We start from the raw sequence: 57,671 nt of genomic DNA, 5'->3' as shown, positions 1-57,671 counted from the left end.
AGCGGATCAATTGAAGAAACACTTCCTATTCCGAATCATAAAGTTGGATTGCAAAAAGTAGCCAACATGCTTTTGGATGCTGAAAAAGGAGTTATTAAATCAACTTCTGAAATTGCAGCTGTTGGACATCGTGTAGTACATGGCGGTAGTGATTTTAGCGATACTGTGAAAATTGATGAAAAAGTAAAAGCAAAAATCAAACAGCTTTTTGAGTTAGCGCCTTTGCATAATCCAGCGAATTTAGAGGGAATTAATGTTGCAGAAGAAATTTTCAGCTCAGCAGAACAAATTGCAGTTTTTGATACTGCTTTCCATCAAACAATGCCTGAAGTTGCCTTTAAATATGCGATTCCAAACTATCTTTTGACAGAAAATAAAGTTCGTGTTTACGGTTTTCACGGAACTAGCCATAAATATGTTTCAGAAAAAGCAATCGCTTATTTGAAAAATAATTCTAAAATAATTACCATTCATTTAGGAAATGGCTGCAGTATGGCAGCGATTAAAGACGGGAAATGTATTGATACTTCGATGGGATTTTCACCTTCAAATGGTTTGATTATGGGAACTCGTGCCGGAGATATTGACCAATCTGTTGTTTTCTATATGATTAAGAATTTAGGATATACTCCAGATGAAGTTAATGCTGTTTTATTGAAACAAAGTGGAATGTTAGGCCTTACTGGTTATAGCGATTTGCGTGATATTGAAGCAGAAGCAGAAAAAGGAAATAAAGATTGTCAGCTTGCACTACAGATGAATGCTTATAGAATTAGAAAAACTATAGGAGCTTATGCATCAGCCCTTAACGGATTGGATGCCATTGTTTTTACAGCGGGAATTGGCGAAAACTCATCTTATATGCGCAATTTAATCTGTACAGATATGGATTATTTCGGAATTGAAATTGATAAAGAAAAGAATCAAATTCGTTCTAAGGAATTAAGAGAAATTAACTCTTCAAATGCTATTGTTAAAGTTCTGGTTGTACCAACAGACGAAGAGTACGAAATTGCCAATCAAGTTTTTCAATTATTAGAAAATTAATTTCTTAACCAATAGATTTAATAATGGCAAAAATCATTGCGGTACTATTATTTTCGATATTTCTTTTTCTTTCATCCGTTCATTTTTATTGGGCTTTTGGAGGAAAATGGGGAACTCAAGGTGTTTATCCGACTCCAGATGAGAATACTCCGCCAAGAAATCCAGGAATATTTGCAACTTTAGTAGTCGCAATTGCACTCTTTGCATTTGGTGTTTTTTATTTAATAGAAACCAAAATGATTAATGTTGAGTTGTCTCCAGATTTTAGTGAAAAAGGTTTTTGGTTACTTTCAATTACATTTGCGTTAAGAGCTTTAGGCGATTTTAAATATTTTGGATTTTTCAAAAAAATAAAAAACACCAAATTCGGACAAAATGATACTAAATATTTTACGCCATTATGTTTAATAATCAGTATTCTGAGTGTTGTATTGATGTTGTTGAATTAAATTTATCCTTGAGTTTTTAGATGGCAGTATCAAAAATTGCGCTTACAAAAGAAGATATTGTATTGGTCAAAAATAGAATTAAAGCTAATTCTACGATTAGGCTTTTAGGATCAGGCTTTTCGCTTATTGTGCTTTTAATTGTTTATTTATGTGTTGGATGCGATACTTCAAACCACACTTTTTATTTTTTCAGAGGAGCAATCATTGTAATTAATGCCTTTCTTCTTTTGAGTTGGTTGAGAGATATTAATTTATATAATGATTTAAATGAAAAGCAAAAATATGTTGGAACAGTCAAAGTAAAGAAAAAGGAATATCATTATGATAATGAGAATAATTCCGAAATCCATCAGGTTAACTTTGATGAATGGAGAGTGGGAAATGTATGTTTTAAAGAAAAATTTTGGAATGATATAGAAGAAGGTGATGAATTCTATGTCGAACAAGCGGCTAATTCTAGTTTAATTCTAAAATTAGAGAAAGATAATGTCGATTTTAAAATCGGATTGATAAGGTAAATTGTTTTAACTATTTTATTTCTAGATAATAATATAAAAAGCTTCCGCATTGGAAGCTTTTTTACTTTTCGGAAATTAAATATTTTGTGAGTATCTTTGAATTTAAAACGAATATCTTGAAATCGATACTTTTAAAATCAGTTTTCTTCTTTTTCATCGCTTTACAGCTTCAAGCACAAGAATTACTTCCATTTGTCGAAAATTACAGCAAATCAGATTATCAAGGTGATAATCAAATATGGAATGTCGTTCAAGGAAAAGACGATGCCATGTACTTTGCCAATAACCATTATTTGCTTCGTTACGACGGAGTAAAATGGGAAAAATATACACTTCCTAACAAAACCATTATTCGCTCTATTTTAATTGAAGGCGACAAAATCTATTCTGGTTCTTATAAAGAATTTGGTTATTGGTATAGAAAAGACGGAACAATGCATTATGTTTCGATCACAAAAAATCTTAGATTATTTGATGAAAAAGACAATGAAGAAATCTGGAAAATTTTCAGATTTAATGGTTCGCTGTATTTTCAATCATTCAACGATGTTTTTATTTATAACGGAAAATCAATTAAGAAAATTAAATTTCCTTTTCTTATTTCATACTGTTTTGCTGTAGATCAAAATCTATATGTTGCTTCTGTTCAGGATGGAATTTTTAAAATGAAGGATAAATACATTGCTAATCCGAAAGGTTGGGATGTATTAAAGAAAACCGTTGTTCATGCCATCGAAAAATATCAAAATAATACCTACATTTTTACACAAAAAAAAGGTGTTTTTGTTCTAGATCAAAATGGTTTGAAAAGTTGGGACAATCCTATAAACGAGATGTTAAAATCGGCAACAATTAATGTCGCAAAATTTATAAAGGGAGAAAAATTGATTATTGGAACTGGAAATCGCGGTATTATTATTTTAGATTTGAAAACCAATTCTTATAAAAATATTGAGCGAGACAATGTTTTAATGAACAACTCGGTTCTGAGTTTAGGATTTGATAAAGAAGATGACCTTTGGGTTGGTTTAGATAATGGTATTGCTCATGTTGAGGTTAATTCTCCAATTTCATTTTTTTATGACAATTCTGGGCTTTTAGGATCTGTATACTCCGTTGCAACAATTAATAAAGGTTATTTAATTGCTTCAAATCATGGTATTTTTGAATATAGTGGAGGAAAATTCAATATGATGCCTAACACACAAGGGCAAGGATGGAATATCTCGCTTATAGATGGAAAATATATCATAGGTCATAACGATGGCACTTTTTCTTATGAAAATAGTACTTTAACCAAAATTAATGGAGTTAGTGGCGGTTGGAATATGTCTAAAAGCAGTATCAATAATACTTATTTTCAATCAACTTACAGCGGTATTTTAGTTTATGATAATCCTTCAAATTTATCTGAATATAAAATAATAAAAGATCTTGCGAAACCTATTAAATATGTTGCTCAAAATAAAAAGAATGAAATTTGGGCCGCTGATAATTATCGCGGATTATATCGTGTTTTATTAGATGACAACTACAATACTTTAAAAGTTGAAAATGTTACGCAGCAAAGCAAAATAAAAAATGACTTTGGAATAAAGATTTTTGAGTTTAGAAAAGAAATTCTCTTTTTAATTAATAATGTTTGGTACACATATAATTCGATTTCCAATAAATTGGAAGAAAATGATTTGTTTAATGCAAGTTTTAAAAATGTAACAGATATCGTTTCTATAGATGACAGCCATTTCATGGTTTTGCAAAACGGAATTTTGTATCACATTTATGCTGAAGGGAATAAGTTTATTTGGAATATCATTCAGGAAAAATATTATAAAGGAAAATTGATTAATGAAAATCTGAGAATTTTTAAAACAGATAACGATTATTTGTTTAATCTCGATGATGGATTTATTTCATTAAAACTGCAATATGAAAACAAACAAAATTCAAAAGTAGAATTAGAGGCATTTAGTAATGACGTTTTAATTCCTAATGAATCAAAAATAAAATTCAATACCGAATTAAAAATCAACGTTATTTCTGGAATTTATGGAGCAAGCAAGCCAAACTTGTTTTATAAATTAGATAAAAGCAGAGAATTTGTACCAATTTCAGACGGATTAATAATTCTAAACAATTTAAGTAGTGGATATCATTCGGTAGAGATATTCAAGCATGATGGTGCTACTTATGATAAAGTTTTGTCTTATAAGTTTAGAGTTGCAGAACCTTGGTATTTTTCTTTTTGGATGATTCTTCTTTATTTGCTGGTTATAGGAGCTGTTTTATTCTTTTATTATAAATGGAATAAACTTCGTTATATGCAAAAACTAAAATTGCAGGCAGAGGAATTAAAACACCAAAGAGAAATTCTTGAAATGGAATTGAAGAAAGAAAACGAACTTAATATTCAAGAATATGAAAAACATATTTTAGAATTAGAACTGCAATCAAAATCTTCTGAAGTTGCCGGTAAATCGTTATCAATTGCCAAGCAAACAGAAATGATTGATAAGATTCAAGGCATTTTAGAAACGGAGAAAGATTTCAGTAAACTTAAAAATGAAATCAAGAAGGCAATTAAGATTAATGAAGTAAATAAACACGAGTGGGAAATATTTGAAACCAACTTAAATCAAATCCATAATGAGTTTATTATAAATCTTTCTAAGAAATATCCAAACTTAACTCCGAAGGATATAAAATTATGCGTTTATCTAAAAATGAACCTTTCTTCAAAAGAAATTGCACCCATGATGAACATCTCTTTTAGAGGTGTAGAACTGCATAGATATCGTCTTAGAAAGAAATTAAACCTCACACAAGACGAAAATCTGTCGAAATTTTTATTAACTCTGTAAGATTTGATTTTGTTTTTTACAGATTTTATATTTTTTGATATCATTTTTTATATAATTACGATACATCATTACTACATCATAATGATATGTTAAAGGAATTTTATTAACATTTAAAATGTTGATTTTCATTGATTTAATATCAATTTTTAACACAATGATGTAGCTATGTTGTAGTGGTATTTGATGTACTACAACGTTGTAATTGTTTAATTTGGCTCTACTAACTTAAACGATTACGTACTGTATGAAAAATTTTATTTTTAGCTTTTTAGCACTCTTGTTGCTGCCTACATATATGATGGGGCAGGCACAAGCAATTAAAGGGAAAGTATTAGACAGTAGTGGAATGGGAGTTCCAGGTGCTATTATTAGTGCCTCGGAGTCTAGAACTTCTGCTGATGCTGACTTCGATGGTAATTTTACCATTAATGCTAAAGTTGGAGAAACCTTAAAAATCTCCATGCTTGGTTTCGATTCTGTTTCTGTACAAGCGACGGCAGGAGCAATGACAATTACTTTAAAAGAATCGGGTGATACCGCTTTAAAAGAAGTAGTTGTTATCGGTTACGGTACTAGAAAAAAAGTAGATAATACTACTGCAATTTCTTCTATTAAAGCTGAAGATATCACAAAAACTAAAGTAATTAATGCTTCTCAAGCTATTCAAGGTAAAGCAGCTGGGGTGCAAGTAACTGCTTCAGATTTACCAGGAAGCACACCTTCTGTAGTAATTAGAGGTTTGGGTACTGCTTTAGGAGGTAGATCACCATTATATATTGTTGATGGTATGGCAACAGAAAACATCAATAATATAAATGCAAACGATATTACTTCTTACGATATCTTAAAAGATGCCTCTGCATTGGCTATTTATGGTACAAGAGCAGCAAACGGGGTTATCATTATTACTACTAAAAAAGGTAAAGGTGATAAAGTTTCTGTTGAAGTAGAAAGCTTTGGTGGTGTAAGAACACCTCTTAAAAGAGTAAAAATGGCTGGAAGTAATAAATATGCTCATTACACTAATTCAGCTTTACAATCTACAACTTACTCTCAAGATCAGCCTGTTAATACAGATTGGTTTGACGAAATTACAAGAACAGGAAGTTATACTCAAAACAACGTATCTGTTTCTGGTGCAACGGAAAGTGTAAAATACTTTTTCAGTTTAGGAAATTATTCTGAGCAAGCTGTTTTAAATGGTTTAGATTTCGGACGTACTACTTTTAGAAATAATAACGAATACAAAATTTCAAAAAAACTGACTTTAACTCAAAACTTCAGTTTAACGTCTACAAAATCAACTCCAAAACCTTTGTCAGCTTTTACAAATGCTTACAAACAATCTCCAGTAGTTCCAGTATTCTTTCCTGATGGGAAATATGGAGTTGCACGTGTTGGAGACAATGGTTTTGCAAGCGAAACAGGATCTGCAATCAACAACGTTGGAAACCCTGTTGCTCAGTTGGATTTCTTTGATGAACAACAACGTAGCATTACTTTACAAGGAGGTTTAAAATTAGATTATGAAATTTTACCTTCTTTAAAATTCACATCTCAATATAATGGTGAGTATTATACTTGGAAAAATTATAACTACAACGACACTAAAAATATTTGGGTAGCAGCGAATCCAGATAGACAAGCAAGTGAATACGAGCAATTATTTCCTAATGCAAATATCAATTCATTAACAAAAGGAAGAGAAGAATATTACAATTGGAGTTTATCAAACTACTTGACTTACAACAAAGTGTTTAACGAAATTCACGATGTAGAGGTTACTGCTGGTATTGAAACATACGTTAAGGGAGCAAGAGAAAAATTGACAATAGTAAGAAAGAATGTGAATTCTGATTCTAATTATTGGTCTTTAAAAGATAACGAGTATGCAACAAATATTACTAGTTATAAAGATGAGGTTTTTAACGAAACTAAATTAGCTTCTTACTTAGGTCGTTTCCAATATAAATTGTTAGACAGATACTTATTTACTGGAACTGTTAGACGTGACGGATCTTCAAACTTTGCAAAAGACTACCGTTGGGGAACTTTCCCTGCGTTTGGTGCAGGATGGGTAATTTCTAAAGAGAAATTCTTAGCAGATGCTAAAGGAATCAATTTATTGAAACTTAGAGGAAGCTGGGGTAAATTAGGAAATCAAAATGTACCACTTAACAGTCAAGGTTATACTTCTGGTCTTAATGCATATTTAGGAGGTTCTATCTTACTTGAAGGAACAACGATATCTTCACAAATTGATCCAAGTTTATCTTGGGAGGTTACAGAAGAATCTTCTGTAGGTTTAGATTTTGAATTCTTAAACAGCAGATTAAAAGGATCTTTCGATGTGTATGATAAAAATACTAACAACGTAATTTTAAACACAAAACCTTATTTTACATCTGGAATTACGGCTGCATCACCAGCTCACGTTGGAGAAGTATCTAACAAAGGTTATGAAATTTCATTACGTTGGGATGACAAAATCGGAGAAAACTTTAGCTACTATATCGGTGGTAACTTTTCTAACAATAAAAACGAACTTACAGGTCTGAAAAATGTAGTATTATCTCCAGTTATTGGTGGAGGTTTAGGAAACGGTCAAGACACAAAATTATTGGATAATACAACTGTTGGACAGCCATTAGGAAGTTTCTATATCTATGAATATGCTGGTTTTGATCCTGCAAATGGACAAATGTTATACTATAATGCAGCAGGAGATAAAGTAACTCAAGATGCATTGAGCGCTACAGCTGATAAAAAATATGTTGGTTCAAGTTTACCAAAATCAAACTACGGAGTTTCTTTAGGTTTTGTTTACAAAAACTTTGATTTCTCTGTTGACGGATATGGAACTTCTGGAGCAAAAGTTTACAACGGTAAAAAAGCACAACGTTTCTCAGGTGAAAACATCGAAAATTCATTGGCTACAGATTTCTGGACGTTAAACAATACAACGGCTTCAAATCCTGCACCATTTAATCAAGTACCAGTAGCTTCTACATACTATTTAGAGTCTGGTGATTTCTTTAGAATTAACAACATTACTTTAGGATATAAATTGCCATTACAATCTGACAGTTTTATTTCTGCATGTAGAATTTATGTTAATGCAATTAACCCATTTATTACACAAAAATTCTCAGGATTTTCTCCAGAGTTAAACGGAGATGGAAATCCTTACGGAACTCAGGGAGTAGAGCTGGATGCTTATCCAACTTTAAGATCATTTGTAATTGGTGCTAATTTAAAATTTTAATAATATGAAAAAGATATATATAGCAACGTTTGTATTATCATCATTGTTCTTTACAGGATGTGCAGACGACTATCTAGATGTAGATCAAACAGAATCTATTTCGACAGACGATACAGAGCTGTTTAATAATGAGGCAGGAGCTGCTCAATTTGTAACAGCAATCTATAACAAGTTTTTAAACTGGGATATGACGTCTTTTGGATGGATTGGTCTTTCAAGTATCACTTCTGATGATGCTGATAAAGGTTCTTCTCCTGGAGATACTGGAACTGATAAAGATGTATTAGATGCTTTGACTTACAACGCTTCTAATCCTTCTGCTGAAAGTACTTTTATTGCTAATTACGACGGAATCAATAAATGTAATCAAGCTTTAAATATGCTTCCAAAATTGGATAAAGTAGATGCTGCTTTAAGAAACAGATTAGCTGGTGAAGCTAAGTTTTTGAGAGCTTTTATGTATTTCACTTTAGTAAAATGTTACGGAGGTGTTCCAATTGTAGATCATTTGCCTGTTCCTGGTTCAGAGGCTGATAGAATTATGCAGTTAACACGTAAAACTGCTCCAGAAGTTTATGCTTTCATTGAAACAGATTTAAATGATGCGATTGCTGCATTGCCTGAAAAAGGAGCTTATTCTGCTAATGAGAAATCAAGAGTTACAAAAGGTGCTGCTTATGCTTTATTAGCAAAAGTAAGTTTATACCAGAAAAAATGGCAGCAAGTTGTTGATAATGCTAATAAAGTAACAGGTTATTCTCTTGTTGCTGATTATGCTTCAATGTTTAGAGCAAGTGGAAAATTTGATTCTGAATCTATTTTCGAAATCTACGCTCAAGGTGCTGTACCTGCTAAAGGAATCGAAGGATACTCAAATACTCAAGGTGCTCGTGGTACTGGAGGTTGGGGTTGGGGCTTCAATACACCATCTCAAAGTTTAGTAAACGCTTACGAAGCTGGAGATGTTAGAAAAGCGGCAACAATTATTTTTAGAGGTTCAACTTTATACGATGGAAGAGTAGTGCCAAATACAGTTGAAAACGAAAGATACAATTATAAAGCGTATTCATCTGCATATACAGATGCATGGGAAACAGATGTTGATATTAAGTATTTGAGATTTGCTGAAGTTATTTTAATGAAAGCTGAAGCATTAAATGAATTAGGTCAAACTGGTGAAGCTATTCCATTATTGAATCAGATTAGAAACAGAGCAGGTTTAGGAAATACTACAGCAGCTTCTCAAGCAGATGTTAGAACTGCAATTTGGAAAGAAAGAAGGGTAGAAATGGCTTTTGAGCACGATAGATTTTTCGATTTAGTGCGTACAGGTCAAGCAAAAGCTGCTTTCGCAGTAGATGGAAAAACATTTACTGAAGGTAAAAATGAATTATTCCCTATTCCGGCAACATTCATTAAACAGGCTGATGGTTTATCAGCTCAAAACCCTGGTTACTAATCCTTAAAAATAATTAAAATGAAAAAAAATAAATCTATTTTATTACTTTCTTTTGCTTTGGCTTCGCAAATTTTTGTAAGCTGTGAGGATAGTATAGATAAAACAAACAGTCCAATTCCATACGAGTCAATTGGCGGATATGAGAATTCTGACGAAGTTGCAGCTACACATTTAGTTTCTAAATTTAGTTTTGATGGAACAATAGAAGATTCAAAAGGTGCGATCACTGGCGGAACTGGAACAAATGTTTCTTATGAAACGGGAGTAAAAGGTACTGCTTACAAAGGTTCTACAACTTCATTTATTGCTTACAATAATGTTGCAAACTCTATAGTAAACTTAAAGAATATTACTGTTTCTATGTGGATTAAAACTGATCCACATACAGGAGGAGCTCAATCTTTATACATGCTTCCAAAGAAAACAGATTTCTGGGGTAATATTTTTACTCTTATTGAAGGAACAGGACCAGCAACAACTATGTTGATGAAAAACCATATTCAAAGAGATGTTACGCCAAGTATTCCTTGGTCAGGACAATTTATTGAACATGGTGGTACAAATGTTTTATCTAATATGTTTGGAGCATGGAAACATGTAGTTTGGTCATACAATGGTACAAGTTCTACTTACAGCTTATACATTGATGGTCAAAAAGTGACTTTGCCAACTTCTATTTCAAAAAGATATGCAAGCGATCCTGCAACTGGTGGAGGTCCTTTTGGCGAATTGGCTAGTTCTGAAGTTTCAAAATTTATTATCGGAGGTTACCAACAGCATTTAGGTGCTCCATGGGGTAATCCTGATGGATGGATGTTACACTACACTGGGTTAATGGATGAATTTAGAATTTATGATTCTGCTCTTACAGATCCAGAAGTTACAGCTTTATACAAATTAGAAAAAGATAAAAGGTAAAGTTTTCAGAAACATACACCTGACGTAAAATCAGGTGTATGTTTTAATTAATATAATTATAGAAATTGATAAAATGAAGTTAGGTTTATATATAATAATGTTTTTAAGTGCTGTGAGTTCATGTTCGTCTTCTTCGCCAGAAGGAGGAAATACAGGAGGAACACCATTACCAACAAATCCAACAACACCAACTACGCCATTGACGGATACTGAAGCATTAGATCTGGTTCAAAAAGATGCTATTAAATATTTCTGGGATTATGCAGATCCGAAATCAAAATTGGCGAGAGAAAGATACCTTACGGAAGATCCTAATTTTGAGTCAAATATTATTACTACAGGAGGTTCTGGTTTTGGTTTAATGAGTATTGTTGTAGGTGTAGAAAGAGGTTTTTTACCAAGAGTAGAAGCTGTTTCTAGACTTTCAACAGCATTAAATTTTCTTGAAAAAGCAGAACGTTTTCATGGAGCTTGGCCACATTGGATGGACAACACTTCGGGTAAAGTTATACCATTTGGAACAAAAGATAATGGAGGAGATTTAGTAGAAACTTCTTTCGTTTGTCAAGCTTTAATTACGATTAGAGAATATTTTAAAAATGGAAGTACCGCTGAAAAAGAATTGGCAGCAAAAGCTGATGAACTTTGGAAAGGTGTTGAATGGGATTGGTATACAAAAGGCGAAAATGCACTTTATTGGCACTGGTCACCAAATTACGGTTGGGAAATGAATTTTAAATTGGAAGGGTATAACGAATGTTTAATCACTTACGTGATGGCTGCTTCTTCACCTACACATCCAATTTCTGCTGAGGCTTATCACCAAGCTTGGGCTAGAAGTGGCGCTATTGTAAACGGAGGAATTCAATATGGAATTCCGGTTGTTTTAAGTTACAATGGAGCTGTCGGAAATGTAGGCCCAATGTTCTGGTCACATTATTCATACTTAGGTTTAGACCCAAATACTTTAAAAGACAAATATGCTGATTATTGGCAGTTGACACAAAATCATGCTAAAATCATGGTACAATATAGTGTTGCAAATCCAAAAGGGTTTAAAGATTATTCAGATAAATGTTGGGGTTTAACAGCAAGTTACACTCGTAATCCTGATGGAACTACAGGTTATACTGCTCACCAGCCAAATAATGATAATGGTGTTATTTCTCCAACTGCTGCGCTATCATCTTTTCCGTATACGCCAGTAGAATCGATGAAATTCTTACATTATTTATATGATGAAAACAGATCAAAATATGTTGGTATAGCAGGTCCTTACGATGCTTTTTCACCACAGTATAATTGGGTAACAGCTCGTTATTTGGCAATCGATCAAGGAACTATTGCTCCAATGGTTGAAAACTATAGAACAGGTTTGTTGTGGAAACTGTTTATGAATGCATCAGATACAAAACAAGGTTTGAAAAAACTTGGATTTACTTCTGGTAAGTACGGAATTTAAATCCTTTTTAAATGAAATTTAGAATAACGCTTTTTGTCTTATTGTTTTCTGTATTTGGATTTGCCCAAAGCGAAACAACTGGTAAAATCAATACGGTTATAATGTCTAAATATGAGTTGGGTTATGCTCTGCATCGTCCAGCAAATACGAAGGAAAAAAAGCCATTAATAGTTTTTATTTCAGGAGATGGAGAAAAAGGAACTGATATTGAAAAGGTAAAAATTCATGGACCTTTTAAATATTTAAAAACACATCCATTAGATGCTTATGTTCTGGCTCCTCAATGCAAAGAAGATGAAAATTGGGATATAGAATCGATTTATCAGCTGATTTTAAAAATTCAGAAAGAGAATAAAATTGATTCAGAAAGAATATATGTTACTGGTTTGAGCTCAGGAGGTTGGGCTTCATGGAATTTGGCTTTTGCACATCCGGATCTATTTGCAGCAAACGTACCTGTCGCTGGTTTTGTAGATTTAATTCATTTAGAACACGCTTGTGAAATAGCCAATATTCCGACCAGAATTTTCCACGGATTGCTAGATGATGTGGTCAATGTGAATTATGCGATTACGATTTACAAAGAATTGAAAAAGTGTAATGCAAAAGATGTAAAGCTGACCATTTTTGATGATGCAAATCATGATAGTTGGACAAAAGTCTATGATAATCAAGAGATTTACGACTGGATGTTTCAGCAGAAAAAAGAAAGAATACAAACAAATAAATAGAATAGAATGAAAAACAAATTAGTCTTACTTTTTTTAGGATGCGCGGTTTTGGGTTATGCTCAAAAAAAGCCAGCTAAAAATACAGTGAAAATTAAACCAAAGTCTGAATTTGTGGCGGAATTGATGTCAAAAATGACTTTAGACGAGAAATTGGGTCAGTTAAACTTGCCAACATCTGGTGATATTACCACAGGGCAGGCTAACAGCTCAAATGTGGCAAAAAATATTGCTGAAGGTAAAGTGGGTGGTTTGTTCAACATTAAATCAGTTCAAAAAATTAAAGAAGTACAGAAGATTGCGGTTGAAAAAAGCCGTTTAAAAATTCCGTTGCTTTTTGGTATGGACGTAATTCATGGTTACGAAACAACATTTCCAATTCCGTTAGGATTGTCTTGTACTTGGGATATGGCTTTAATTGAAAGAAGTGCACAAATTGCTGCAAAAGAAGCAAGTGCAGACGGAATCAACTGGACATTTTCGCCAATGGTTGACATTTCTCGCGATCCAAGATGGGGTAGAGTTTCTGAAGGTTCTGGAGAAGATCCTTACTTAGGAGGACAAATTGCTAAAGCAATGGTAAATGGTTACCAACAACACGATCTTTCTAAAAACAACTCCATTTTAGCTTGTGTTAAACACTTCGCATTATATGGCGCACCAGAAGCTGGACGCGACTATAACACAGTTGATATGAGCCACATCAGAATGTTTAATGACTATTTTCCTCCTTACAAAGCAGCTGTTGATGCGGGTGTAGGTTCGGTTATGGCTTCTTTCAATGAAGTTGATGGAATTCCAGCAACAGGAAATAAATGGTTAATGACAGATGTTTTAAGAAAACAATGGGGTTTCAAAGGTTTTGTGGTGACAGATTTTACAGGTATTCCTGAAATGATTGAGCACGGAATGGGAAATCTTCAAGATGTTTCTGCTTTGGCATTAAATGCTGGAGTTGAAATGGATATGGTTGGAGAAGGTTTTTTAGGAACTTTGAAGAAATCATTAGATGAGAAAAGAGTTTCTATCGAAACAATTGACAATGCTGTTAGACTTATTTTAGAAGCAAAATACGATTTAGGATTATTCCAAGATCCATATAAATATTGTGATGAAAAGAGAGCTAAAACTGAAATCTTTACAATGGATAGCAGAAAAGAAGCTCGTCAAATTGCTGCACAATCATTGGTTTTATTAAAAAATCAAAATCAATTGTTGCCTCTTAAAAAATCTGGAACTATTGGTTTAATCGGACCATTAGCAGATGCTAAAGAAAACATGCCAGGAACTTGGAGTGTGGCTACTAAAATGGAAAATGCTGTTTCATTATTAAGAGGAATAAAAGAAGTTGCTGGATCTGGAACAAAAGTTTTGTACGCAAAAGGAAGTAACTTAGATTACGATGAAACTTTCGAAACAAACGCTACAATGTTTGGTAAAACCCTTCACCGTGATGCTCGTACAAAAGAAGAATTATTAGCTGAAGCTTTAAAAGTTGCAGAACAATCTGATGTAATTGTTGCCGCTTTAGGAGAATCTGCAGAAATGAGCGGAGAATCTAGCAGTCGTACAAATTTAGAAATTCCACAAGCTCAAAAAGATTTATTAAACGCGTTATTAAAAACAGGAAAACCAGTTGTTTTAGTTTTATTTGACGGACGTCCTTTAGTTATTACGGACGAAGAAAAAACGGTTCCAGCGATTTTAAATGCTTGGTTTGCGGGTACGGAAGCAGGTTACGCTATTGCTGATGTTTTATTTGGAGATGTAAACCCTTCTGGAAAATTAACTTCAACTTTCCCAAGAAGTGTTGGTCAATTGCCAATTTATTATGCACACAAAAATACAGGAAGACCACTTTCTAATACAGAAGGTAAATTCGAAAAATTCAGATCAAATTATATTGACGAAAGAAATGAAGCATTATTCCCATTTGGATTTGGTTTAAGCTATACGACTTTCGATTATTCAAATATTAAAATTTCTTCTGATAAAATGAATGCTTCAGGAAAATTAAAAGTAACAGTTGATGTAACAAACACTGGAAATTTTGACGGAAAAGAAACGGTTCAATTATACATTAGAGATTTAGTTGGTTCTGTAACAAGACCAGTTAGAGAATTGAAAGGTTTCCAAAAAATAACACTTAAAAAAGGTGAAAAACAAACAGTAAGTTTTGATATTACTGTTGAGGATTTAAAGTTTTATAACTCTGATTTACAATTCGTAGCAGAGCCTGGGCAGTTTGATGTTTTCGTTGGAGGAAATTCAAACGCCGATAAGAAAGTTAGTTTTGAGTTAACTAAATAGTTGGTTTATTGATTAGTAATTAGCCCTTCGCGTGTTTGGTTAGCGAAGGGCTTTTTTTTAAAGTCAAGAATCATTTTTGTAATTTTTAAACTACATTATTATGAATATTTTTAAAATAACGAGCCTAGTATTTCTTGTTGCTTTTTCGTCATGCAATGCTCAGAAAAATGCGATTGTTGCTCATCGTGGTGCATGGAAAAAAAATAATTTCCCAGAAAATTCGATAGCTTCTTTAAGACATGCAATTGATTTAAAATTGCCAGGCTCAGAATTTGATGTTTGGAGAACAGCCGACGATTCACTTGTAATTAATCATGATGCGCATTACAACAAATTGCTTATTGAAGAAACAAATTACGCCGATTTGATCAAGTTTAAATTGTCAAATGGAGAGAAACTTCCAACATTATACGAATATATTTCTGAAGGAATTAAAAACAATAAGCAGACGCTTTTAGTATGCGAAATAAAACCTTCTGAAATAAGTAAAGAAAGAGGACAAAAAACTGCTGTAGCAGCTGTCGAAACCATTAAAAAATTAAAAGCCAATAAAATTACCTGCTACATCAGTTTTGATTATGATATCTTAAAAAAGATTAGGACTATTGATTCAAAAACTTCTTTGCAGTATTTAGAAGGAAATAAATCTCCAAAAGAGGTAAAAGCTGATAAAATTAATGGAGTCGACTATCATTATTCTGTTTTTCAAAAACATCCTGAATGGATAAAAGAAGCCAAGGATAACAAAATTATTCTAAACGCTTGGACAGTAAACGAAGTGAAAGATATGGATTGGATTATTGATCATAAATTCAACTATATCACCACAAATGAACCCGAACTTTTAAAAGAAAGATTACAGGCAAAAAAATAATCTTTTAAACTTAAAATCTAACCATGAAAAATATATTTAAAAATCTTAAGCTGCCAGCTGTTTTGTTTGCTTTAATTTTTGCAAACAATATTACTGCACAAAAATTAGGTAAAACAGAATGGTTTGATCCTAATAAACCCGCTACAACTTATTGTAACCCAATCAATATTGGGTATAATTATACAACTTATAATCATAACGGAATTCCGTATTCTCGTCGTTCTAGTGCAGACCCCGTTATTATTACTTACAAAGGAGAATATTATTTATTTGCTACCAATCAGGCAGGTTTCTTTTGGAGTAAAGATATGTCAGATTGGAATTTTGTTTACGGAAGTTTCCAAAGACAACCAGGCGATGACGATCAATGTGCACCTGCCGCGTGGGTTGTAAATGACACTTTATTTTATGTAGGTTCAACTTGGAAAAGAGACCATCCAATCTGGAAAACTGCCGATCCAAAATCAGGAAGATGGACACGTCACGTAGACAAAGCAATGCTTCCAACTTGGGATCCAGCGATTTTTCAAGATGATGACAAAAAAGTATATATGTACTACGGTTCAAGTGGAAAGTTGCCTCTTGTTGGTGTAGAAGTAGATTATAATACATGGCTTCCAAAAGGAAATCAAGCTGACTATGCAGAATTGTATAAGGCTACAGAAGTTGAAGATATTCAAAAAGTTTATGGACAAGTTAAAGAAGTGGCTATTTTAGACCCTGCAGCTCACGGGTGGGAGCGTTTTGGACCAAATAATGATATGGAACCTGCACCTTGGGGGAATTTCATTGAAGGCGCTTGGATGACAAAACACAATGGAAAATATTATATGCAATATGGAGCGCCTGCAACCGAATTTAAAGGGTATGCAAATGGTGTTCACGTAGGTGATAATCCGTTAGGGCCATTTACGTATCAGAAACATAATCCGATGTCTTATAAACCAGGCGGATTTGTAATTGGAGCAGGACACGGAAATACTTTTGCAGATAATTATGGAAATTACTGGAATACTGGAACTTGTAAAATTTCAATTAAAGACCGTTTTGAACGTCGCATTGATATGTTTCCTGCCGGATTCGATAAAGATGATGTGATGTATTCTATAACTTCTTATGGTGATTTTCCAATCGTGTTGCCAACAAGTCAGCGAGATCAGACAAAAGGGAACTCAGCAGGATGGATGTTATTATCTTATAAAAAGCCTGTAACTGTTTCTTCATCTGAGGAATGTATGGAAGTAGAAACGCACAGAATGGACAATGGAGGAAAAAAAGTATATGAGAAATTCTGCTACGGTCCAGAAAATTTAACCGATGAAAATATCCAAACATATTGGTCGGCTAAAACAAATAATCCCGGAGAATGGCTTCAAATGGATTTGGGAAGACCGATGGAAATAAATGCTTTGCAAATTAATTATGCAGATCATAAAGCGACACAGTATAATAAAGCAATGGATATTTATTATCAATATAAAATATTCATGTCTGATGATGCTGTTAATTGGACTTTGGTTGTAGATAAATCTAAAAATGACAAAGATGCTCCACACGATTATGTAGAGCTTACAAAATCATTTAAAGCACGTTACATCAAAATGGAAAATATTCACAACGCTTCTGGTTTATTTGCAATTTCAGATTTCAGAGTTTTTGGAAACGGACTAGCAGCAAAACCAAAAGTGGTTGCTTCATTTAAAGTAGACAGAAATAAAGCAGATTCTAGAAACGCAATGATTTCTTGGAAAAAACAAGCAGATGCTATTGGTTATAATATTTATTACGGAATTGATCCAGACAAATTATATAACAGCATCATGGTTTACTCTGATAATAGTTATGATTTTAGAGGACTAGATAAAGGAACTAAATATTATTTCACAATTGAGCCTTTTAATGAAAATGGTATTGGCCAAAAAAATAAGATTATCGAAGTAAAATAGATCTTATTTTATAATTATCTAAAAGCTCCGATTGCAAATTGTCGAATTTGTAATTGGAGCTTTTTTTTGAGAAAAGGTTGAAGAAAAAGCTCTCGAACTGTCCGAAATTTTGTTTCTTTGTGAATGTGCTGAAAGCACTATAAACTCCAAAATTACTAGAAAAACTATGAAAAAAACGATTCTTTTAACTGCTTTAGTTTTAAACGGATTGACATCTTTTGCCCAGTCAAATGATGAGAAAAACATCAAATTATTTTATAAAAAAGCTTTAACTGAAGCAAAATGTTACACTTGGTTAGAATATTTGTCTAATGATATCGGAGCTCGTTTATCTGGCTCAAAAGGGGCTGCAGAAGCGGTAGAATACACAAAGAGACAATTGGAATCTTTAGGCTTAGATAAAGTTTATCTTCAGGAAGTAATGGTTCCGCATTGGGTTCGTGGAGAAAAAGAAACGGCTTATATTTTAAATGGGAAAGAAAAAACTGTAGTTCCGATTTGTGCATTAGGAGGATCTGTAGCAACTCCAAAAACTGGTCTTACAGCAGAAATTATCGAAGTTCAAGGAATTAAAGAATTAGCAGAATTAGGAGCTGATAAAGTAAAAGGAAAAATTGTGTTTTACAACAGACCAATGAACCCTGAAAACATTGAAACTTTTACTTCTTACGGAGCTTGCGTTGATCAAAGATATGCTGGAGCAAAAGAAGCTGCAAAATTAGGAGCGGTTGGAACAATTGTTCGTTCGATGAATTTACGTTTAGATGATTTTCCTCATACGGGAGCTCAAAGCTATGGTGATCTGCCAAAAGAACAGTATATTCCGACAGCTGCAATTAGTACAAATGGAGCCGAATTGTTGAGCAAATCATTGAAAAGAAATCCAGCATTGAAATTCTATTTCAAACAATCTTGCGAAACTTTGCCAGATGCTTTGTCTTATAACGTAATTGGAGAGTTAACAGGAACTGTAACTCCAGAAAATATTATGGTTGTTGGAGGACATTTAGATTCTTGGGATTTAGCAGACGGTTCTCACGACGATGGAGCAGGAGTTGTGCAGAGTATGGAAGTAATTCGTATTTTGAAAAACTTAAACTACAAACCTAAAAACACTATCCGTGTTGTTTTATTTATGAATGAAGAAAACGGCGGAAAAGGTGGTGCCAAGTATGAAGAAGTTTCAAAACAAAACAAAGAAAACCACATTTTTGCTTTAGAAAGTGATTCAGGTGGATTCTCGCCACGCGGATTTTCAATTGAAGCTGATGATGTTAATTTGAAAAAAATTCAAGCTTATAAAGACCTTTTTGAGCCTTATTTGGTTCACAGTTTTACAATTGGTCATGCAGGTTCAGATATCAGCCATTTAACTTCGCAAGCTATTGTTAAAGCGGGACTAAAACCAGATTCTCAACGTTATTTTGATTATCACCACGCAGCAAACGATAAATTTGATGCTATCAATAAAAGAGAATTGGAACTTGGTGCAGCAACAATGACTACATTAATGTATTTACTAGACCAAAACGGAATTGAGATTAAAAAAGCTAATTAAAGTTTTAAAATAAAATCTGAAAAGCCATAAGTTTTTACTTGTGGCTTTTTTTTTATGATTAAAATTTTTAAATCAAGATTTCATCACAATCAAATAATAAAAAAAAGTGATCGGAATATTTGATAGTAGAATTACTATTTTAAAGCCAATGTTTTTTCGCTGAAATGGTAAATAAATAAATTTTTCTATTAAATGGAAAAACATTATCACATTTACAATTATAGAAAAAAGTGCAAAAGGCCAGGCAATAACCAAAACAGTAGAATTTTCATTTGAAATTATGTACAGCATAAATAAAATCGTGCTGATTATAAAGGTACCAATCGCCAATTCGATTGACTGTTTTTCTTCAAAATTTTTCTGAATCGTTTTCATGATTTTAAATATTAAAAGTTTGTTGAAGTGTTTGAACTGGTAGAAAAAGCATTTTAGAAAAATCTAAGTAATGAAAGGAATGCGCTTTTTTACCTCGTTTAAATTGTTGAATGAAATAGTTTATTCTCTTCGGATAAAAGGTCGTTCCAGTTAGAATGACCATATACAAATACAAGCTTCTTTTACCATTTCCGAAGAGATAATACTGCATTCCGATTTCTTCATAAACAGAAACTCCTGTATTAGTGAGAATATGAATAATGTCGTGATCTTCCAGCTTTTCTTGAATATCAAAATTATTTTTGTGAAGAAAATTTCCTAAAACTAGTCCAAGACTTTCTGTCGGATAAGTCAGTAATTGTGATTTGTCAATATTCCAAGGTTGGTTTGTCTTAAAATATTTTTGATACGGCTTTTTAGAAGACTCGTATAGTTTTTCAATCAAATAATCTCTCATATAAATATTTTTTAAAAGCTCTTTGAATTTCAAAGTTAATTAGCAAATAAAAAAGCTAGAATGAATAAAGGACTAGCTTTTAAAATATTAATAAGTGTCTACGACTGTTTTTAATAAATTAGAATCGGAAAGGTCAGAAGGTGCAACGACTTTTTCTTCTAATGGAATATCGTTTCCATAACGTTCCTTTAGTATTTTCTGAACTCTTGGATCTTGTAAATTAAAATCTTTCAATTCTCGAAGCTTAGAAAGCTCAATTCCAGCTACGTTTTTATAGATTTTCCAAATCAATTCAGAACAGTAGATTCTGTTATCTGTCCACTCAAAATAGGCATCATACTCTTTACCATCAAATTGCTGACTATACGTTTTCATTTTCTGTAAAATCTCTGGATTTAAAGCGCTTTCGTTTTTTAATCTTTTCACGACATATTTGCTGCCTCTTCCATGTTTGATCCAATCTTCGATAGGAGTTAGTTTTACAGGCTGAACTGCTTCAAAAACAAACCATTTTCCGTTTATGTCGTAAATAATTCCGCAATGAGAAAACTTTGAATTAGTAGCAATACGAACCGCTTCACATTGCGGTGATTCTGAAGTCTGAAAAATAAGATCACCGTCCTTAAATTTATTTGCAGCAACTTTTTCTTGTTTGGCTCCAGTAAACGGATTATTAGGAAAAACTTTGATAGCCACAAATAATGCACAAGCAAAACTTAAGATAAAAGTAACTAGCGGAAATAGAAATTTTCTCTTTTTCATAAAGTATAAATTAAAGTACTTTGAAATACAAAGTAAATAATAAAAAAAATAGCTGCCAAATAAAATGACAGCTATTTTCTAAATATATTTTTTGCAAATATTAGATTCTAAAAATTCCTCCAACAGCAATAATTCTTTGGAAATAAGTAAAATGCTGAGAAGCTTTATCTTCATTGCTTATTGTAGTTTTAATATCTGGCATGTTGATGTAACCACCTTTTAACTCTCCTTGTACATAGAAGTGTTTGAAAAAAGTAATGTTTAAACCAGCTTTTGCAGAAACTCCGTAACCAGAAACATGAAAATCATCATGACGCTCTTTTCCTAAAATAGTAGTATTGGTTTTTGGATATAAAACTCCAGCACCTAATCCTTCGGTTAAGTTAATCTGAACTTTATCAATATTTGGTAAGCCAAACCATTTAGAAATATCATCAAATCTGGCAATTTCAGTATTAATGTAGTTCAAACCATCAGTATGTTCATACATTAAAAAAGCTGGACCACTTGTGTTTATTTCACCATTACCATAACCACCTTCTTTAGCTCCGCCTTGAGACATATCTACAGGAGTATGGTTGTAATTGCCATTGTAAATTGACGCGGGATCATCTGCAGGTAAATTGATGTTTCCGGTAACATTTGCAATTTGATCCTGTGACATTACATATTTCATGTGGTCAACACCAATTGTTACGCTATAATGATCGCTAAAAAAGTAACCCAATCTCAAATTCGTTTGAGGAATTGTCATATTAGCAGGATTAATATAATCTACATGCCAACCTTTTGGTTTGTCATGAGCTCTCATGTTTTCAACTGTAAAGTCGTAATCATTACCTCTAAAACGGACATCAGATTTTGAGTAACTTTCTCTGTTTCCACCCCACATCACAAAGAATTTTCCTTTATTATGCGCAGCGTATTTTTGTACTGGAATTTCTTCCTGAGCAAATGTGTTTAAAGAAACACAAATCAGTAAGAAAAATAAAATTTTTGTTTTCAAAGAACTTAAATATTATAAATTAAAATGCGTTAACTGTTTTTCTGATAGCAACTAACTTGTTCATTAAACCTTCGAAATAATCTAAATGAAGCATATTAGCGCCATCACTTTTTGCGTTTGCAGGGTCAAAGTGAGTTTCGATAAAGATTCCGTCAACTCCAACTGCGATACCAGCTTTTGCTACTGTTTCAATCATGTCAGGTCTTCCGCCTGTAACTCCAGCAGTTTGATTTGGCTGTTGTAGAGAATGCGTAACATCCAAAACTGTAGAAGCATATTGCTGCATAGTAGGAATTCCTCTAAAATCTACAATCATGTCTTGGTAACCAAACATAGTACCACGATCTGTAACCATTACATTTTCGTTATTACAATCTAGTACTTTTTGTACAGCATGTTTCATGCTTTCTGGGCTCATAAATTGTCCCTTTTTCAAGTTAACCACTTTTCCAGTGTTTGCGGCAGCAACAACAAGATCAGTTTGACGAACTAAGAAAGCAGGAATTTGAAGAACATCTACATATTGAGCAGCCATATCAGCATCTTCATTGGTGTGAATATCTGTAACTGTCGGAACATGAAATGTTTCTGAAACTTTTCTTAAGATTTTTAAAGCTTTTTCGTCACCAATTCCAGAGAAACTGTCAATTCTAGAACGGTTTGCTTTTTTAAAAGATCCTTTAAATACATAAGGAATCTGAAGATTGTCGGTAATACCAACTAATTTTTCAGCAATTCTTAGCGCCATTTCTTCTCCTTCGATAGCGCAAGGCCCCGCCAATAAAAAGAAATTCCCGCTGTCAGTATGCTTAATTTGAGGAATATGTTGTATGTTCATAATATGATTTTTTGACAGTGCAAAGGTAGTTATGATTTATGAGTTTCAGATTAAGATTTAAGATTATTTTATGAAGCTATTCCTGCTATTCGCTACAATATTTTTCTCTTAAACTTTTTTTTCCAATGTCTGTTCAGGAGCTTCCTTCGGTCGCTCTGCCCAGCCAGGAAAAAATAAGTTTAAGAGAAAAATGATTTCCGCTTCTATCAGGGCTAGAATTTAGTGGAATTAAGAAAATTTAAGTTAATTAAAAGATTGAATAATTTCCTTTTGAGATTTTATTTTTATTTTAATTTTCTCTAATTCTTCTTCGGCAGGAATTCTGTTTGCTATAGTTTTAATAATTATAAAATTGTCAGAAGAAACGGCTCTAATTTCTTGATATTTTTTTTCGTTTTGATGAAGGACTAATTCTTTAACATCCTGAAGTTTTAGTCTTTTTTTTATTTTTATAAACCCAAAAGGGAACATGTAAATTCCAGAAATTATTTCATTTCCTTTTAGTTTTACAGAATGAGTTAGATGAAATAAATTTATGATTAGAAATAATAATAGAAGATTTTCAGATAAATTTTCGAGGAAATCAAATGTGAGCCCAAATATTGGCGCGCATATAAATAACAAATAAAAGATTGGATGAATTAATTCTTCTCTGTTTAACGTCATGCTATACTAGATTTCGTTCTATTTTTCTTCCAGATAATGATAATGAATTGAACAAGAATAAGAGCCGTTAAAAGAGCAATTAAAAATAGTATAGAAATTAAAATTCCAGCCAGAGGCGTTCCGCATCTGAGTTGATCTGGATGTTCATCAAAATATTTAGAGAAATTATAGAGAGAAAGTGAATATAAGGCAATAGAAATAACTATTTGCGAAACAAAAGTAATTAAGGAAATCTTTCCAAAACTCATTGAAGTGTTTTTGTAAATAGCTTTTGTTCCATAGGTAAACTGGAAAATTAATGGAGAAAATAATAAGATTGGATATAATATTGTTAACATATTGATATTTAATTATTGTTTGTTAAAAGCGTGTTATCGCATCCAACCTTCAACGATATAATTTCTTTCGGCAATTTTATATTCTTTTTTGTTTTGAGGAATAAACCATAATTCAATTCTTGCGGCGTATTTATCTCCCCAAGAGCCTTCGTAAATAGTAAATTCGCCAGAATAAAGCTTAGGCTCTAAATTTTCAACTTTTATATCAGATCTATTTTTTATTCTATCTTCAGATAATCTGTCGTTACTCGTAATTTCAAATGCTTTGATGTAGAAATGCCCTAGTTCTTTCGGTTTTGCATTTATATAGAAATTATAAATTCCAGGTTGACTCAAACAAGATAAAACCAAATTATTTTTCTCAAATTCTTTATCTTCAGGAATTGAGTCTAAAGGTTTTGAGATTTCGATATCATTTGGTATAACTTTATGAGCTCCATAAAAATCAGGAGGAGAAAAAAGGAAAAAAAGTCCTAACCAAAGAAATAAAAAAAATGAAATTATAAGCTGTGGAAATAAAAAATACCATTTTCCAATTACAATCTGTACAATTGATGAGATAATATTTCCAGCAATATTTAAATAAATGGTAAATAAAAAGGCATCTATTAAAAAATCTCTTTTTAAGATGCTGCCCAACATATACAATCCAATAGGAATTACATAGAAAGCTATTGGTAACCACCAAGTTTTAAAATACTTTATTAGAGCATTCTTTATCTGAACAAATATCATTCTATTAAAAAGTATTTAATTTTGTTTCAATCTCAGTCCCATCGGAACCATTAAAATTCCTTTTTCATAAACATTCAAATACAGTTTAATTGGTTTTTTTTGGCCTTCCCATTTCAATTCGTAAACATTCAAGAATCCAGCGCCCATATTGCTTCTTTTTGTCGGAAACGGACAACAGGTTTCTAATTTTGTGTACGTTATTTTTTCGCCACTTGGTCCGGCCAAAGCGTTAAGAAAACGAGATTCGTTTAAAGATTCATTGTTGGTGTTTTGGAAAAATATATTCACGGGATAATCAGGATCGTAACCGTATTTTTTATCCTTTGCAAATTGATTAATGACAAAAGTATTATCTTTTTTCAGAACCAAATCTGGAGCATTATCGTCTACATTTTTTAACGTTGATTTTGTACTTACACAAGAAGTTACTGAAATTAATAAGACAATAAAAAAGGCAATTTTTTTCATGAGGTTTGGTTGTTATTGAAGGAACTAATTATTCCTTTATTTTCTTTGGATTTAGTTTTAAAATACCTAAAACAATCAGATATTGTGCCAGAAGATAAGTTAGCATAATAAAAAACGAGCTTTTTGGAATTGGAGCATAAAATTTATTTACAGCTAAAATACTATCAGAAACAACAAAGAAAAAGGCACCAAGAAAAACCAAAAAGTTACCTGGTTTTTCCCAGACTAAAAGTCCATTAACTGCAAACAATAACATAATCGATATTATCGAAGCATAAACACTGACAGGAATTTCAAGATCTCCTAGATGTGGCATTAGAAAAGAAACCATTCCAATGAGATACAAGGCAATCAGAATGCTTCCAATAATAAACAACGATTTATTTTGTTTTTTCCTGATCCTATTCTGTTTATTAAATAAAATGCAATAGAGAATATGTGCTGTTAAAAAGGCCACAAGACCGAGTATAAAATAGATTTCGCCAAGATCGGTAAAAAGCAAAATGACATCTCCAACCCATGAAAAAAAGAGCGCCGCAAGCAAGGTGTTTTGTGTTGGAAATTTTCTGTAGAAATAAGCTCCAAATCCAATGACGGGAATTAAAATTGGTTTTAAAAACAAATCAAAACGGTCTAAACTTGACAAAAGAATAATTAGATAGACTATACTGAACGCAATATAAATCTTGAAAAAGTAAGAATTTCTCATAATAGGGGTTATGAATTTATATATTGGTTTTGGTTGATTTTAAATTCAAAATTTACAAAATAAATTGTTACCAGAGAAGATAAGATCAGATAGGCAAAAATAATATAATTACTAATTGGAATTACACGATTTAATCCGAACCAATCGCCATAGTAGCTGATAATGCAAATTACAAATCCGAATCGTGCCATTTCCCAAAATAGAGCAAATTTACTTTTGTCCATTAATTCACTATAACTGTAGATGGTTAGGAAAATGAAAAATCCGTAAACAAATATATTTGGAAGACCAATTTTAGCAATATTATCAAATAAATAGCTTACAAAAAGTAGCGTAATTAAAACCTGAGCTACCGACCAGTAAATTAATCTTTGTGAATTTTGAGTTCCATACTTTTCAAAATTGAAAACATTTTCAATTTTGTTTACCGGATATTTTTCTTCAAAATTTTCTGGACGCCAACCAGTTGGTTTAAACCAAATCGTGAATTTGTCTTTCCATTTTGGAGCACGCCATGCATCAGAAATTAATAAACTTAAATGCTGAAAGTTTATTTTTATCGGATTCCAAGTATTGGCTGGTCTCGTGATTCCGAATACAGGCGGAACATCATCTAATTCTTCTTGGAAAGTGCCGAAAAGTTTATCCCAAAAAATAAAAATCTGTGAATGATTTTTGTCTAAATATTCTGGATTTATGGCATGATGCACACGATGATGCGAAGGAGTAACCAAAATATGTTCTACAAAACCCATTTTTTTAATGTGTTTGGTATGATACCAAAACTGAAGAAATAAATGAATAGGAAGCGTAATAGCAATTACAGAAGCTGGAACTCCGAGTAATGCCGCAGGAATTAATAAAAAAGTAAATAGATTAACCAAACTAGCAATAGGCTGGCGAAGTGCACAAGCCAAATTAAACTCTTCACTACTATGATGAATCGCATGTTTGTTCCAAAGAAAATTGATTTGATGTGCCAATCTATGACTCCAATAGCCATAAAAATCAATGACAAAAAAAGCAATAAAATAGGAGAGAACATTGGCTTCTAAATGCTGTAAAGCAATTTTTGAAACCAGCCATTCATAAGAAAGAAATGTAACGCTTAATCCTAAAACATCTTTGACAGAATTTGTAATTCCAGAACTAATGCTTGATACGCTGTCAATTAGAGGAGCCGTATCATTTTTGGTGTAAATGCCGTATATTTTTTCGATGATAATGAGAGTCAAAAAAATAGGCATTGCAATAATTAATATTTTTCCATATTCCTCCATAAAAAAAGCATTCTATTTCATTCAAATATAGAATAAAATAGAATGCTTTTTAAATTATTTGCAATTAAACAATTTCAGCGCTAAGACCAGCTTCTAAAAGTTGCGTACATTGAGGTTTTAGTTTTTCTATCGGACCAGTCTTTACAGTGCATTTCCCGTTGTAATGTACAATTAAAGAGCATTGCTCTGCTTGTTCTGCCGTATGGTCGCAAACGCGCATCAAAGTATCAATAACATGATCAAATGTATTTACATCATCGTTATACATTATAATTTCGTTATTAAAAACAACCGCTTCTTTCTCACGGACTTTTTCTCTTACTTTTTCTTTAGTACTCATCTTATTTAGTTTATGTACTTTGTAATTACTAAATCTAATTTACGTATTTTAGTGATACCCAGTTGTTTCTTTGTAGCTTTTTAACATACGTTAACCCTTTTTCAACACAAGAAGCATCTATAAACGGAATGTCTTCTTCGTAGAAACCACTAAAAAGAATAATTCCTTTTGGGTTCAAAGCATCAACATAAGCCTGCATATCATTCAACAAAATATTTCTGTTGATATTGGCGATAATCAAATCGTATTTTTTACCAGCCAATAAAGCCGCATCGCCCTCATAAACGCTAATATGTTTGCAGTTATTGCGCTCCGCATTTTCTATCGAATTTAAATAACACCAATTATCAATATCAATTGCGTCAATTGGTTCTGCGCCTTTCATTTCAGCTAAAATAGCTAAAATGGCAGTTCCGCAACCCATATCAAGAGTTTTAAGACCTTTCACATCCATTTCTAATAAATGCTGAATCATCATATGAGTCGTTTCGTGATGGCCCGTTCCAAAACTCATTTTTGGTTCGATTACAATGTCAAATTCTGCATCAGTTTTTTCATGAAAAGGAGCACGAACATGGCATTTACCGTCAACATCAATTGGCTCGAAGTTTTTTTCCCATTCCTCATTCCAGTTAACCTGATCGATTTCTTCAATTGTATATTCAATTTTAAACTCTTCAGATTGTAGAATATAAATATCATCCAGAATATTCTCGTCCCATAAATCTTTTTTCACAAAAGCCGAAATTCCGTTTTCTGTTTCGGTAAAACTTTCAAACGCTTTTTCTCCCAATTCTGCCACTAAAATTTCAGAACCTAATTCTTTTGGCTCAATTGTAAAATGATATCCTAAATAGATGTTTGACATAAATAAAAATTTTTGCAAAGGTAATTCTTAAATTATAAACTTCAATTTAAAAAATCCAAATTAAGATCAAATTCCAATTAAAAAAATCCAAATTCCAAAACGAAAAAACCATTCGCTATGCGAATGGTTTTTTGTAAAATCTAAAATCTAAAATCTAAAATCTAAAATCTAAAATCTAAAATCTAAAATCTAAAATCTAAAATCTAAAATCTAAAATTTAGATAGCCGTTACGATAGCTAAGAAATCATCAGCTTTTAAAGCAGCACCTCCAATTAAACCACCATCTACGTCTGGTTTAGAGAAGATTTCTTTTGCGTTTTCTGGTTTTACAGAACCACCGTATAAAATAGAAACTTCATCAGCGATTTCGGCTCCAAAAGCTTTACGGATCGTTTCTCTAATGAATTCGTGCATTTCTTGTGCTTGTTCTGGTGAAGCAGTTTCTCCAGTTCCGATAGCCCAAACTGGCTCATAAGCTAAAACAACTTTAGACCAAGATTCTTTTGCGATGTGGAAAACTCCGTCACGCAATTGGTTTTCTACGATATTGAAATGATTATCAGATTGACGGTCTTTTAATTCTTCTCCGAAACAGAAAATAACTGTCATGTCATGTTTTAAAGCTGTATCAACTTTGTTTGCGATTAAAGCATCACTTTCGTGGAAAATAGCTCTACGCTCAGAGTGACCTAAAATTACTGTGTTAACCCCAATGCTAGTTAACATATCAGCAGAAATTTCTCCTGTAAAAGCACCACCTTCAGCTTGGTGAACGTTTTGAGCAGAAACTCCAATAGTTGTATTTTTTAATTTTGTAGCCGCTGCTTGTAAATTTACAAATGTTGGAGCCACAATAACTTGTGCATTCGTTTTTGCTGGAATTTTAGCAATTAACTCGTTTAATAATTCTTCAGTCTGTGCCGCATTTTTATGCATTTTCCAGTTTCCTGCAACAATTGATTTTCTCATTTTGGTAGTTTTTATTATTTTTTAATTTTTTGTTTTTGAAGGGTGTCAAAATTCAATTTTGACATTGATATTGTTATTGAAAAATTATTTCAAAGATTTTAAAGTTTCATCGATTTTAGCAAAATCGGTTTCGATAGCGCGGTAAAGCACAATTTTTCCCGTTTTGTCCACAACAATGTATCTTGGAATCCAGTCTAAATCTATCGCTTTTCCGAAAAGGCCTTTCATTCCGTCATTCATCATGTAATGATCACCTTTGTTTAATTCGTGTTTTTCGATTCCAGCTTTCCATTTATCAGCCGTTTTATCAGCCGAAATGAATAAGTAAGATACATCTGGATTGTTGGCTTGTAATTCTTTTAATTTCGGCATTGCTTTTACGCAGTCACCACACCATGAAGCCCAAACTTCGATAACTAAAGTTTTGCCTTTGTATTTTTTTAAGATGTTTTTAAATGTAGTTTGACTGTCGTCTGTTCCTAATAATTTTTCAGCTAGAGCTTCTTTTGAGAAAGCTGTTTTTTGAGCTTGAGTGCAAGAAAAGGTAATAAATGCAATTACTACTAAAGCAATTTGTTTCATATGTAAAATAAATTATTTTAAAATTAAGTACTGAATTCACAAAGTTAAACAAACAAATTGAAAGCCAAATGGAGATTAACAAAATTTGAAGACTCGTTTGTTTTGTAACAATAAGTTAAATTTTGGTTAGAAAAACGAGAATGAAATCGTAATAGTAGAGGAGATCTTTAAGCAATTTTTTAATCTTTAATTTTCGAAACAGAAAAAAAAGACTGATTTTTTGATTTTAAGAATAAATTTGAGGGTAAAAAAACGTCAGATTTGAAAAAAAAACTCAATAAATTTTAATCATTGATGACATCTTTGTTTGTCATTTCTTTTTTACAAAATGATTGTATGTCATTAAAAAAAATGGGAATGTTATAAAAGTTAGCCAAATTATAAATTGTCTTGGAACAATTTCGAAATAATAATTAAAAAAGAAAATAGTACCAACAAAAAGAATACAGAACTTAGAATCTGATTTGCTTACTTGTGTATCTGAATATCTATCAATGTGTTCATTTTTGAGTTCACTTACTTTATTAGAATATTTTACAAAGAAGAACATTTTCCAACTTGGCAGAAAACCAATAAGCATCATGAAATTCTGAATCATGTAAATGCTTGAAACGCCTAAAAGGAAATATTGAATGGCAATATAAGTTCCTTGTACCAATTCATTAGTACTTACGATATTTCCATTATAAAAAATCCCATGTAAATTATCGATTGCAAAAAACATCATAATTATCGAACTCCAGATGCTTAGGATTAGTTTTATTGTATCAGACAGATAAATTTTAGTAAAAGCATTAAAAAGAGAAAATAAGGAAAGTGAAATTACGATAATAAGAAATATTCTTAAGATGATATTATCAAATCTTGCCAAGCCATTATCTATAACCCAATAAATCATAGATATAGAAAGTATCAAAGTTGTACCTTCCGTCAATTGAGGAGCAATTCTTTTCTTATTAAATATTCGTGAATAAATAACATATATAATGAAGAAAGCAATTGGCCAAGCTAAAATACTTACATTTAAAATAAGCATTAAATCAAATTTTGCATTAGGCGAGATATAATATAAAAAGAGACCTAAAGAAAAAGTGAGAACAAAAGAAATGATTCCTATTAAAAAAGCTGTTGTCCATGTTTTTGTAATTTTTTTACTTTCAAAAATAACACCTGCTATTAATGCAAGAATATGAAGAGGAATCAAATGAACACCTTCAGTTTCGTAAAATTTAAAATCACAGATTGTGTAAAGAATTAAAAAGAATAGAAATGTAAAAAGGTAAGTATTTTTAGAAAACGTGGCAGTTAATTCATTTTTAAATTTTGAACTCATATTTATTACTTGGTATATTGTTTATTCAAAAAAACGCCAATAAATCTAAAAAAAGAATATTGGCGTTCTGTAAAAATATCTGGTATTTTAAACTTCTTAAAGTTTTAAATCATCAACATCATTATAATGTACTTTTTGACCGATAGTTCCATGATGTACAACTACAATACTTGGATTTGCTCTTTCAACAGTTTTTAAAGCTGTTCCATCACAGAAATAAAATTCAGTATCTAAATTATATTGTTTTTTGGCTTTTGCAATTTCATCAGCTCCAGAAGCGGTCATTCCAATTACTTTATAGCCTTTTGCTTTTGCATCAGCGCTTACTTTTGCTAATTTTTTCATTCCGTCAGGATTTGATAAATTCAAATCGTAAGTAACGAAAATCAATAATTTTGGTTCTTTTAATAATTCTTCTTTGTAGTCAGAATCATCTTTTGTCATGGTGAAATCGTGAATTGGCGGAACATAACCTTCAGAAATCACTTTGTCTTTTCTGTCTACAAATGTCGCGCCTTCTGGAATATTCATTAAATCTTTTTCTGTAAATTCTTTATCCACGCCATTTACTTTGTAGATGAAAATCATTTCTACAACCGATTTTGGAGCGCCTTCTGGAATTTCCATTCCTTTTTCAATATTTGTTCCCACTTTATATGGACGGAAATCTTTTATCGGATTGTGATTTAAAACCCAAACCGCCATAAAAACACATAGAATAATGCTGATTAATACGACGATATTCGTAACCATTTTTGAAAATAATGGTTTCACTAATTTTTTATTGATGAATAAAATCAGAATGAAGAAAAGTAAAACCACATCTTTTGTGAAAGACTGCCAAGGTGTTAGGTGTAAGGCATCTCCAAAACAGCCACAATCTTTTACCACATCAAAATAGGCAGAGTAGAAGGTAAGGAAGGTAAAGAAAACAATTAAAAGCAATAAAGCCCAAATCGTTAATTTTGATTTGTAACCTACTAAAAGCATTACGCCTAGTACAACTTCTAGAATTACCAAAAAGATAGCTAATCCTAAAGCTAAAGGCTCTAAAAATGGCATATTGAAAACGGGTTCACTGAAATATTCAGCCAGTTTGTAAGAGAAACCAACTGGATCGTTTAGTTTGATTAATCCGGAAATAATAAATAGGACACCGACAAATAATCGGGAGAATTGGGTAATGATGTTTTTCATGTTGTATAGAATTGGGTTAAATCCCAAAAATTAAATTCCAAATTCCAAGTTTAGCATTGGAATTTGGAATTTTAAATTTGGAATTTTATTTAGTAATAGGATTTAAAATCAATGCAAAAACAGAATAATTAATCATATCCTGATAATTGGCATCAATTCCTTCAGAAACTATTGTTTTTCCTTTGTTGTCTTCAATTTGCTTGACACGAAGTAATTTCTGTAAAATCAAATCGGTTAAAGAGCTTACACGCATATCACGCCAAGCTTCTCCGTAATCATGATTTTTAGCTTCCATTAAATCTTTCGTTAATTTTACTTTAGCATCGTACAATTCAGTTGCTTTTTCAACATCCAAATCAGGCTGATCTACAACACCTAATTCTAACTGAATCAAAGCCATAATAGAATAATTGATGATTCCGATAAATTCTCCTTTTTCGTCTTCATCTACTTTACGGACTTCGTTTTCCTGTAAACTTCTGATTCGTTGTGCTTTTATGAAAATCTGGTCAGTTAGCGATGGTAGTCTTAAAATTCTCCATGCACTGCCGTAATCTGTCATTTTATTGATAAACAACGTACGGCAAACCGCGATAACATTATCAAATTCTTGGGAAGTATTCTTCATTTATATGCTGTATATTTGCTAAAATTTCTTCAAAAATAAGGATAATTTTTTAAGAGTTTCAAGTTTCAGGTTTGCTTTGTTTCAAGTTTTTTCTAAACAAAGTGTTAATGAAATTTATAATGTAAAAGTTTAAAGTTTAAAGTTTCAGGTTTCAAGTTCCTGAAATACGCAATCTGAACCAACTTGAAACCTTAAACTTGAAACAAAAAAACAAAACAACAAAACAAATGACAATTAATTGTAAAGGCAAACTTATAGATTTATCAATTCCTAAAGTAATGGGAATTCTGAATGTAACGCCAAATTCTTTCTTTGACGGAGGAAAATATAAAAACGAAGACGAAATTATTTCTCAGGTTGGTAAAATGATTTCTGAGGGAGCAACATTTATTGATATTGGTGCGTATTCTAGTAAACCAAGTGCGGAATTTGTTACAGAACAAGAAGAAATCGACCGCATTGTTCCTGCAATAGAATTGATTTTAAAGCATTTTCCAGAAGCATTATTATCGATTGATACTTTTAGAGCTGAAGTTGCCAAAGCGAGTATAGAAAGCGGTGCGGCAATCATAAATGATATTGCAGCCGGTGAATTGGACGATAAAATGTTTGAAGTAATTGCCAAATACAACGTTCCATACATTATGATGCACATGCGAGGTAATCCGCAGACGATGCAAAGTTTGACACAATACGATGATATTCTAAAAGAAATGCTTTTTTATTTCTCAGAAAAAGTGAAAAAGGCGAGAGCTTTAGGAATTAACGATTTGATTTTGGATCCTGGTTTCGGTTTTGCGAAAACAACCGATCAGAATTACGAAGTGATGCAGAAAATGGAACTTTTTAATCTTTTAGAATTACCTGTTTTGGTTGGGATTTCGAGAAAATCAATGATTTATAAAACACTTGATATTACACCGCAGGAAGCTTTAAACGGAACCACTTTTCTGAATACGATTGCTTTGACAAAAGGAGCAAAAATTCTTCGCGTTCATGATGTGAAAGAAGCGGTGGAATGTGTTACTTTGTACAATAAGATGAGTTTCTAATCTGTTTGATTTTTAACCAAACTTTAAATTTATGAAGAAACTATTTTTATTTTTTTTATTCTTTAATGCATTTCTCTCTTATAGTCAAAACTTTACTTCGATAAATGAGGAATTTGATTTTGTTTATCCTGAAAAAGTTAGCGAACCAAGTGAGCTTGAACCAAATCAAAAAATATTTAAAGATTCTTTAGAGAATGGAAAGTGGCTTGTATACAGTAAGTATGAAAATGATTACTGTGTTATTGAAGTAAAAAGAGGAAAAATTGATGGTACTTTCTTTTATAAATATCCAGATGGTAAAGTAAAGTGGAAAATTGGTTATAAAGAAGGGAAAAAAGAGGGGGTTTGGCAAAGATTTTCTGAGGATAAAATATTGATGGATGAAATTCCGTACGAGAACAATTTAGCAAATGGTCAAATAAAAAAATATAGCAACGGAGTATTATCTGGTTTTTTAGATTATCGAAATGGTATCGAAAATGGGAAATTTGTAGGGTATCATGACAATGGAAAATTGTCATTTGATGGAACTTTTGTTGATGGAAAAAGAGAAGGACAATTCTTTAATTATGATTCTAATGGCTTTTTATATCTAATTGAGTTTTATAAAGAAGGAGAGTTAAAAAAGAAGACAAAATTTAGAAAAAACAATAAAAAAGAGAAATAAAATATGAAATACTTTGCAATAATTATGTTGTTTCTTCTTTTCTCCTGCGGAAAAAAAGAAGACGTTTTACTTCCAAAATCAAGCCTAACAATAGTAAAAGACGTTCAAGATCATTCTCCAATTTACATCTTCTTTAAAACAGAAGGAAAAGATACAATCGCCGATTTGAACCGAAAAAGTGCCATCATTTCGACCAACTGGATTTTGAATATTGACAAACGTCTTCCTTTGAAATTAGTGATTCCGCAAGTAATGAAAATGCAGGATAAAAAACGTAACGAGAAAATGCATCAAAATGAAGAATCTGAAAACTATTATTCTTACGCAGATTCTGTTGGAAAGAATTTAGCTTTTCTGCCTTTTACGAAAGTGTTTTATAAAACAGAAAGGCCTGCTCAGGGAAGTTTTGTTGTTTATTTTAAAAAAGGAAAACAGCAGGTTTTTATGGGAAATCAGGAAATAAAAATTGCAGAGATTTTAAAGCAATTTTACAGTATAAAATTTAAAAGTGTACCAAATTTGGTCTTTTTGTTTGATAAGGATATGAGTTATGAAGAATATCTCCAATACAAGATTATATTGCAAAAGGAAGTAACGTACAATCTTGATAAACTTCCGATAGAATATATTTTCTAAAACTCGAAACTTTCCTTCGACTTCGCTCAGGATGACAATGTCAGGCTGAGCGAAGTCGAAGCCTTTTTTAGATAAACCTGAAACAAAAAAACTTGAAACTTCAAACAAAAAATCACTGATGATGATAAGGTTCATTCCTTAAAATCGTAAATCCGCGGTACAATTGTTCGATAAAAAATAAGCGAACCATTTGATGCGAAAACGTCATTAGCGAAAGCGAAACTTTTCCCTGTGCTTTTTTATAAACCGTTTCAGAAAATCCATAAGGACCGCCAATTACATAAACCAAAGTTTTTACGCCGGAGTTCATTTTCTTTTGTAATTCTTCAGAAAAACCTACGCTGGAGAAGTTTTTTCCATTTTCATCCAATAAAATTAATTGATCGGTTGGAGAAAGTTTTGATAATATCAATTCACCTTCTTTTTCCTTTTGCTGACTTTCAGATAAGTTTTTTACGTTTTTGATGTCGGGAATGATCTCCAGATCAAATTTGATGTAAAACGACAAACGTTTGGTATAATCGTCAATCAGAGTTTGAAGCGATTTATTATCTGTTTTGCCTATTGCGATAAGTTTGATGTTCATTGGTTAAAAGTTTTTTGCCACGAATTTCACGAATTAGCACGAATTTAATTTAAACACATAGAGACATAGTTTTTCTTTGTCTGTAAAAGGCGTTTCACTTGCATCAATGCACATAGCTTCAATTGTAATCTATGTGTTAAAATCTAGATTTTTTTCTAAATTCTTGATTCCTATTTACTTTAAAATCTATGTTTCTATGTGTTTATTTTTTTTTGCACAAAGCATAACTATTATTTTTTATTCTCGAAAACTGTTTCAAAATGTTCTACAATTGGAAACGGTTCGTAATAATGATGTAAAAGCTTTTTCCATTCCAAATACGCTTCGGAAGTTCTGAAACCGACTGTGTGATCTTCAAGCGTGTTCCAATCAACCAATAAAAGATATTTGTTTTCGACTTCAAGACATTTTTCCAAACGATGTCCTAAATAACCATCGATTGATGAAATATATTGACTTGCTTTTGCAAAATCAGCTTCAAATTGACTTGCTAATTCTGGTTTTACGAAAAGAAATACTGCTTCTAGAATCATATTTTAATTTTTTTTCACGCAGATTTTGCAGATTTAAGCAGATTTTATTTTTAATATTTTAGAAAAAAATCTGCATTAATCAGCTTAAATTTGTTTAAAATCTGCGTGAAACTTTCGCACAGATTTGAGAATTTTAGTTTTTAGAAAATTTCGCTTCAAAAGTTTTAAAACGATTGTCTAAATCTTTGATTAATTGATTTTTAACCGATGCATCCTGAATAAAACTGTAATTGATACTATTGTAAACGTATTTTTTTATCGTTTCATAATTTACGTCAGGATATCTTTTTGCCAATAAAACATATTGTTCTGTCATATTACTTCTTAAAATTCCTGCGTCGTCAGTGCTAATCACAATTGGCACATTAAAATCTTTATAAAGCGTAAATGGATGCCTGTTTTCTTTTACTTTTAAAATAAATTCGTTGCTAGTTAAGTTGATTTCAATCGGAATATTTTTTTGAGCCATATATTTCAATAAATCATACGAATTTGCTTCGTACGCCATATCAACTCCGTGACCAATTCTGTTTGCTCCAGCAACATGAATCGCATCGTTAATATGCCAAGTTAATTCTTCTGGCTGAACCAAACCTAAAGTCAATTCTCCCGCATGAAGCGTGTATTTTACGTCTGGAAATTTATCGTGGCAGTATTTAAACATGACCATGTGAAGCCAATAATCTTTCATAGAAGTTTCTCCATGTTCTGGAGAAACGATATTTACACCCGCGGTCAATTTACTTTCGCTTGACGAAATAAAAGCAATTACTAGATTTTTAAATAAATCTACAGGTTCCATAAAACGAAGAACAAAGTTTTGATAACGCATCGTAAACTTTTCATCGTCCATTTTTAGGTCTTTGTGCAGTTTTGCTAAGAAATTAGTATTGAAATCTTCAGCATATTTTTTAGCGTCTTTTTTCTGAAGTGATTTATACAAATCGTCTAAAAGTTTTAAAACTGCTTTTTCGTCTTTTTGACTTGCAGATTGTCGAAGTTTTGTATTGAAATCAGTCAAATCAGAAACATTCATATCACACGGAATTGTAGATAATTGTGTTTCTATATAAAGAACATTTTCGGCAATGGCACGTTTTTTCAATTCCAACATTCCTTCAGCAAAATGACCTTGAATTGTTGGTTCAAATTTCATGAAAGAATCAAAAAACTGATCATCAGAAGGTACAGAACCATTGTAGTCTTTAATAGACCAAGTTTGCATAATCTGCTGTTTGTAGTAATCTAACTTTTCATTTTCTAATTTTTCGGGATTTAATTTTTCTTCTTCTATTATAGTAGAGAACTTTTTCCACTTTCCTTTTGCAGGTTTTGTTTTAGAAACCGCCATAGTTTCAATATTCAAATAAAAGTCTTCTGCAATAGCTCTTTCTAAAAGAGGTTCTGCATAAACGGATCCTGAAAAGTGATGGTGTAAATCGCCTCCTTTTGGCATTTGTTGGAAGAAAGCTGTTAAGAGAGCTTCATTATTTCTGATTTTTTCTAAATAACTCTCAGCCGATTGAGAAAAGCCGATTTGTGCTATAAAAATACAGAAAAGCGTAATTATCCTTGTCATACATTAAGTTTAAATTACATGCAAATGTAGGAGTTTTGGACGAGATTTGAAAATTGAATTTCGTTGTATTGTTTTTTTAACGCAAAGAACGCAAGGTTTAATTCCAAATTTGACTTAATAGAAATGCAAAAGTTCGCAAAGCTTTGTCTGAAAAAACTTTGCGAACTTTGCGTAATTCTTTGCTTGCTTTGCGGTTAAAAAATCTTAGAACCTTAGCATCTTAGTATCTCAGCACCTTTTTAAGAAAAAAGTACATCACGTATTTCTTCAACCTTATCAAAAACACTTTTTGCAAAAGGACAAAGCGGGATAATTTTTAGATTGTTTGCTCTTGCATATTCTACCGAAGCCATAACGAGTTTTTTGCCTACACCTTTTCCGTTGAATTCGGGACTAACTTCTGTATGGTCAATAATGAATTTAGAATCACCTGCCCAAGTATAGGTCATTTTTCCAGCTTCTTTTCCGTCTTCTACAGCTTCAAAATAGCCTTTTCTTATATCGTTTATTTGTTGAATTTCCATTGTAATTATATTAATGTCGTTTTAATTTCGATTGAATGTGTCAGTGTTTTATGAATTGGACAGCTGTTTGCAATCGTTTCTAATCTTTGTCTTTGTTCTTGGTCAACATCGCCAATCACTTCAATTTTTCTAGTAAATGAGGTACAATTTCGCTCTGAATCTCTTTCGAAATCAATTTTGATGTTAATTTCTTCGACATTCCATTGTTTGCGATTAATGTACATTCGTAAAGTGATCAATGTGCAAGAAGCTAGGGAAGAAGCCAAAAGTTCGGTAGGATTTAAGCCTAAGTTTTTACCTCCTAGTTGTTGCGGTTCATCTGAAATTAAAACATTTCCGCTTGCAGAAGTAATTTCCGTACGATACAAACGTGTATCTATTTTTGCTGAAATCGTATCCATAATTATTTAATTCTTGGTTGAGGTAATGGAACAAATTCGGTTTCTCCTGGAACTTTTGGAAAAGTTTGTTCTGTCCAGTCTTTTTTAGCTTTTTCGATCAATTCTTTATCTGAAGAAACGAAGTTCCAGAAGATAAAATGTTCTTCAGGAAATGGCTGTCCGCCAAAAAGATATACAGTTGAATTTTCAGCAATTTCAAATTCACAAAGAGAAGCTTCAGTTGTAATTAAAATTTGCTTCGGATCGTAAACGTGTTCACCACTTTTAATGCTTCCTTCTAAAATATACAAACCGCTTTCACCAAATAAGTGATGCCCAATATTGATTTTTTTAGCTTCTTTGCTCTTAATTTCAATAAAATACAACGGACTATAAACAGGAACTGGAGATTTTTTGCCAAAAGCTTCACCAGCAATTAATTTGTATGAAACACCATCTTCTTCCCAAGCCGGAATATCATCTGCTTCAACATGCGTGAAATTCGGATCCATTTGTTCTAATTCTTTTGGAAGCGCTACCCAAATCTGTAATCCGTGAAGCATTTTATCTGAATGTCTTAAATATTCAGGAGTTCTCTCAGAGTGAACGATTCCTTTTCCGGCGGTCATCCAGTTTACAGCGCCTGGTTTTATTTCCAATTCGGTTCCTAAACTGTCGCGGTGCATGATACTTCCTTCAAACAAAAAAGTTAGCGTAGAAAGCCCAATATGCGGATGCGGAGGAACATCCATATTTTCGTGGTCACTTAAATGTGCTGGCCCCATATGATCGATAAAGACAAATGGTCCAACAGCTCTTTTTTCACGGAAAGGCAATAAACGACCTACCATAAAGTTGCCAATATTGGCAGCACGTTCTTCGATAATTAAACTGATATTTGACATGGTTTTTTTATTTGATTTGAAAACAAAATTACAGTTGTGGTAGAAATCTGTAACTTAATTTAGATTAAGAAAGTTGTTTTTGTTTTTTTTGTATTATAAAAGTAAGGAAAAAAATGAAGAGTCCATTTCATTATGTAGCTGTAAATCAAAACGCAATTTATGTCAGACTGAGCGAAGTCGAAGTCTCGCAAAGTGATTCAGCGCACGGGACTTCGACTTCGCTCAGTCTGACACTGCTAGATTAAGATTTTTAGTTTAATCAATCAACTCAAATTCCAGAACTTCACTCTCAGTTCCATTAATTATAATAGATAATTGATGCACACCAGTATAAAAAACTCTCGTTGTAATTAACTTAAAAGACTGATTTCTTTCAATTTTTGTTAATTGATTTGGATGATAAATCTTTTCACTGATTTTAAAAACTTTTTTAGCCAGATGTCCTTTTGCTTTTTTGTAATGAACGGCATATTCTAAACGAACTGTTTTAGCGTCTTCATTTTTATTATTTAAATGAAATTGAAACTGAAGATAATCTCCAATTTTTACTGTTGGTGTTTTAATTTCAAAAGACGAAAGTTCAATATTAGTGCTTTCTAAACCATAATGACTCAGGATTTCAGGATGTCCTTGTTTTAATAAAGTTCGGCATCCGTGTTTAATAATTCCATCTGTTTCTTTGCTGTGACCTTTCCATTTTGAAGCGATTTCCATTACAATTTGCGGATTATCTTTAGCAATATCATTTAAATTATTGGCAACACTTCTTCGAACATATTCTGAAGGATCGTTTTTTAAGTTTTCTAAAATCGGGAAAATAGAAGAGGGATCTTTCTTTAAAAACGGAATCGCCATAGCCCAAGGTAATCTCGGACGTGAACCTTCGCTTGCCAAACGACGCACGTGATGATTTTCATGCAAAGACCATTTGATCATTTCATCAATCATTTGCTCTTTGTATTTTAAAATGAAAGGACGAACGGCAAATTCACAGCTTATAAATTGTGTTACAGAAACAAAGGCTTTTTTAGAAGTTTCAAAATCTTCTAAACCATACATTTCGATATAATCGGCAAAGAAAATAAAAGCCAGATTACTGTCGGCAAAGTTGTTTTTTCTTAAATTATCTATGATTTTGTCAATTAAAGCAACAGCTTCGGGAAAATTTTGAGGCATAAACTGATGAAAAACTACTGTGGTATGTTTCATTCTTTCTTTCCATTCTTTTTGCGCAAAATTTCCATCGAAAATTGCCTCAATGAATTTTTGTTTTTCGAATGTTGGATAAACTTCAGCAACAGCTTTGCTGAAATTTTCGTAAAAAGAAACCGAGTAAATATCTTTAATTAATCCCATGATTTTTGTTTGAATGAACCTCAAAGATATTTAATTATTCTGCCATTAATAGATGAAGCATTGTTAAGAATTGTAACTTTATTTTCTTAATATCTTACAGGGTTAAAAAAGAGAGAATTAATGTTTTGCATCACTTTTCATGTTGTCTAAACTTTTAATTCCATAAAATAAATCCTAATTTAGCGTAATATTAAAAATAGAAAAATGATAAGTAAAGCTGAATTTCAAGCAGAATTACAACTTTTGATAAAAAATGCCATCAGAGAAGATGTGGGGCCTGGCGATTATAGTTCGCTTGCATGTATTCCTGATACTGCTCACGGTCAGGCAAAATTATTGGTAAAAGATCAAGGAATTATTGCAGGTGTTGAACTTGCTAAAATGATATTTGAATACGTAGATCCGAATCTGAAAGTGAAAACTTTTATTGAAGACGGAACGCATGTGGAATATGGAGAAGTTGTTTTTGAAGTTTCTGGAAGCTCTCAATCTATTTTGAAAGCAGAAAGAGTGGTTTTAAATACAATGCAACGTATGTCTGCAATTGCTACAAAGACAAATCATTTAATGCAACTTTTAGAAGGGACAAATGCTAAAATTTTAGATACCCGCAAAACAACTCCAAATTTTAGAGTGGCTGAAAAATGGGCTGTAAAAATAGGAGGAGGAGAGAACCATCGTTATGCTTTGTATGATATGATAATGCTAAAAGATAATCACATTGATTTTGCTGGAGGGATTACAAGAGCTATATCAAAAACAAAAGAGTTTTTAAAAGAGAATAATCTCGATTTAAAGATTATTGTTGAAGCTCGAAATTTGGATGAAATTAGAGAGATTTTATTGAGCGATGGAATTCATAGGATTCTGATTGATAATTTTAATTATGAAGACACCAAAACGGCAGTAAAATTAATTGGATCAAAATGTCAGACAGAATCTTCAGGAAATATTAGCGAAAAAACAGTTCGAGAATATGCATTATGTGGTGTAGATTATATTTCATCTGGAGCTTTGACCCATTCTGTTTATAACATGGATTTGAGCTTGAAAGCTTTTTAGAGAAGTTATGTCCCGAGGCTTCGGGATGAGTTATAAGTTATGAGTTAGTTTTTGGTAATCTAAAATCTAAATTCAAAAATCTAAAATCATAAAATATGTCGCAAGAGATAGAAGCTCGGATTGAAAAATTGCCTTTAATACGCAATCTGGCCCGACTTTTAAAGAAGATAAAACTCCCTTGGTTAGAGGGATTTTCTTTGTATGATTTGCTTGAAATGTACACTTTAGGAATTCTTGAAGGAGCATTTTCGTATCATGCAAGTGCGGTTTCGTTTAGCTTTTTTATGGCTTTATTTCCTTTTGCATTATTCATTTTAAACTTAATTCCGTTTATTCCGATAGATAATTTTCAGGAAGATTTTCTGCAGTTTGTGCAGCAGAGTGTTCCTCCAAATACTTTTGATGCTATTAGTAAAATTATTAGCGATATTTTAAATAATAGTCATTCTGGATTATTATCTTCTGGTTTTTTGCTTTCTATTTTTTTGATGGCAAATGGTATTAACGGAATTTTGAGTGGTTTTGAATCTTCTAAACATGTTTTTGATAAACGAGGTTTTTTTAGGCAATATTTAGTTGCATTGGCAATTTCACTTGTAATGACTATTATTTTGTTTGTTACAGTTGCCACAATAGTCGTTTTTGAGGTCTTCATTCAAAAAACAATCATTCAGGATGTGTTAAGCGACAGAATTCCATTGATTATTTTAGGTAGGTATTTATTTGTAATCTTAATGATTCTGATAACATCTTCAATATTATTGCGTTATGGTACAAAACAGTATAATAAAGTCCCATTTATTAGCATTGGATCTGTTTTTACTACAGTCTTAATTGTTATATCTTCGTTCTTTTTTGGGATTTGGGTTATAAAATTTTCAAAATATAACGAACTTTATGGTTCTATTGGGACATTATTAATTCTAATGTTTTACATTTGGATAAACTGTATGATTCTGCTTTTAGGATTCGAATTGAATGCTTCAATCAGAAAATTAAAACAAAAAAAAGAAAAATAATATGAAAAATTTGATGCTAACTATCGGAGTGTTCTTCTTTGCCCTGACCATGCAAAGTCAAAGTGTAATTGGGAAATGGAAAACCATTGATGACGAAACAGGAGAAGCAAAATCGGTAGTAGAGATTTATGAGAAATCTGGAAAAGTTTATGGGAAAGTTGTAGAAATTCTTCGTGCTGATCATAAAAAAGATGTTTGCGTAAAATGTGATGGAGCAGAAAAAAACAAACCAATTTTGGGAATGGTAATCATGAATAATCTTAAAAAAGATGGTTCTGAATATAATGGAGGAACAATTTTAGATCCTACAAGCGGTAAAAAATACAAATGTTATATCACTTTAGAATCTGCTGATAAACTAAAACTTCGCGGTTATGTTGGTGTTTCTTTGATGGGAAGAACGCAATATTGGACAAGAGTGAAAAATTAATTCAAAATAATACATGCGAAAATTAACTTCGATAATTCTGTTCTTAGTTATAATTTCAAATAGCTTTGGACAATCTAAGAATTCGCCATTACAAATAAGTCATCTTACGGGTGACTTTTATGTTTATAGGACTTTTAATAATTATAAAGGAACAAAGATTTCTGCTAACGCTCTTTATCTAGTAACAGATAAAGGTGTTGTTTTATTTGATGCGCCTTGGGACGAAACGCAATTTCAGCCTTTGTTAGATAGTATAAAGGCAAAACATCATAAAGAAGTGATTATGCTTTTTGCGACACATTCTCACGATGATCGTGCAGGCGGATTTGATTTTTATCGAAAAAAAAGAATAAAAACGTATTCGATTAAATTGACAGACGATATTCTTAAAAAAGAAAATAAACCAAGAGCAGAATTTATAATTCCGAACGATAAAACTTTTACAGTTGGGCAACATACTTTTGAAGTATATTATCCAGGAAAAGGACATGCGCCCGATAATGTTGTGGTTTGGTTTAATAAAGAAAAAGTGCTCTATGGAGCATGTTTTATAAAAAGTGCCGATGCGAAAGATTTAGGTTATTTGGGTGATTCTGATGTAAAAGAATGGAAACAATCGATTGGTAGAGTTAAATCGAAATTTAAAAATCCTAAATATATTATTCCAGGTCACGAAGGTTGGGATAATATAGAATCATTAAATCATACTTTAAAAATGGTTGATGAGTTTTTGGCTCAAAAATCTGCTGGAAAAAAGTAATTTTGCAATCCTATTATATAGTACATGTTTTTTATCGAAGTTATTTTACCGCTTTCCTCAGTCAAACCTCTTACTTATCGTGTTTCTGAAGCTGAATTCCATTTTATAAAAAAAGGAATGCGGGTGGCGGTACCTATTAAAAATAAAATCTATACAGGACTTGTTTTAGATGTTCATGAAAATGCTCCGACTTTATACGAGGCTAAAGAGATTCATGAAATTTTAGATGAAAAACCAATTGCAACCGAAATTCAGATTAAACACTGGCTTTGGATTGCTAACTATTATATGTGTGGAATCGGTGATGTGTATAGAGGTGCTTTTCCTAGTGGATTGTTATTGGAAAGTGAAACTATTATATCCTACAAACCAGATGTTGTAGTAAATGATAGTGAACTTTCTGACGATGAATTTTTAATTTACGAAGCTTTGCATCATCAGAGTTCGTTGAAGGTGCAGGAAATAGTTTCAATTTTAAATAAAAAAAATATACTTCCTACGCTTCAAAAATTAATTGCCAGAGATGTAATTTTTTTAGAAGAAGAAATCAAAGAAACCTATAAGCCAAAATTAGTTCGATATGTAAAATTACATGCAAAATACGAATCTGATACTGGTCTACAGGAATTGCTTGAGGTGCTGAAAAGTGCTAATAAGCAAAAAGAAATTGTTTTGACTTATTTTCAGCTAAGTGCTTCAGAAAAAAAGCCTATAACTGTAAAAAAACTTACCGAAACCGCTAACGTAACATCAGCAGTTGTGAAGGCTTTAATTGAAAAAGAAATTTTCGAAGAGTATTTTCTGCAGCATGATAGGGTTACTTTTAGTGGAGAAAAATCAGAAAAAGAACTTCTTTTAAGTGAAGCGCAAGAAAATGCTTTTGCTGCCATAAAAAATAGTTTTTCTGAGAAAGAAGTTTGTTTGCTTCATGGTGTAACTTCAAGTGGTAAGACAGAAATTTATATTAAATTAATTGAAGAATATCTGCAAACAGGTAAACAAGTTTTATACCTGTTGCCTGAAATTGCTTTGACTGCTCAATTGGTTTCTCGTTTGCGTCTTCATTTTGGAGATAAAGTTGCTGTTTTTCATTCTAAATATAGCAATAACGAAAGAGTTGAGGTTTGGAAGCAAACGCTTGAAAATTCTGCAAAAGCACAAATTGTAATAGGAGCAAGGTCGGCTTTGTTTTTACCATTCAATAACTTAGGATTGTTAATTGTAGATGAAGAGCATGAACAGACTTTTAAGCAAACAGATCCCGCGCCTCGATATAATGCAAGAGATGCTGCAATTGTTTTAGCGAATTTTCATAATGCGAAAGTATTATTGGGTTCGGCAACTCCAAGTATTGAAACTTATTTTAATTCGCAAGCCGGTAAATATGGTTTAGTAACGCTTTCAGAACGTTACAAGAATGTTCGTATGCCAGAGGTTGTTTTAGTCGATTTGAAAGACAAACATTTCAGGAAAAGAATGACAGGGCATTTTAGCGATCTTTTGATAGAAGAAATTGCTGAAGCTTTATCTTTAGGAGAACAAGTGATTTTATTTCAAAATAGAAGAGGATATTCTCCTATAATAGAATGTTTGACTTGCGGACATGTGCCTCATTGCCAGCAGTGCGATGTGAGTCTTACATATCATAAACATAAAAATCAATTGCGTTGCCATTATTGTGGTTATTCGATTGCAAAACCTACGCATTGTCATAGCTGTTCTAGTATAGATTTAACAACAAAAGGATTTGGAACGGAGCAAATCGAACAGGAATTGATTTCACTATTCCCAAAAGCGAAAACGGCTCGTATGGATCAGGATACTACACGTGGTAAATTTGGCTTTGAAAAAATAATAGATACTTTCAAGAATCGTGAGATTGATATTTTGGTAGGTACACAAATGCTAGCCAAAGGTTTGGATTTTGATAATGTGAGTTTAGTTGGAATAATGAATGCTGATAATATGCTACATCATCCTGATTTTAGAGCTTTTGAGCGTAGTTTCCAGATGATGACCCAAGTTGCAGGAAGAGCGGGAAGATCTGAAAAACAAGGAAAAGTTGTAATTCAGACTTATAATCCAAATCATAATACCATTCAGCAAGTTACAGACCATAATTATATAGGTATGTATAAGGAGCAATTGTATGATAGGAAAATTTATAAATACCCACCTTATTTTAGAATTATCAAGCTGACTTTAAAACATAAAGATTACGATAAATTGAAAGAAGGCTCTATGTGGTTGTATCAGGTTTTGAGTCAAAATCTAGGAATGCCAGTTTTAGGCCCAGAAGAACCAGCAATAAGTAGAATCCGAAATGAGTATATTAGAACTATCTTAATTAAGATTCCTCAGGATCTTCATTTGAGTAATACAAAAAAAACTATTCAGAAGATGCTGAATAGTTTTGAAGCTGTTGCTCAATATAGAGCTATAAAAGTTGTTGTTAATGTAGATTTTTATTAATCGTCATTAAGAAGGAGTAGAAAGTGCTTTTACTAAATCTTCTTTTTTATTTCGGCTTAAAGGTATTTTTGTAATACCAATTTCTGCAAATTTACTATTAAAGCGTTCTACCTTATCTATATTAATAATGTATGATTTGTGTACGCGTATAAATTTATCTTTTGATAAATCATTTTCAAAAGATTTCATTGTAGATAGAACAAGATTGCTGTCGTCTTCAGTAACTACTCTAACATAATCTCCAAATGCCTCAATCCATTTGATTTTTGAAGTGAAGATTTTAAGTTTTTTAAGGTTACTTTTAATGAAGATATGTTCCCCTTCTTCTTCTTTAATATCTTTTTTAAGAAGATGCATGTCAATAGCTCTTTTTACAGAAGCATTGAAACGATCTACAGCAATAGGTTTTTGCAGATAATCAGTGGCATCATAGTCAAAAGCTTTTAAAGCATATTCAGCTTTAGAAGTAATAAATATGATTTGAGGTTTAGATTTTAGTCCGTCTAGAAAATCAAAACCATTTATGACTGGCATTTCAATGTCAAGAAATATTAGGTCGATATTATTTAAAGAAATACAGCTTTTTGCTTCAATTGCATTAGAAAAATCCCCAATTAAATGCAATCCAGGATGATTATTTACCAATTTGGCAATAATCGTCCTTTGTATAGAACTATCATCTACAACAACACAGTTTAGTTTCATAACTTTAAATTTAGAATAAATTCAGGATAGCAATAGTAAAAGTAATGGTTTTTTTGGAAAAAAAACTAAAGTCGACGTATATTTTTTGCATTATGACGAATAAAAGAAAAAATAAGTTGTTTATTTAAAAATAATGATTACTTTTGCACCCAATTTTAACAAATAAATATTGTATTTATGAATCATTATGAAACTGTTTTCATTTTAAATCCCGTTTTATCTGAAGTTCAGGTGAAGGAAACAGTAACGAAATTTGAAGAATTTCTTACTAGTAGAGGAGCTGAAATGGTATCGAAAGAGGATTGGGGTCTTAAAAAAATGGCTTACGAAATCCAAAACAAAAAAAGTGGTTTTTACCATTTATTCGAATTCAAAGTAGCTGGAGAAGTTCTTTTAGCTTTTGAAACTGAATTTAGACGTGATGAAAGAGTTATGCGTTTCTTAACTGTAAGTTTAGATAAACATGCTATTTCATGGGCGGAGAGAAGAAGAGCTAAATTAAAATCTACTAAAGCGTAATTATTATGTCTACAATTGAGCAATCTGCAAAAGGAAAAAAAGACGGAGATATCAGATATTTAACGCCTTTAAACATTGAAACTAACAAAACTAAAAAGTATTGCCGTTTCAAAAAATCTGGAATCAAATACATCGATTATAAAGATGCTGATTTCTTATTGAAATTCGTTAATGAGCAAGGAAAAATTCTTCCTCGTCGTTTAACTGGAACTTCATTAAAATACCAAAGAAAAGTTTCTGTAGCTGTAAAAAGAGCTCGTCACTTAGCTTTAATGCCATACGTGGCCGATTTATTAAAATAGTATATAAAAATCTAGTCGCTGGTTTCTGTTTAAGCAGAACCTAACTTCTAAAATATAAGGACAACAACATGGAAATTATTTTAAAACAAGACGTACAAAACTTAGGTTTTAAAGATGATGTAGTATCTGTAAAACCAGGTTACGGTCGTAACTTTTTGATTCCTCAAGGATTTGCTACTTTAGCTACTCCTTCTGCTAAAAAAGTTTTAGCTGAAAACTTAAAACAAAGAGCTCACAAAGAAGCTAAAATCGTTGCAGATGCAAAAGCAACTGCTGAGGTTTTAAAAGCTCTTGAAATTAAAATTTCTGCTAAAGCTGGTGGAGAAAAACTTTTTGGTTCTGTTACTAATATCGATATTGCTGAAGCATTAGAGAAATCAGGTAACGCTATCGATAGAAAATTCATCACAAGCGGAATCGTTAAACGTACAGGAAAATACAACGCAAGCATCCGTTTACACAGAGATGTAATCGTTGAATTACCATACGAAATTGTTGCTGAAAAGTAATAGTTTTGGAACTATTTAAGAATCCCGATGAAAATCGGGATTTTTTTTTAGTATTTAGTTAATAATAATTTAGACTTATGGTTGATGGTTTTAAGCATTTTGCTTAAAGCTTACGGCTTAAAGCATAAAGCCAAAATGAAATGAAATACGCAAGATTAACAAAAGAACAATTTGACGAATTGCATGCAGAGTTTGCTAGTTTTCTGGCAACTCAGACAATCGACAAGAAAGAATGGGACGAACTTAAGATCAATAAACCAGAAGTAGCGGAACAAGAACTAGATGTTTTTTCGGATTTGATTTGGGAAGGGGTTTTATCTAGAGCAGAATATTTAGAGCATTTTTCTAAAAATCATATTTTTTTGTTTCATTGTTTTGATACTTATATTCAATCTATAGTTTTGAAATCGCTTTCTCCAGAAACTGATTTTTTAACTAAAGAAGGCTTGCAATGGTTAAGCGATAATATGTTTACGGATAATATAGAGATGAAAGTTGGAAAAAAAGTATTTACTGACGAAAGAAATATTTCCATCTTTGAATTGATTAAACAAGGAGCTTTTTTAAGTGATGGTCAGCTTTTTAATCAAATTAACACCATTTTGGAGTCTTAAATCATAAAATTCTATTTTTGAAAAGGCAAACAATTGAATCGCAATTGTTTGCCTTTTTTTTATTTTTTTAACTTTTGTTTAAACTTTTTTTATTTCTAGAGCAGGTATTTCTACGTATTTATTTTTAATCTTTCAATCTTTTGTTTAAGCCGATTCTTTTGAACATTTCGTCGACTGTTAGGTATATATTACGGATAAAATTCAGGTTGTTTTATTCTTAATTGTAAGAATTTATTTTCTTTTTTGTTTTTTAACATATTTTCGTCGATTTTTTGTTTAAGAAATTGATGACGACTTAATTTTGTTAAAGTGGTTGATTTTTCTGATGTTTTTGAATGCTGGTAAATCCAGAAGTAAGTGTTTTGAGGTAAATTATAAGAATTTTATCCTTGTTTTGTGTTTTTGTTTTTTTTAATTTTAGAATACAAAAGTTAAACAAAGTTTTGGCTTTACTGTTCTGAGAAAAATTGGATGATTTAGAAAATTTCTTTTTAGAAGAAATATACCGTTTCATTTTATATTTCAAAGATTCAAGAAAATCATTAATAACTTAATAAGTCTGTCTATGGAGTTGACAATTACTTTCCTTATCAAATTTACTTTAGTTGTTTGTTTTGCTTTCGTTTTAAATTATATTCTTGACTTAATTTATTATAAGAATAAATTTAACAACACTTCATGTCAAGAATTTTTATCGCAATTTTCATTTGCTAATATTTTGCTGTTTTTTTCATTTCCGCTTCGACGGGTCTGTTAAATGCGGCCAAATTGGCTATATATAGAATTAGCGAATGTTTTATTTTTAAGACTAATCAACTTAAAAAGTAAAGAGTTAATTTCTTTAAAAAAATGTTCGTCTAAAATATTATAAAGAGAATTCCCCAATTCTGCTTAAACTAAAAATTTTCATTATGAAAATTAGACCTACAACAAATCACTCCTCTTGGAAAATTGACTACAATCATTTTTCCTCCAAAAAAATAGAAGATTTTTTGTCTCCACGAGATGAAACTTGTTCTATGGCATATTTTGATATGCCGAATTCAACATAATTTTTTTTCGAAACGGATTTTTAAAAACTTGGTTTTGAGTTTTTAGATTTTGTTTTAACTGTTTGATTTATAATTGATTGTTAATTGCGTAGGCATTTATGCCTATTGCGAGAGGTGTTTTATTGTCCATTTTCTAATCTTCCAAATTATGAAAAAAAAATTTACTTTTTGTAATCTCAAACTTCACAAGAGATTATTAGGGCTTTTAACGTTATTTCTAATATGCGGTAATGCATTTTCACAAACTATTTGTAGACCTACGTCTGAAACAAATAGTCAAGGTGGATTATTGTGTGTTGGATTAAATGTAGATAGTCCTGCCAACGCTTTTGATAGCGCGGGCTTAAGCACTTATGCTACTCTAACTAGCGCTGTTGGAGTTGGTTGTTTTGTTGAGGAAACATTAAATTTAGGTCAAACAGCGAGAGCTGGAGATCAAATTGCTATTTACTTTGGTACCGGCAATGGTCTTCTTGACGTAAGTTTATTGTCAAGTGCTTCAATTCAAACTAAACTTAATGGAACTAATGTAGGTTCAAGCGTGGCTTTAAATAGTCCGCTTTTAAATCTAAATTTGCTAACTGGAAACACAGTTGCAGTGGCAAAATATACCTTAACGGGTGATGCCAATCATATTCAAATTCAAGTTGGTGGACTTGTAAATTTATTAACAGTCCTTCGAGTTTATGATGTTCGCTTAGAATATGCTCAACCAACTGTAACGGGAGGTTTAACACAAACTATTTGTGCTGGATCTACGGCCACATTGACTGCGACACCTGCTGCAGGAACTACTTTAGCATGGTATAGTTCGGCTTCTTCTACAACTCCATTAGCAACTGGAAATACTTTAACAACTCCAGTTTTGACTAATAATACGACATATTATATAGGAATTTCAAGAATAACAGGCTGTGAAGGAAATGTTCGTATGCCTGTTGTTTTAAATGTTTCTAATCCGGTTGCTCCAGCAATTAATAATTCAGGAACTACGGTTTGTTCTACTGGACCAACTCAGCAAACTACTTTATCTGTTTTAAATGCTATACCAGGAACTACTTATTCTTGGTATTCGGTTGCAAGTGGCGGAACTGCATTAGCAACGGGAACAACTTATTCTCCAACAGTACCTTTAGGAACTACTCCATTTTATGTAGAAGCTTCTATAGGAAGCTGTATTAGTCCAACACGTGCGCAAGTTAATGTTGTTTCGACAGCTGTACCGGCTACACCAACTGTATTGACCCAGAGTGTTACAATTCAATCTGGACAAAATGCTACATTAAGTGCAACAACTCCAGAAGTTGGAGCGCAATTAAATTGGTATGATGTACCTACAGGAGGAACAGCAGTTGCAACAAATACGACGACTTTTACAACTCCGATTTTAACGGCAACAAAAACTTATTATGTAGAGGCGCAAAGTCCAAACGGAAGTTGTGTTAGTGCTGCAAGAGTTCCCGTTTTGGTTACAGTTCAGCCAGCGTCTTTGGTTGGCTGTCTTGAGGCAGGAAGTCAGCAGATTGTACAAAATGGTTTATGTCTGTTATGTAGTTCGACTAACCCAAATAATGCTGTTGACGGAAACGCAGCAACGGCTACAAGACTTACTGTTCCAGTTGGTTTAATAAACGGATATGTTCAACAGACGTTACAATTTAATAATCCGGGTAAAGCGGGAGATATTGTTGATGTTGAAATGGAATTACCTGGAGGTATTGCGGATGTCTCTTTATTAGGAGTTGTTAGTTTAGCGACTTATAATGGAGCAACTTACAATAATGATAGAGTTTCGATAAATAATTCGTTAGTTACCTTAAACTTATTAAGCGGTAATCGTTTTAGAGCAAGTGTTACTGCTGGTGCTAATTTTGATCGTGTTGAAATTCGATTGGGAGGTTTAGCAACAGTATTAACCAACTTAGATATTTATCAAGCGACTTATAGATTTAAAGCGCCAACTATTACTGGCAACACCACAATTTGTAGTGGACAAACTACCACTTTAACTGCGGCGCTTGCTGTGGGCGAGACGATAAATTGGTATAGCGCTGCGACGGGTGGAACATCGTTGGCTTCTACAGCAGCATTTACAACTCCAGCTTTAACTGCACCAACAACTTACTATGTGCAAGTTACGAGAAATGGTTGTGTAAATAGTGAAAGAAATCCAGTTCAAATATTAATTACTAATCCAATACAGCCTGTAGTTTCTGCACCACCTGCAATAATTTGTAGCGGACAATCAACAACAATAACTGTTCAAGCGCCAGTTGCGGGAACTGTTTATAATTGGTATGATGCTGCGACAGGCGGGAATCTTGTATTTACAGGTACTTCATTTACTACTCCTGCATTAACAGTTAACACAAATTACTATGTAGAGGCAGCTATTGGCGATTGTACTTCAGCAACACGTACTGCGGTAAATTTAACAGTTAGTCCGATACCAGCTACACCAACTTTTGCATCATCAAATGTTATTATTCAATCTGGACAAACAGTTACATTATCTGTTCAGAATCCAGTTGGAGGAGTTAGATACGATTGGTTCGATGTAGCAACAGGAGGAACTGCAATTGCTACTAACGCAACATCATATACACCTAGTCCAGCTTTAACGGCAAATAAAACATATTATGTTGAAGCAGTTAATGTAGCTACTGGTTGTGCTAATTCAGCAAGAGGTGCAATTACAGTAACAGTAATAGCAAATGCAAGTACTTGTTTACAGGCAGGAACTCAGGCAACTGTACTTAGTTCAGGTGTTGCCTGTGTATTGTGTAGTGTAACAAATGATAATGCTTCAGTTGATGGAGATATCAATACATATTCACATTTAAATATAACAGCTGGAGTTTTAGGAAGTTATATTCAACAAACGCTTATTTTTTCAAATCCTGGACAAACTGGAGATATTATAGATGTTGATTTAGAATTGCCAGGTGGTTTAGCAGATGTAACATTGCTAGGTTCGGTAAGTCTTGCAACTTATAATGGAGCAACTTATAATAATGATAGAACTTCTATTAGCAATAATAGTTTAGTTGGAATTCAGTTATTATCTGGAAATAAGTTTAAAGCTAGCTTTAAAGCTACTGCACCATTTGATCGCGTTGAAGTTAGATTTGGAGCACTTGCTTCTCTATTAACTAATTTATATATCTACCAAGCAGCTTATAGATATCCAGATGCAACAATAACAGGAGCTACAGCACCAATTTGTGTTGGCGGAACTGCTTCATTGACAGCAACAACTACGGGAACAGAAACTTACACTTGGTATGATGCTGCTGTAGGAGGAAACATAGTAGCTGTAAATCCAACTGCTCCTTTAACAGCTTCAACAACTTATTATTTACAAGGAACAAGAGGAGGAACTTGTGAAAACAGTATTCGTCAGGCGGTAACAGTTAATGTATTGCCAATTCCAACTGCGGCTGATATTGTAATTCCAAGTCCAGCTGAAGCTACTTGTGCAGGTGGAGTGGTTTTAAATCCATCAACAGCTATTGCTGGAGCACAATTTAAATATTACACGGATCAAAATAAAACTCAGGAAATTATAACTGGAATTACTGTTGCAACACAACCTGGAGTTACTTTTAGTAAAGATGCTACAACTGGCGCGTTGACAATCTCAGGATTAAGTGCAGCAGGTACTCCTTATAGTTATTTTATTGCGGCTTCAAATGGAGGAACTTGTGAAAATGTAATTGGTGATTTAAAACAAGTTACAGTTAATTTTCCTTCAACTACCGTTTTAACTGTCAATGCTAATCCAGCACCTGGCTGTGGTAGTTTTAATTTAGGAAATGCAATTACGAATTTTGATAATTCAGGAAATACGACTTACACATTTTATGATCCTTCAAATAATGTAATTACTGCTGATGCGGCAGCTAATATTACAACAGGAGGTATTTATTCAATAGAAGCTCAACGTACAGGTGATACTTGTCCAGCTGCTAGACAATCTGTAACAGTTGTTATTAATGCTTTACCAAGTTTAGTAGTAACAAATCCTCAAGAATCTGTAAATGTCGGAACAAATGTAACCTTAACAGCAACTTCGACTGGTACTGTAACTTGGTTTGACCCACAAGGGAATGCTTTGACAGGACCACCTTTTTCAACAGGAATATTAAATACACCTGGTGTTTATACTTATACTGCTGTTGCTAGTGACGGAATTTGCAGTAGAACTGCAACAAAAGTAATCAATGTTATTGACTTAAGTAATTGTCAATCTTTGGCAGAAAGAGTTTATGCAACAGGGCAAACATCTGGGCAAATAATCACGGGAACTGTTACTAACGGAGCAAATGCCGTAGATGGAAATCCACAAACATTCTCAACAATTACTACAGGAGTAGGACTTTTAGGTGTTGGTACAACTTGGCAAAATTTAACTTGGCCAACTAACATCGCTAAAGGTACACCAGTAACAATTAAATTAGGTTCAGAATACAGTTTATTAGCTGTTGGTCAGAATTTATCAGTTATTGGAACTAAAAATGGAGTTGATATTGGAGCAATGCAATCTGTTTCAGGTTCATTATTAAATTTAATTTCAGGAGATAATACTTATGAATTTACTTTTGTTCCTTCAGATGCTTCAGGACCACAAGATTATGATGGAATTAGAATTCAATCTGCGTCAATATTAAGTGTTGCTCAAAATACAAAAGTATTTGATGCTCATTATAATAGACAAGTTACTGCAGTAGCATGTACTCCTGGAGATATTCAGGATATTTTCTACGGAGCAACAGATTTAGGTCTTCCTGTGGGAGCAGTAACAGCTGCCGTTGGGGTAAGTGATGCATGGAATATTGCGGATAATGATGTAACAACTTTTGCGACTATGTATAGTGGAGTTGGGGCTTTAGCAGCAGCTGATTTAACAGTGCAATTTAAAACTCCTTCTGTAGTAAGTGATACTTTAAGAATTGTAATTTCTAAACCAGGAGCACTTTTAGATGTTAACTTACTTACTGGATTTACAATTCAGCGTTACTTAGGTAATGTTGCTGTTGGAGCTCCAATTCAGAATACAAGTACATTATTAAGTATAAGATTATTACCAGGAAACTCTTTAGCTATGGTACTAGTTTCTTCACCAACAGAAATCTACGATAGAGTTAGAATTCGTTTAGGAGGTGTTGCAGGAGTATTAGATTTCTTAAGAGTTCATACTGTAGAAAGAACAGCAAATACAACAGTTATTGGTGCAGATCCACAAAATAAAATAACGGTCTGCCCAGGAAGTACAATTACACTTCAAATACCAGAAGAAGCTTGTTCTACCTATATTTGGTATGATGCGATTACTGGTGGAAATTCATTATCTACAGGTATTTCATATACATTACCAGCTAATTTGCCGGCAGGAATTTATAAATATTACGTACAGCCAGTACGTTATGGCTGTGAAACCTTTGCAAGAGGCGAAGTTACAGTTGAAGTAAAAGCTTCAGCTCCAGTGAATGCTTTAACAGATATTACTTTAAATGGAGGAACATCAACATCTGTTTGTACAGCTTCTGGATCAGTAACTTTAGCAACAAGTTTAAGTGGAACACCATTATTAACTAATCCAGTTTATTCTTGGTATAGTTTTGATGGAACTACAAGTCAGCTTATTGCAGGAGAAACAACATCACAATTAGTAGTAAACGGATTGGCACCTGGAACTTATACTTATTATGTTGGAGTAAGTTCAGATGAATTTTGTTTAACTGCAGCTGCAGATAGAAAACAGATTACATTTACAATTTTACCTCCTTCTACAGCAAATGATATTTTAGTTGATGATGTTACAGTTTGTCATGATTCACCTGCAACATTAACTCCAACCGCACCAACATTAGCAAGCCCTGTATTTACGTGGTATTTAGATGCAAATAAAACACAGCCTATCACTAATGGAGCGGTTATCAACGGTGTTACTTATGCAATAAATGCTGCTGGTCAATTAACGGCAACAGGATTGACTGAGTCAATGAGCCCTATAACTTATTATGTAGCAGTTTCAAGTACTAATACTTGTGAAAATCTTGCAGGAACATTACAAGATGCCGTAATACTAATTAATGATCCAAATACGCCAACAACTACAGATGCGACTCAAGATTTTTGTTTGTCTACGATGCCAACAATTGCGAACATTCAAGTAAATGAAACAAATGTTGTTTGGTATGCTACGCCTACAGGTGGAGCGCAATTGGCTTCTACAACTCCTTTAGTAAATGGAATTTATTATGCTGGAGCGACAGATATTGTGTTTGGATGTGAAAGCAGTGTGAGATTAGCTGTTACCGTAACAGTTACTGATCCAGGAACACCAACATTAGTAACAGCAGGAACACAAAATTTCTGTCTTGAAAATGCACCAACATTTGCAAGTATTCAGACTAATCAGCCTAATATTGTATGGTATACAGCTGCAACAGGTGGAACTCTAATTCCATCTACTACAGCTTTAACCACTGGACAATACTTCGCAGCAATTTCAGATCCAACAACTGGCTGTGAAAGTGCTACAAGATTAACAGTTGATGTCATTGTAAATAATCCAGCTACGCCAACATTGGTAACGGCAGGAACACAAAGCTTCTGTAGAGAAGATGCACCAACATTTGCGAGCATTCAGACTAATGAAACAAATATTGTTTGGTATACAGCTTTAACGGGTGGAACTTTAATTCCATCAACAACAGCCTTGACAACAGGACAATATTTTGCAGCAATTTTAGATCCTGCAACTGGATGTGCTAGCGCAACTAGACTAACAGTTGATGTAATTGTTAATGATCCGGGAACGCCGACATTGGTAACAGCTGGAACACAAAATTTCTGTAAGGAAAATGCACCAACATTTGCAAGTATCCAAACGACTCAAACTAATATTGTTTGGTATACAGCTTTAACAGGCGGAACTCTAATTCCATCAACAACAGCTTTAACTACTGGACAATACTTTGCGGCAATTTCTGATCCAACTACAGGTTGTGAAAGTGCTGCTAGATTAACAGTTGATGTTATTGTAAATGATCCAGG

Annotated in this window: 52 protein-coding genes (2 of these 52 only partly in view); 26 read left to right on the top strand and 26 right to left on the bottom strand. The window is 32.5% G+C overall.

Features of this window, described 5'->3' with window-relative positions; all coding sequences use genetic code 11:
- The 13 genes from HNP35_RS15075 to HNP35_RS15015 all read left to right on the top strand — a co-directional run.
- Nucleotides 1-1,047, top strand: the 3' portion of a protein-coding gene (locus HNP35_RS15075) for an acetate/propionate family kinase (protein WP_184163698.1). It extends 138 nt beyond the left edge of the window; the window shows 1,047 of its 1,185 coding nt (coding positions 139-1,185); the start codon falls outside the window, past its left edge; the stop codon is at nt 1,045-1,047.
- Nucleotides 1,048-1,070: 23 nt separating this feature from the next.
- Nucleotides 1,071-1,496 (top strand): DUF3995 domain-containing protein, encoded by a 426-nt coding sequence (locus HNP35_RS15070; protein WP_184163695.1) that lies wholly within the window; start codon nt 1,071-1,073, stop codon nt 1,494-1,496.
- A 20-nt stretch (nt 1,497-1,516) separates the two neighbouring features.
- A complete protein-coding gene (locus HNP35_RS15065) occupies nt 1,517-2,014 on the top strand; it encodes a hypothetical protein (RefSeq protein WP_184163693.1) in 498 nt (165 codons plus the stop codon).
- Nucleotides 2,015-2,130: 116 nt separating this feature from the next.
- Entirely contained in the window at nt 2,131-4,875 is a 2,745-nt protein-coding gene (locus HNP35_RS15060; protein WP_184163690.1) for a LuxR C-terminal-related transcriptional regulator, read from the top strand.
- Nucleotides 4,876-5,119: 244 nt separating this feature from the next.
- Nucleotides 5,120-8,140: a SusC/RagA family TonB-linked outer membrane protein gene (locus HNP35_RS15055; protein ID WP_184163687.1), complete on the top strand. Its 3,021-nt coding sequence runs from the start codon at nt 5,120-5,122 to the stop codon at nt 8,138-8,140.
- A gap of 4 nt (nt 8,141-8,144) precedes the next feature.
- A complete protein-coding gene (locus HNP35_RS15050; RefSeq protein ID WP_184163684.1) occupies nt 8,145-9,599 on the top strand; it encodes a RagB/SusD family nutrient uptake outer membrane protein in 1,455 nt (484 codons plus the stop codon).
- A gap of 18 nt (nt 9,600-9,617) precedes the next feature.
- On the top strand, nt 9,618-10,517 hold the full coding sequence (locus HNP35_RS15045) for a LamG domain-containing protein (protein ID WP_184163681.1): 900 nt from the start codon (nt 9,618-9,620) through the stop codon (nt 10,515-10,517).
- A gap of 73 nt (nt 10,518-10,590) precedes the next feature.
- Complete coding sequence (locus HNP35_RS15040; protein WP_184163677.1) at nt 10,591-11,979, top strand: glucoamylase family protein; 1,389 nt, start codon at nt 10,591-10,593, stop codon at nt 11,977-11,979.
- An 11-nt stretch (nt 11,980-11,990) separates the two neighbouring features.
- Complete coding sequence (locus tag HNP35_RS15035) at nt 11,991-12,710, top strand: prolyl oligopeptidase family serine peptidase (RefSeq protein ID WP_184163674.1); 720 nt, start codon at nt 11,991-11,993, stop codon at nt 12,708-12,710.
- A 6-nt stretch (nt 12,711-12,716) separates the two neighbouring features.
- Entirely contained in the window at nt 12,717-15,017 is a 2,301-nt protein-coding gene (bglX, locus tag HNP35_RS15030) for a beta-glucosidase BglX (protein ID WP_184163670.1), read from the top strand.
- A gap of 100 nt (nt 15,018-15,117) precedes the next feature.
- Nucleotides 15,118-15,891, top strand: coding sequence for a glycerophosphodiester phosphodiesterase family protein (locus HNP35_RS15025; protein ID WP_184163667.1), 774 nt, complete (start codon nt 15,118-15,120; stop codon nt 15,889-15,891).
- Nucleotides 15,892-15,914: 23 nt separating this feature from the next.
- A complete protein-coding gene (locus tag HNP35_RS15020) occupies nt 15,915-17,837 on the top strand; it encodes a discoidin domain-containing protein (RefSeq protein WP_184163664.1) in 1,923 nt (640 codons plus the stop codon).
- A gap of 166 nt (nt 17,838-18,003) precedes the next feature.
- A complete protein-coding gene (locus HNP35_RS15015; protein WP_184163661.1) occupies nt 18,004-19,395 on the top strand; it encodes a M20/M25/M40 family metallo-hydrolase in 1,392 nt (463 codons plus the stop codon).
- Nucleotides 19,396-19,467: 72 nt separating this feature from the next.
- Here the strand turns inward: HNP35_RS15015 and HNP35_RS15010 are convergent, their stop codons facing one another.
- From HNP35_RS15010 to HNP35_RS14925, 18 genes are all read right to left on the bottom strand, one after another.
- On the bottom strand, nt 19,468-19,770 hold the full coding sequence (locus HNP35_RS15010) for a hypothetical protein (RefSeq protein WP_184163658.1): 303 nt from the start codon (nt 19,768-19,770) through the stop codon (nt 19,468-19,470).
- Between the two features lie 4 nt (nt 19,771-19,774).
- Nucleotides 19,775-20,227: a hypothetical protein gene (locus HNP35_RS15005; RefSeq protein ID WP_184163655.1), complete on the bottom strand. Its 453-nt coding sequence runs from the start codon at nt 20,225-20,227 to the stop codon at nt 19,775-19,777.
- Nucleotides 20,228-20,314: 87 nt separating this feature from the next.
- Complete coding sequence (locus tag HNP35_RS15000) at nt 20,315-20,989, bottom strand: YiiX family permuted papain-like enzyme (protein WP_184163652.1); 675 nt, start codon at nt 20,987-20,989, stop codon at nt 20,315-20,317.
- Nucleotides 20,990-21,089: 100 nt separating this feature from the next.
- Nucleotides 21,090-21,995: a hypothetical protein gene (locus HNP35_RS14995; protein ID WP_184163649.1), complete on the bottom strand. Its 906-nt coding sequence runs from the start codon at nt 21,993-21,995 to the stop codon at nt 21,090-21,092.
- Nucleotides 21,996-22,014: 19 nt separating this feature from the next.
- Nucleotides 22,015-22,833 (bottom strand): 3-deoxy-8-phosphooctulonate synthase, encoded by an 819-nt coding sequence (gene kdsA / locus HNP35_RS14990; protein WP_184163646.1) that lies wholly within the window; start codon nt 22,831-22,833, stop codon nt 22,015-22,017.
- A 243-nt stretch (nt 22,834-23,076) separates the two neighbouring features.
- On the bottom strand, nt 23,077-23,499 hold the full coding sequence (locus HNP35_RS14985) for a hypothetical protein (RefSeq protein ID WP_184163643.1): 423 nt from the start codon (nt 23,497-23,499) through the stop codon (nt 23,077-23,079).
- Nucleotides 23,496-23,837, bottom strand: a complete 342-nt coding sequence (locus HNP35_RS14980) for a hypothetical protein (RefSeq protein ID WP_184163640.1) — start codon at nt 23,835-23,837, stop codon at nt 23,496-23,498. Before HNP35_RS14980 ends, HNP35_RS14985 begins: the two co-directional genes overlap by 4 nt.
- Before the next feature lie 33 nt (nt 23,838-23,870).
- Complete coding sequence (locus HNP35_RS14975) at nt 23,871-24,572, bottom strand: hypothetical protein (RefSeq protein ID WP_184163637.1); 702 nt, start codon at nt 24,570-24,572, stop codon at nt 23,871-23,873.
- A gap of 15 nt (nt 24,573-24,587) precedes the next feature.
- Nucleotides 24,588-25,040, bottom strand: a complete 453-nt coding sequence (locus tag HNP35_RS14970) for a 2-dehydro-3-deoxyphosphooctonate aldolase (RefSeq protein WP_184163633.1) — start codon at nt 25,038-25,040, stop codon at nt 24,588-24,590.
- 28 nt (nt 25,041-25,068) lie between these two features.
- Nucleotides 25,069-25,749: a lysoplasmalogenase gene (locus HNP35_RS14965; RefSeq protein ID WP_184163631.1), complete on the bottom strand. Its 681-nt coding sequence runs from the start codon at nt 25,747-25,749 to the stop codon at nt 25,069-25,071.
- 8 nt (nt 25,750-25,757) lie between these two features.
- Nucleotides 25,758-27,029 (bottom strand): sterol desaturase family protein, encoded by a 1,272-nt coding sequence (locus tag HNP35_RS14960; RefSeq protein ID WP_184163628.1) that lies wholly within the window; start codon nt 27,027-27,029, stop codon nt 25,758-25,760.
- Nucleotides 27,030-27,093: 64 nt separating this feature from the next.
- Nucleotides 27,094-27,369, bottom strand: coding sequence for an ATP-dependent Clp protease adaptor ClpS (locus HNP35_RS14955; RefSeq protein ID WP_184163624.1), 276 nt, complete (start codon nt 27,367-27,369; stop codon nt 27,094-27,096).
- Between the two features lie 34 nt (nt 27,370-27,403).
- The gene (prmA, locus tag HNP35_RS14950) at nt 27,404-28,237 is read right to left on the bottom strand and encodes a 50S ribosomal protein L11 methyltransferase (protein WP_008462980.1); all 834 of its coding nucleotides are present in this window, start codon (nt 28,235-28,237) and stop codon (nt 27,404-27,406) included.
- Nucleotides 28,238-28,454: 217 nt separating this feature from the next.
- Nucleotides 28,455-29,207, bottom strand: a complete 753-nt coding sequence (tpiA, locus tag HNP35_RS14945) for a triose-phosphate isomerase (protein WP_184163621.1) — start codon at nt 29,205-29,207, stop codon at nt 28,455-28,457.
- An 84-nt stretch (nt 29,208-29,291) separates the two neighbouring features.
- Entirely contained in the window at nt 29,292-29,789 is a 498-nt protein-coding gene (locus HNP35_RS14940) for a TlpA family protein disulfide reductase (protein ID WP_184163618.1), read from the bottom strand.
- Nucleotides 29,790-30,099: 310 nt separating this feature from the next.
- A complete protein-coding gene (locus tag HNP35_RS14935; RefSeq protein WP_184163615.1) occupies nt 30,100-31,122 on the bottom strand; it encodes a hypothetical protein in 1,023 nt (340 codons plus the stop codon).
- A 96-nt stretch (nt 31,123-31,218) separates the two neighbouring features.
- Nucleotides 31,219-32,319, bottom strand: a complete 1,101-nt coding sequence (locus HNP35_RS14930; RefSeq protein WP_184163612.1) for a BT_3928 family protein — start codon at nt 32,317-32,319, stop codon at nt 31,219-31,221.
- An 85-nt stretch (nt 32,320-32,404) separates the two neighbouring features.
- Complete coding sequence (locus tag HNP35_RS14925; protein WP_184163609.1) at nt 32,405-32,947, bottom strand: DUF1599 domain-containing protein; 543 nt, start codon at nt 32,945-32,947, stop codon at nt 32,405-32,407.
- A gap of 227 nt (nt 32,948-33,174) precedes the next feature.
- On the opposite strand from HNP35_RS14925, the gene folP reads away from it, so the two are divergent.
- From folP to HNP35_RS14910, 3 genes are read left to right on the top strand one after another with little or no spacing between them, the layout of a single operon-like run.
- Complete coding sequence (gene folP / locus HNP35_RS14920; protein ID WP_184163606.1) at nt 33,175-33,999, top strand: dihydropteroate synthase; 825 nt, start codon at nt 33,175-33,177, stop codon at nt 33,997-33,999.
- A gap of 31 nt (nt 34,000-34,030) precedes the next feature.
- Entirely contained in the window at nt 34,031-34,666 is a 636-nt protein-coding gene (locus tag HNP35_RS14915) for a toxin-antitoxin system YwqK family antitoxin (protein WP_184163603.1), read from the top strand.
- 3 nt (nt 34,667-34,669) lie between these two features.
- Nucleotides 34,670-35,302: a hypothetical protein gene (locus HNP35_RS14910; protein WP_184163600.1), complete on the top strand. Its 633-nt coding sequence runs from the start codon at nt 34,670-34,672 to the stop codon at nt 35,300-35,302.
- Between the two features lie 112 nt (nt 35,303-35,414).
- Here the strand turns inward: HNP35_RS14910 and rlmH are convergent, their stop codons facing one another.
- The 7 genes from rlmH to HNP35_RS14875 form a co-directional block, all read right to left on the bottom strand.
- A complete protein-coding gene (gene rlmH, locus HNP35_RS14905; RefSeq protein WP_184163597.1) occupies nt 35,415-35,888 on the bottom strand; it encodes a 23S rRNA (pseudouridine(1915)-N(3))-methyltransferase RlmH in 474 nt (157 codons plus the stop codon).
- A 230-nt stretch (nt 35,889-36,118) separates the two neighbouring features.
- A complete protein-coding gene (locus tag HNP35_RS14900) occupies nt 36,119-36,421 on the bottom strand; it encodes an antibiotic biosynthesis monooxygenase family protein (protein WP_184163594.1) in 303 nt (100 codons plus the stop codon).
- Nucleotides 36,422-36,554: 133 nt separating this feature from the next.
- Nucleotides 36,555-38,000, bottom strand: a complete 1,446-nt coding sequence (locus HNP35_RS14895) for an adenosine deaminase (RefSeq protein ID WP_184163591.1) — start codon at nt 37,998-38,000, stop codon at nt 36,555-36,557.
- 239 nt (nt 38,001-38,239) lie between these two features.
- Nucleotides 38,240-38,524: a GNAT family N-acetyltransferase gene (locus HNP35_RS14890; RefSeq protein ID WP_184163588.1), complete on the bottom strand. Its 285-nt coding sequence runs from the start codon at nt 38,522-38,524 to the stop codon at nt 38,240-38,242.
- A gap of 5 nt (nt 38,525-38,529) precedes the next feature.
- Nucleotides 38,530-38,925, bottom strand: a complete 396-nt coding sequence (locus HNP35_RS14885) for an OsmC family protein (RefSeq protein WP_132990423.1) — start codon at nt 38,923-38,925, stop codon at nt 38,530-38,532.
- A gap of 2 nt (nt 38,926-38,927) precedes the next feature.
- Nucleotides 38,928-39,809, bottom strand: a complete 882-nt coding sequence (locus HNP35_RS14880) for a pirin family protein (protein WP_184163585.1) — start codon at nt 39,807-39,809, stop codon at nt 38,928-38,930.
- Nucleotides 39,810-40,064: 255 nt separating this feature from the next.
- Nucleotides 40,065-41,165, bottom strand: coding sequence for a DNA alkylation repair protein (locus HNP35_RS14875; RefSeq protein ID WP_184163582.1), 1,101 nt, complete (start codon nt 41,163-41,165; stop codon nt 40,065-40,067).
- A gap of 204 nt (nt 41,166-41,369) precedes the next feature.
- Between HNP35_RS14875 and nadC the strand changes: the two genes are divergently transcribed.
- The 5 genes from nadC (at nt 41,370) to priA (ending at nt 46,908) form a co-directional block, all read left to right on the top strand.
- Nucleotides 41,370-42,227, top strand: coding sequence for a carboxylating nicotinate-nucleotide diphosphorylase (nadC, locus tag HNP35_RS14870; protein ID WP_184163579.1), 858 nt, complete (start codon nt 41,370-41,372; stop codon nt 42,225-42,227).
- Nucleotides 42,228-42,322: 95 nt separating this feature from the next.
- Nucleotides 42,323-43,246 (top strand): YihY/virulence factor BrkB family protein, encoded by a 924-nt coding sequence (locus HNP35_RS14865; RefSeq protein WP_184163576.1) that lies wholly within the window; start codon nt 42,323-42,325, stop codon nt 43,244-43,246.
- Nucleotide 43,247: 1 nt separating this feature from the next.
- Nucleotides 43,248-43,676 carry a DUF2147 domain-containing protein gene (locus HNP35_RS14860; RefSeq protein ID WP_184163573.1) on the top strand — a complete coding sequence of 143 codons (429 nt, stop codon included), beginning with the start codon at nt 43,248-43,250 and terminating at the stop codon, nt 43,674-43,676.
- Between the two features lie 13 nt (nt 43,677-43,689).
- Entirely contained in the window at nt 43,690-44,436 is a 747-nt protein-coding gene (bla-B1-FLAV, locus tag HNP35_RS14855; RefSeq protein ID WP_184163570.1) for a subclass B1 metallo-beta-lactamase, read from the top strand.
- Nucleotides 44,437-44,460: 24 nt separating this feature from the next.
- Nucleotides 44,461-46,908: a replication restart helicase PriA gene (priA, locus tag HNP35_RS14850; protein WP_184163567.1), complete on the top strand. Its 2,448-nt coding sequence runs from the start codon at nt 44,461-44,463 to the stop codon at nt 46,906-46,908.
- Nucleotides 46,909-46,914: 6 nt separating this feature from the next.
- On the opposite strand, the gene HNP35_RS14845 is transcribed toward priA, so the two are convergent.
- Complete coding sequence (locus HNP35_RS14845; RefSeq protein ID WP_184163564.1) at nt 46,915-47,613, bottom strand: LytR/AlgR family response regulator transcription factor; 699 nt, start codon at nt 47,611-47,613, stop codon at nt 46,915-46,917.
- Nucleotides 47,614-47,790: 177 nt separating this feature from the next.
- Here HNP35_RS14845 and rpsF point away from each other — a divergent pair, with 177 nt between their 5' ends.
- The 5 genes from rpsF to HNP35_RS14820 form a co-directional block, all read left to right on the top strand.
- The gene (rpsF, locus tag HNP35_RS14840; RefSeq protein WP_068842999.1) at nt 47,791-48,132 is read left to right on the top strand and encodes a 30S ribosomal protein S6; all 342 of its coding nucleotides are present in this window, start codon (nt 47,791-47,793) and stop codon (nt 48,130-48,132) included.
- A 5-nt stretch (nt 48,133-48,137) separates the two neighbouring features.
- Nucleotides 48,138-48,434 carry a 30S ribosomal protein S18 gene (gene rpsR, locus HNP35_RS14835; protein ID WP_002987043.1) on the top strand — a complete coding sequence of 99 codons (297 nt, stop codon included), beginning with the start codon at nt 48,138-48,140 and terminating at the stop codon, nt 48,432-48,434.
- Between the two features lie 68 nt (nt 48,435-48,502).
- Complete coding sequence (gene rplI, locus HNP35_RS14830; protein WP_184163561.1) at nt 48,503-48,943, top strand: 50S ribosomal protein L9; 441 nt, start codon at nt 48,503-48,505, stop codon at nt 48,941-48,943.
- 140 nt (nt 48,944-49,083) lie between these two features.
- Nucleotides 49,084-49,557, top strand: a complete 474-nt coding sequence (locus HNP35_RS14825; protein ID WP_184163559.1) for a DUF6495 family protein — start codon at nt 49,084-49,086, stop codon at nt 49,555-49,557.
- 1,200 nt (nt 49,558-50,757) lie between these two features.
- Nucleotides 50,758-57,671 carry the 5' portion of a gliding motility-associated C-terminal domain-containing protein gene (locus tag HNP35_RS14820; protein ID WP_184163556.1) on the top strand. 2,080 nt of this gene lie beyond the right edge of the window, so the window shows 6,914 of its 8,994 coding nt (coding positions 1-6,914); it begins with the start codon at nt 50,758-50,760; its stop codon lies beyond the right edge, outside the window.

Source organism: Flavobacterium notoginsengisoli, assembly GCF_014207905.1.
GTDB lineage: Bacteria > Bacteroidota > Bacteroidia > Flavobacteriales > Flavobacteriaceae > Flavobacterium > Flavobacterium notoginsengisoli_A.
The sequence above is the reverse complement of the archived record's forward strand: the minus strand, read 5'-3'. Positions and strand labels throughout refer to the sequence as shown.

Coding starts and splice junctions, on each gene's coding strand:
- HNP35_RS15020 (WP_184163664.1), top strand. CDS start 15,915: ATGAAAAATATATTTAAAAATCTTAAGCTGCCAGCTGTTTTGTTTGCT.
- HNP35_RS15015 (WP_184163661.1), top strand. CDS start 18,004: ATGAAAAAAACGATTCTTTTAACTGCTTTAGTTTTAAACGGATTGACA.
- bglX (WP_184163670.1), top strand. CDS start 12,717: ATGAAAAACAAATTAGTCTTACTTTTTTTAGGATGCGCGGTTTTGGGT.
- HNP35_RS14930 (WP_184163612.1), bottom strand. CDS start 32,319: ATGAAAAACATCATTACCCAATTCTCCCGATTATTTGTCGGTGTCCTA.
- HNP35_RS15005 (WP_184163655.1), bottom strand. CDS start 20,227: ATGAGAGATTATTTGATTGAAAAACTATACGAGTCTTCTAAAAAGCCG.
- prmA (WP_008462980.1), bottom strand. CDS start 28,237: ATGTCAAACATCTATTTAGGATATCATTTTACAATTGAGCCAAAAGAA.
- HNP35_RS14825 (WP_184163559.1), top strand. CDS start 49,084: ATGAAATACGCAAGATTAACAAAAGAACAATTTGACGAATTGCATGCA.
- folP (WP_184163606.1), top strand. CDS start 33,175: ATGACAATTAATTGTAAAGGCAAACTTATAGATTTATCAATTCCTAAA.
- HNP35_RS15070 (WP_184163695.1), top strand. CDS start 1,071: ATGGCAAAAATCATTGCGGTACTATTATTTTCGATATTTCTTTTTCTT.
- HNP35_RS14975 (WP_184163637.1), bottom strand. CDS start 24,572: ATGATATTTGTTCAGATAAAGAATGCTCTAATAAAGTATTTTAAAACT.
- kdsA (WP_184163646.1), bottom strand. CDS start 22,833: ATGAACATACAACATATTCCTCAAATTAAGCATACTGACAGCGGGAAT.
- HNP35_RS15025 (WP_184163667.1), top strand. CDS start 15,118: ATGAATATTTTTAAAATAACGAGCCTAGTATTTCTTGTTGCTTTTTCG.
- HNP35_RS15055 (WP_184163687.1), top strand. CDS start 5,120: ATGAAAAATTTTATTTTTAGCTTTTTAGCACTCTTGTTGCTGCCTACA.
- HNP35_RS14865 (WP_184163576.1), top strand. CDS start 42,323: ATGTCGCAAGAGATAGAAGCTCGGATTGAAAAATTGCCTTTAATACGC.
- HNP35_RS14860 (WP_184163573.1), top strand. CDS start 43,248: ATGAAAAATTTGATGCTAACTATCGGAGTGTTCTTCTTTGCCCTGACC.
- HNP35_RS15065 (WP_184163693.1), top strand. CDS start 1,517: ATGGCAGTATCAAAAATTGCGCTTACAAAAGAAGATATTGTATTGGTC.
- HNP35_RS14910 (WP_184163600.1), top strand. CDS start 34,670: ATGAAATACTTTGCAATAATTATGTTGTTTCTTCTTTTCTCCTGCGGA.
- priA (WP_184163567.1), top strand. CDS start 44,461: ATGTTTTTTATCGAAGTTATTTTACCGCTTTCCTCAGTCAAACCTCTT.
- HNP35_RS14875 (WP_184163582.1), bottom strand. CDS start 41,165: ATGGGATTAATTAAAGATATTTACTCGGTTTCTTTTTACGAAAATTTC.
- HNP35_RS15050 (WP_184163684.1), top strand. CDS start 8,145: ATGAAAAAGATATATATAGCAACGTTTGTATTATCATCATTGTTCTTT.
- HNP35_RS15045 (WP_184163681.1), top strand. CDS start 9,618: ATGAAAAAAAATAAATCTATTTTATTACTTTCTTTTGCTTTGGCTTCG.
- HNP35_RS14900 (WP_184163594.1), bottom strand. CDS start 36,421: ATGATTCTAGAAGCAGTATTTCTTTTCGTAAAACCAGAATTAGCAAGT.
- HNP35_RS15000 (WP_184163652.1), bottom strand. CDS start 20,989: ATGAAAAAGAGAAAATTTCTATTTCCGCTAGTTACTTTTATCTTAAGT.
- bla-B1-FLAV (WP_184163570.1), top strand. CDS start 43,690: ATGCGAAAATTAACTTCGATAATTCTGTTCTTAGTTATAATTTCAAAT.
- HNP35_RS14970 (WP_184163633.1), bottom strand. CDS start 25,040: ATGAAAAAAATTGCCTTTTTTATTGTCTTATTAATTTCAGTAACTTCT.
- HNP35_RS14915 (WP_184163603.1), top strand. CDS start 34,031: ATGAAGAAACTATTTTTATTTTTTTTATTCTTTAATGCATTTCTCTCT.
- HNP35_RS15040 (WP_184163677.1), top strand. CDS start 10,591: ATGAAGTTAGGTTTATATATAATAATGTTTTTAAGTGCTGTGAGTTCA.
- HNP35_RS14965 (WP_184163631.1), bottom strand. CDS start 25,749: ATGAGAAATTCTTACTTTTTCAAGATTTATATTGCGTTCAGTATAGTC.
- rpsF (WP_068842999.1), top strand. CDS start 47,791: ATGAATCATTATGAAACTGTTTTCATTTTAAATCCCGTTTTATCTGAA.
- HNP35_RS14880 (WP_184163585.1), bottom strand. CDS start 39,809: ATGTCAAATATCAGTTTAATTATCGAAGAACGTGCTGCCAATATTGGC.
- HNP35_RS14985 (WP_184163643.1), bottom strand. CDS start 23,499: ATGACGTTAAACAGAGAAGAATTAATTCATCCAATCTTTTATTTGTTA.
- HNP35_RS14955 (WP_184163624.1), bottom strand. CDS start 27,369: ATGAGTACTAAAGAAAAAGTAAGAGAAAAAGTCCGTGAGAAAGAAGCG.
- HNP35_RS15010 (WP_184163658.1), bottom strand. CDS start 19,770: ATGAAAACGATTCAGAAAAATTTTGAAGAAAAACAGTCAATCGAATTG.
- HNP35_RS14845 (WP_184163564.1), bottom strand. CDS start 47,613: ATGAAACTAAACTGTGTTGTTGTAGATGATAGTTCTATACAAAGGACG.
- rplI (WP_184163561.1), top strand. CDS start 48,503: ATGGAAATTATTTTAAAACAAGACGTACAAAACTTAGGTTTTAAAGAT.
- HNP35_RS14895 (WP_184163591.1), bottom strand. CDS start 38,000: ATGACAAGGATAATTACGCTTTTCTGTATTTTTATAGCACAAATCGGC.
- HNP35_RS14925 (WP_184163609.1), bottom strand. CDS start 32,947: ATGAAGAATACTTCCCAAGAATTTGATAATGTTATCGCGGTTTGCCGT.
- HNP35_RS14935 (WP_184163615.1), bottom strand. CDS start 31,122: ATGAGTTCAAAATTTAAAAATGAATTAACTGCCACGTTTTCTAAAAAT.
- HNP35_RS14960 (WP_184163628.1), bottom strand. CDS start 27,029: ATGGAGGAATATGGAAAAATATTAATTATTGCAATGCCTATTTTTTTG.
- HNP35_RS14940 (WP_184163618.1), bottom strand. CDS start 29,789: ATGAAACAAATTGCTTTAGTAGTAATTGCATTTATTACCTTTTCTTGC.
- HNP35_RS14980 (WP_184163640.1), bottom strand. CDS start 23,837: ATGTTAACAATATTATATCCAATCTTATTATTTTCTCCATTAATTTTC.
- HNP35_RS14890 (WP_184163588.1), bottom strand. CDS start 38,524: ATGGAAATTCAACAAATAAACGATATAAGAAAAGGCTATTTTGAAGCT.
- HNP35_RS15035 (WP_184163674.1), top strand. CDS start 11,991: ATGAAATTTAGAATAACGCTTTTTGTCTTATTGTTTTCTGTATTTGGA.
- nadC (WP_184163579.1), top strand. CDS start 41,370: ATGATAAGTAAAGCTGAATTTCAAGCAGAATTACAACTTTTGATAAAA.
- rpsR (WP_002987043.1), top strand. CDS start 48,138: ATGTCTACAATTGAGCAATCTGCAAAAGGAAAAAAAGACGGAGATATC.
- tpiA (WP_184163621.1), bottom strand. CDS start 29,207: ATGAGAAAATCAATTGTTGCAGGAAACTGGAAAATGCATAAAAATGCG.
- rlmH (WP_184163597.1), bottom strand. CDS start 35,888: ATGAACATCAAACTTATCGCAATAGGCAAAACAGATAATAAATCGCTT.
- HNP35_RS14885 (WP_132990423.1), bottom strand. CDS start 38,925: ATGGATACGATTTCAGCAAAAATAGATACACGTTTGTATCGTACGGAA.